Genomic DNA, 57,360 nt, shown 5'->3' with positions numbered 1-57,360 from the left:
AGACTTGCGCGCGAATAAAGCGGGGGGAGACGGTCAACCTAATAAGGTGAGATGACCTGCACGGCTGGCGATTAGAACGCCCGCGAAAACGCCGAGTGCAGAGGTTGTGAAACAGCTCGCCGCCAATATCAGCGCGCCCATTATCGACAAGCCGGTCGCACCCCAGCAGGTTTCCGGGCCGGGAACGTGATGCGTGTAGTTGTGTCGGCGTATGGATTGAAAACCTGACGCAGGATCCATTGGAACTTCGCTCTTGGCAAGCTCGCCGGGCTATGCATCCATAACTCTACCGGGAGCAGTCATCTGTGCATCGCGGGCAGGGCGCTATCGCGCCGAGCAACGGCGCAAGTGGTCTCAGCTTCGTAGACGAGCAACGTGCCCCACCAGCAGTGCACGTACGAGCTGATCGAGCGGCTTCAACCTGCTGACGCTCAACGCGTGACATCCGTCGCGTCGCCAGTCTTATTGATGGGACTGCGACGCGACGCTGCCTCTGTCGATCCCAGCCTCCTGAAGATCGGCCAGACTGCCAAACTCCCCTGAGCGCATGATCTCCGGGTGTATCCTGAAGCTCTTTTCGTTCAGGTTGCCGCTGTAGCGGTTTCGCGCAAATCGCACCGATCCGAGCTTGTGGTCAGGCACGTAAACGTATGCTGCAAGCCCATTGCCGCTCTCGACCGAGACGATGTTGTCCTCGATGCGATTGGGGCCCGCCCAAGGGGGATGCCACCCCCAGCCCGTACCGTCATCGACGCGAAAGGCAGCCCCAGACCCGCCTGTAATGACGTTTCCTGTCACTAGGTTGCTCCAGCCGCCGTTTATGCCGATCGCCGATATATTATCCGAAAGCGTATTTCCTTCGATGCGCACTCCACTGGCCTTGCCGTCGGTATAGATCGCCCAACTGATAGGAGAAGGCCATTCACTGGTATTTTCATATCCAGGAGGCCAGAATGTCCCATCGACCCTGTTCATAAGCTGACCTGTTCCGGTGACGCGATTGTAGCGAATGCTGCTGTTCAAAGGGTCGGCCTGCTCACCCATCATCTTGATGGCGCCGCCATCTGCCGTTTGCTGATTGGCGTTGCGGACCACGTTGTGTTCGATGACCGCGTCATGAACTGCGTCCTGAGGTCCCCATAGCGAGCCACCGGCAATACCGAACTGGGCTGCGTTTTCGATGAGATTATGAGCAATCCCGACGTTGTCGGCAGCCTGGAACCATATCCCGGCCGTTTCGAAATAGACCCTGCCGATATCATGGATGTGGTTCGACAGGATTGTCGCATCGTGCGATTTGAGGAAGGTGCCATAGGTCGTGCCAACATAAATCCCGTTGCCAGCCACATCCGCAACCACGTTGCCGGCAATCAGGACATCTTTGCTCTCGGAAACATGGATGCCGACACCGACATTGTCGATGGAATTGCCGAGCAGCCGGACGCCGTCCGCCCGGTCGAGCCGTATGGCACCAAAGCTCCTGGTGTCGGTACCGAATTTCCCGCTACCACGCGGATCCCCATCCCTGAACCGGAGCCCCGATACAACCATTCCGTCGGCTCCATCCAGCCTGAAGAATGTCGGCAGGATGCCGGCGACAGCCGTAGAGCTGATTGGCAATCCATCGGTCGGAATGTAGACGACTTGCTCCTTGGCGCGGTCATACCACCACTCGCCGGGAGCATCGAGCAGGGCCGCCGCCCCCGCCAGGAAATAGCGGCTGCCTTCCGCGGTGAAGAAGTAGGCAGTGCCTCTGGTGTTGATGGTCCGGTTGGCGGTGTCGAATGAAACCACCGGGAGGGTGTCACTGCCCCATTGGCTGCCGGGGCGAAAACCACCGACAATGTGGGCGACGAGCCCCGCGGTATTTTTCGAGATCGGAAGATCTCCAGCATGGAAGCAAAAGCGCATGTTGCCATGCCATATGTCGTCGTCATGCGTGCACTTGGCCGCAAAAAGCCATCCTTTGCGCGGATCTCCATCGAGCGGGGCGTTGGGAAAGCGTGCCTGCGTCTGGAGCGCCCCGTTGACGAAGAGGTCGCCTACCTCTCTGCCCGCCGGCAACTTCAGTGACGCCGTCCAGCGGCCATCGGCCTGTGCCTTCCACTTGCGAATAAGCAGGCCACCGTGCAGAATTGGCGCTTCGTTGCACCTCGCCGCAATGACGAGGCCCGCATCGCGGGCGTCGAAGACTATCGGTTCAGCGAGATAATAGTCCCCATCGCCCATTGCGATCGTGTTTTGACCGCCCTTCTCTCGCGCAGCATCTCGAGCTCTCTCGATGCTGACAAAAGGACCGTCGGTGCGCTGAGGATTGGGTTTGGGAAGACGCCCACTCCAACTATCCTTGCCATCGGGAGAAACATAAAATACCGCCCGGGGCGCAGTTGTGCCCGTCAGTACTTTGCTCAATGAAGTCCCCTTCAGCCTGTCCGAAAATGTCGCCGGCGACGCTTCCGCGCAAGTCGCTTCCCGGAGCGCCGTCTGCACCCGGTCGGGCGCATCGGTATCCGGACTGACTGCGGCCGGATTGCTCGGCTGCGGAAAGAGCGTCGCAAGCAGAATGCTCAAGATCGGTGCGAGACGCAGGCTGATCAAATCTGCAGTTCCGCCGTTGTCCTGCGTGCCGATGGCCGCAGTTGCTGGCCGGGAGTCATCAAAACAACGGGTTCGTAAAGAGAGAACATGATGATGCCTGACATGAACAGAATGAAAATTGTGTCGTTCTGGATCAGGAAGATCGTCTCAGTCAGGTTCATCACCAAAATCACGACTGTGAAGACATTCAACCACAGCCAGCCATAATGCGGGTCGCGGCATTGGAGGACTGCCCCTTGGCGTAATGCCTGTAGAAGCATCAGAGCGAACAAAATCATCCCGCATATTCCGAAGTTCAGCAGCGTATCGCGGAATCCGTTATGGGCGTGGGGAGACATCCATTGGATTTTCGACCAAATAATCCAGGCCTCGGGATTCGCTTCTGTCCAAAAGGCCTGGTAGCCGAAGCCGAGCAGCAGGTGATCGGCAATCTGACCATCGACCAGTTCCCATAATGGCACTCGGCCCGTCAAAGTGGCGTCCTTGCCAAGCGCCTCCAGGAACGGAACGAGGAATTCGTGAAGCACAAAGAGGAGCCCGATGGCCATTTGAACAAAAATCAGGATGAAGACCACGCGACTGATGCCACCGATCCGCCGCAACAGGGAATAGAACCCGATCAAGCAATAGGCCGATACCGTCGCAATTAAAGCGGTCATCGATCCGGCGCGGACGAGACAGGCCCCACCAGCGATCAAGAAAAGCAAAGCGGTTCGCCGTAAGGCCCGGCTATCGTCCAATAAAACGGCCGTCGACACCAGTATCATCATGGCGGCATACCAACCGAGACTGTTCTTGTGGATGAATATGCCACGCGCCGCGCCGTCCATCGGCATGCGAGCGAGACCCGGCGACGCCACGAAGAGCAGCAGGCTGAGGACGATGCATGTTCCGAAAGTGGCAAATGCCAGCAGCAGCAACTGCCTTGGTGTGAAGCGTATCGCCAGCACATAGGCCAGAAGTACCGTAAAGAGCAGACCGATGGCGCGCCTGAATGTGGTGGAAGGACCTACCGACCAGAAGACGGAGACAAACGGCATGGCGACCATCAGAGGGACAAACCAATTTCGCTTGAGTGCTATGAGAAAATGCGGAAAATTCCGCACCAGCATCAACAGTGTGAAGCTGTATACGGGTAGGCAAAGCAGGCGCAATATTGACCTGGCATGATCGCTAATGGCTCCGTCGGCATCCGCCAACATGAGCGGGAAAAAGGCGCCTGTCTGAAGAAAAAGGCAGAGGCCGGCGCCCCAGTATTCTATCGTTCGCCAACTGACGGTCGGCCCATTCGCTATTCTAAGCGTATACGCTCTCATCATCGGTCCCGTTGTGCTTGGACAGACGAAAGGCTGCTCATCGCGGCAATTTGGAAAGACATGGGTTCCCTTTCACAGCTGCTGCTTATCAACGAACATCCCGCCATCTCCCCAGTCAACTAACGCAAACGAAGGCAGGGCTAAGCCTAACGCGCGTACCCACCCTCCAAGGGCGTTGCTAAGGTTAAGCTCACGGTCTACCCCTCCCCCAAAAGTTGGTGCTTGGGCAAACGGCATTGCCCATAAGAGCAGATGTCGCCGGTGACCAATCGCCGGTAGCTTGGCGATGAAAACATACTGCGAAGCACGCCGCGCTAAGCCGCAGTCGGTGGTGAAGTGAGGCAATAATTCTGGCGCAGCTGGCAGTGGGCAGGTGACGCTTGGAAGGGTTGGGATTTTTATGGTTCTGCGTCATGGTCCTGGTTTCGTATGCACTATAACGGAAGCATCACGCGTTGCGGTGGTGACCCTACGAGCTCAGGGCGCAAGCCTGATCGCGCAGAATGATGCCTGTCCGCCTCCCATCTCTTTCCATCAAATCGCGTTGTCGAACGAACGAGCGTTCGCAACTCCGGCGTACCGATGTGTCGCGCAGCAACGCGCTTGAGAGGGGGTGTCATGGAGCGGCCGACGATCAGCGTCCTCATCAACAACTACAACTACGGTTGCTTCCTTCCTCGGGCGATTGACAGCGCCTTGCGCCAAAAGAGGTCTGATGCCGAGATCATCGTCGTCGATGACGGCTCGAGCGATCAGTCGCGCTCGGTTCTCGAAGGCTATGAAAAGCGGGTGAAAGTGCTCTTCCAGGAAAACCAGGGACAGGCCGCCGCCATTAATGCTGCTGTGAAGGCAAGCAGTGGCGACATCCTCTGTTTTCTCGATGCCGATGACTGGTGGGCGCCGAACAAGCTGTCGGCAACAGCCGCCGCTTTCCAGTCGAATCCTCATGCATCGCTTGTTTATCACCGGCTTCAGCCAACGCAGACCGATGGCTCAATAGCCTTCAAGCCAATCCCTCGGACCCTGTGTTCGGGAGATTTATCGCCACGGCTTGCGCGATCGGCTGGCTGGTGGCCCTTCCCACTAACATCAGCCATCGCTGTAAGACGGAGCGCCTGGGGTGCGGCAGGCGATATTCCTGAGCAGTTCCGCATTTCCGCCGATGCCTGGCTTACGGGGATCTACCCATTTTTGGGGGACGTTGTCGCCCTGTCCGATGCACTCGGATTCTACCGCATCCACAACAACAACTGGTATCGACCAGTCGATGACGCCGCCATGTTACGAAAGCGGATGACCCATTGGCGGACTGTCGTTGAAGTGACAAACCAGTTTCTTTCCGCGCACGATTTAGCCGGAAGGCTGCGTCTGGCCGATCACTTTCCGTATCGGGTCGCCTCGGCCAGGCTGGAGGGCGCAGACATACGCACCCGGTTAAGACTTGGCGTGCAAGGGCTTTTTTTCGCCGGCGAACCAGACTTGCGGAGGCGTATGCGTGATGCATTGCGCACAGCCAGCGACCTCCCTCGACGTGGTCAGTCTCTTGGCTTTTCGGAGTCAGCACAATGAAGGCGCTGATGCTGGTTTCCGAACTCGAAGACTACACTATTTCGTTCGCCAACGGTGTTGCGCAACACCTGCAGGTCGCGCTCGCAGTTCCGCATCGGCGCTACGCCAACCTTGCCTCCGCTTTCGATCCGGCTGTCGATCTGCACCTTTTGGACTGGCCACGGCACCGTTCGCTCGCCAATCCCTGGTTCCTGCACCAACTCACGCGTCTCATCCGGAACGAGCGGCCGAACGTCATTCACCTTCTGAGCAATTCCACGCTGTGGTTGAACTTTGCTGCGCCATTCTGGCGGCCGATCCCGCTTGTTACGACTGTCCATGATGTTGACGTGCATCCCGGCGATTCCGACACCCGCAAGCTGCCCGCCTGGGCTCCCCAACTGATGGTGCGGCAATCGGGTCATGTCGTCGTCCATGGCGAGGGGCTGAAACAACTGGTTCTCGAGCGATATTCGAAATCGCCTGATCGCGTCCATGTTCTGTCGCATCCGGCCATTCATCGCTACGCGGAACTCGCTCGACACCACAAAATGGCGCGAGGCCCCGCAGATGGAACCTTGCGCGTGCTGCTTTTCGGACGGATCTTTGCTTACAAGGGATTGGAGCATCTGGTCCGCGCCGAAGCAATGCTCAAGGACCAGCTCCCCAATCTGCGCATCACGGTCGCCGGCCGCGGCGACGATCCGTGGATCTTCCAGCCGCTTATGGGCGAAACCGGCCGCTATGACATTCGCAACCGCTTTATCGAGGACATGGAGGTCGCCCAGCTTTTTCTGGATGCCGATATGGTTGTTCTTCCCTACACGGAAGCCTCGCAAAGTGGTGTGCTCAACCTTGCCGCGGCATTTGGCAAACCGGTCATCGTGACTGATGTCGGCGAGTTGCGCGCTACCGTTCTGCCAAACGGACTGGGAATGGTGGTTCGGCCAGGGGACGTCGAACAGCTCGCCAGTGCCATCCGGACACTGGCTGATAACAGCGAACTGAGAAGCAGCTTCGGGACCAGCGCGCTCGCCTGGGCCACCGGTCCGAATTCGCCTGAACAGGTCGGCGCACAGGCTGCGGCCGTTTATCGTGAGGTGGTCGGAGCATGCGAATGACGGCGCTCACGCAGGGGAATCGGACAGCGGTGCGGAATGCAGCAGCAACCGTCCGCCACTATGTTCCGGGTGGTTGCGAGAACGGCGGCGGAATTGGCAGGCTGGTCGGCTATATATCGAGCACGGTGAGGGAGGCAGGCGAAACGCACCTCGTCACCGACACCAGGGGGCGGCGCTGGTCCCTCATCACGTCGCCGATGCGCCTGCTCGGCGCCATCTTGATGATGGCCAAGGATCGGATAATTGCTCCGGCACGCATTCACCATATCCATGTCGCGGGTCGCGGCAGCACCGCGAGAAAACTGATCCTCACCGAGGCTGCCCGCTTCCTCGGGTGCTCTCACATATTGCACCTGCATGATTACGACTATGCGAGTGATTTTGCCGCACGCTCGCCACGGCAACAAATGCTCATACGCCGGATGTTCCAAAATGCCGACCAGGTCGTAGCACTGGGTCAGCGCGATCGCATGACGCTAACGACGCTTCTCGGCGTGGACGAGCGCCGCGTGGCCGTCATCCGCAATTGTGTTCCCGACCCCGGGGCGCGCAGTGTTCACGTCGGCAAGATGCCGTTGATCGTCTTTCTCGGCCGACTGAGCGAACGCAAAGGCGTTGGGGAGCTTCTGCTTGCCTTAAGTCATCCGATGATGAAGGAGCTCCAGTGGCGGGCCGTGCTGGCCGGCGACGGACCTGTGGAAGACTACCGCCGCCAAGCCGCAGCCCTGGGCCTTTCAGATCTGGTGAAAATGCCGGGCTGGCTCGGCGCCGACGAGGCGCAAGCCTTGTGTGCACGGGCAGATATCCTGGTCCTGCCTTCGCATGCCGAGGGTTTGGCAATGGCTGTGGTCGAAGGGCTCGCCCACGGGCTTGCGGTCGTTACCACGCGCGTCGGCGCACATGGCGAAGTCATCTCTGACGGTGAAACGGGCGTCTTCGTGCCTGTCGGAGACAAGGATGCCCTGGCTGCGGCGCTGGCGAGACTCGTCAGCGATCCGGAAATCCGCAATCGCCTCTCGGCCAAGGCCCGGGCGCATTATCTCAACCAGTTCAGTATGAAGGCCTACATGCGATCGCTGGAAAAACTCTATGACGCCGTCTCCGCGCAACCTCAAACGTCGGTTAGTGAACGATGACCATTTCAACTATCCCGCCAGACCGCAACACCTCGCTCTCGTCGATGCGCTACGATCCCCGGTTTCAGATAGAAACCAGGTCGGACGACTTTGACCTCACATCGGGCTTGCGTCTTATCCGGCGAAGGATGGTGATGATCGTGGCTATCATCACGCTGTTTATGACGATCGCCGCAGTCATGGTTTCGGGATTGAAGCCGAGTTTTCATGCCGAGTCCCGGCTGATTATCCACACGCCTCTGGCGACGAAACTCGGCCCGGAGGATTCCGGCCGCAACGATCCGCTGGACGCCACATCGGAGACCGAGCGACTTCTTTCGAGAAGCATTGCAGAGCGGGTAATCCGTGACCTGCGGCTCGATGAATGGCCGGAATTCAATCCGGCGCTGCAGGAGACCTCGCTTATCGACAGGATCCGAGCAATGCTGCGTGGTCTGGTCGACAGAGAAAAACCATCCTCGCCGGCCCGAAACAGCATCGAGCCGATCATCCCGAAATACTACAAGGCACTCCGCGTATGGCGCGATGGCCAGGGTGACGTTATTCAGATCGGCTTCGATGCGAGCGACCCCCAACTGGCGGCCTCGGTCCCGAACCGGCTCATCAGCATCTATCTCGAAGAGCGGAAGGACGGTCTACGGGGCCGCCTGGACGCGGCAGAAGAATGGGTTCTGCAGCGCATCGCCGAACAGAAGGACCGCGCTGCGGCAGCACGCGATGCCGCCGACCAATATCAAAAGACAATGGATGTCGTCTCAAATGACAACGATCAGGTTGAACAGATCAAGTCGATAATGGAGCTGGGCGAGCGGCAAACAAAAATCGAACAAAGCCGCACTGAGGCGAGAGCAACGATATCTGCACTGGAAGCGGCCGACGACCTCTCGCTTACCCTGCAGAATATGGTTATTCCCGACAGCATCGGCGCAATGCAACGAGAGCTTCGTGCGCAGGAGCAAGATCTCGAGCGCCTTCTCGAGACATATGGCAACACGGCCGAAGCCGTGGTCGATATGCGGGCGAAGATTGTCAAATCCCGCACCGATCTCAAGCTTGCCACCGATCGATACCTTCAATCCATCCGCTCGAAGCTTGCAGCGCTCGATCATGAAGGTGACGTGGTCCGGTCGGCCTTGGCGGCTGCTCATGAGAAACGCGCTCGCTCTGCCCTGGCGCAAACGGAACTGGCGCGACTCCAGCGCATGGCTGAGAAGGAGCAGACCGCGCTTGATAAGCTCGAGGAGCAGCGCCGCGGCCTGGCTGCGCAAGCCATGCTGCCGGGAGCGGAACTGGAAGTTTTGTCACCGGCAGCAGTGCCGCTGGCACCGCAGGGACGCGGGCGGCTTTTCTACCTGGTCGGCGCCCTCCTGGCCTCGATATCGATCGCGGTAACGGCCGCTTTCGTGGTCGAGATGCTGGATAACTCGGTCCGCAGCTTCGATCAGATGGCCGGAATCCCTCGCATAGTGCCAGCCGGGTTCATCCCGCGCCTGAAACGGAGGGATCGGGGGGATCCATCTATGCTCTTTGGGTACATTCGAGACGGGATGTTTGACGAAGCAATTCGCTCCGTCATAACTTCGCTCAAACAGTCCAACGGTGGAAAGCTGCCTAACAGTATTGTCGTGACGTCGGCTCATAGCGGAGAGGGCAAGTCGCTTGTCGCCAGATCATTGGCAATCGATCTCGCCGCCAACGGAATTCCGGTGCTGCTTGTTGATGGCGACCTCAGACACGGACATCTCGACTCGTTTTTCAGGTCAGAGCTACAGCAGGGGTTGAACGAATTCCTGTGTGGACAGGCTGGAATCCGGGACATCATCGATCACCATCCAAGCGGCATCGACTTCATTCCGGCCGGCAACGCCACTCTCCATCGGCGCGCCCGCATGACTGATGCGGCTGACATTATCTCAATGGCCGCCTCGCTGGGCCAAGTCGTCATCTTCGACAGCGCACCTGTGCTCGCCTCGGCTGACACGATGCATCTGACGGCGTTAGCAGAACGAACGCTCGTGGTCGTCAAATGGGGTAAGACGAGCCGTCGCGCGGCCGAATTTTGCTTACATCAGCTGAGGACCGCACGCAACACAGAGCTCTGCGTTGCCATCAACAACGTTAATCCGAAACAACACGCCAGGTATAACTTCAGCGATTCCGAATTGTTTGTGAAATCACTGAGGAAATACCACGAATTCACCTGAACCAGGACTGCATTCACATCTGGTTCCGCCGAAACAGATTACGGAGACCGTAGTGAAGAATAAAAACAAGGTTGCGCTGATTACGGGTATAACAGGTCAGGACGGTGCCTATCTGGCCGAGTTTCTCTTGGAGAAGGGCTATATTGTTCACGGACTCAAGCGACGCTCATCGTCCTTCAACACCAGCCGCATCGAGCATCTTTACGAGGATCCGCATGTCGAGAATCCTCGGTTCATCTTGCATTTCGGCGACATGACCGATTCGACGAACCTCATCCGTGTCGTTCAGGAAACGCAGCCGGACGAGATCTATAACCTCGCAGCGCAGAGCCACGTTCAAGTCTCTTTCGAGACGCCGGAATATACGGCCAACGCCGATGGAACCGGCACCCTTCGGCTGCTTGAAGCAATCCGCCTCCTGGGGCTGACCAAGAAGACACGCTTCTATCAAGCGTCCACCTCGGAGCTCTACGGCAAAGTTCAAGAAGTCCCGCAGAGCGAAACGACGCCTTTCTACCCTCGATCACCCTACGCGGCGGCCAAGCTCTATGCCTATTGGATCGTGGTTAATTATCGCGAGGCATATGGCATGCACGCGTCGAACGGCATCTTGTTCAATCATGAAAGCCCGATCCGCGGGGAAACATTCGTGACCCGTAAAATCACCCGGGCAGCTGCTGCGATCCATCTTGGACTGCAGGAAAGGCTCTATCTTGGCAATTTGGATGCGCAGCGCGACTGGGGACATGCGCGCGAATATGTCCGCGGGATGTGGCTGATGCTGCAGCAGGACGAACCGGAGGACTATGTCCTTGCAACGGGCGAAACGCACTCGGTTCGTTCCTTCGTCGACAAGGCCTTTGCCAAGGTGGGCATGCCGATTGATTGGCGTGGCCACGGGGTTGAGGAAAAGGGGTATGACAAGACATCCGGTCGGTGCGTGGTGGAAATCGATCCGGCTTATTTCCGCCCGACTGAAGTTGACCTTCTGATCGGTGATCCGACGAAGGCGCATACGAAGCTTGGCTGGAAACATGAGACCAGTCTTGATCAGCTGGTTACGGAGATGGTCCGCGAAGATCTGAAAGTCATGGCACGAAATGTTCCGGCGGTGAGTGTAACCAAAGGTTTTGCCTATGCCTGAGGCGATCTACGGCCTTGCCGGAAAAAGGGTTTGAACGCGTCACGATCTTTCAGATTCGCTCGCCACCACGGCACGTAGGCCGCGCGATCGTGCGACGCCTCGCTTCCGAGGGCTGCGAGATTCAAACACTGACTGCACAATGCAAAAAGCCCGGCTCGAGAGCCGGGCTTTCCTGATCGACCGAAGTCAGACCAAATTAGAACGAACGCTGCAGGCGGAAGTAGCCCGAGGTGGAGTCGTCGCCGTCTTCCGGATCGAGGTACTGAACCGAAGCCTTGGCGTAGAAGTTGTCGACGATCTGGTAATCAACCGTCAGACCAACCTTCCAGGCATCGCCGTCGGCGAAGTCGTTGCCGTCAATACCGTAGTCGCTGTAGTACTGGACGCCGGGAGTGATCTTGAGCTTGTCGGTTGCCTTGATAGCGTATTCGGCAGCGATAGCCCATTCAGCGGCGGTGTAGTAGGAGCTCGGGCCGGTGGCGTAGACGGCTGCGAGGCCGAGCGTACCGGGACCGATGTCAACCGTACCCATTGCGCGGACAGCGCCTTCTTCGTTGTCGACGTCGTAGCCGGCAGTGATCTGGTAGCTGAAGATACCACCCTTGCCGCCGAGACCGACGGCAACGCCGACGTTGTTCGGGTCTTCGTCCGTCTTGTAGAAGCCGTCTTCCAGTTCGTCGACGCTGATGCCAGCGTAGAAGGCTTCGGTTTCGTACTGATAACGGATGGAGTTATGCAGCGTGACCGGAGAACCGATATCGTCGGTTTCGCCAGAGAGGCCATCGTCCCACCAGCTGTAGAACAGACCAGCGCGGAAGCCGGCGATGTCGAGGTAAGCGGAGTCGAGGATGGCATCCTGGTCGGTGGCATTGTCAGCATTGAACTGCATGACGATGACGCCGGTCAGCGGACCATACTCGGTGTCGCTCTTGGCCGTGAACTGAACCTGACCGCGGGTACGCGCATCCCAATCCGAATCGTTGCTGGCCGAGCCATTAAGCGGCTGATCACCAACGTCGACCTGGAAACGGATGTAGCCTTCGATCTTGAGGCAAGTTTCCGTGCCCGGGATGTAGAAGTAGCCGGTGCCGTAAGCGTCGCAGACGCGAACATATTCAACCGGTTCCGGCTCAGCAGCAACGATAGCGTCAGCAGCCTGAGCACCGGAAACTACTGCGAGAGCAGCAGCGGAGCCGAGAAGAAGGCTCTTGATGTTCATAAATGACCTCCAATTCAAAGTTTCGATCGGGTTTGAGATCTTTCGCTGAGCAGCGTTCCCTGCCCCATCCCCGTGTTTCAAGAAGTGGACGATCCGTCGCCCTTGCTTCCGAGGGTGAAAATACAAGACGGCGGCCGTCACGCAATCACCAACTTACTCGAATGGGTGGTTTGCGGGAGCCTTCCCGACATTCTGTTGCCGAAAGGACACAAGTCGGGCAGCCGGCCCCGATTTCCTTTATGCTTTGTTAAGAAAAGCCTGATTTTGCCGCTGCTTAGCCTCCAGTCGATAAAGAGCTGGACAGAGGCTTTCCGACGCATTCGCGACACTTTTTTGACAAGATCGGGCAGTTGCGGGAGAGATGGCAGCTCCCGAGAGCGTAACCGCACGTTCACGGATCCGCTCGCTACCGCCTGAGGGCAGAAGCGCGGGACGTGATTCCTGCCGGCGATTCTCTCTCTTCGAAGAGAAGCGATTCTACCTCGCGCGACGGCAGGGACAGCCGACCAGCGTATCAGCCCGAAAATCGGAATCGATTTTCCGTAAGCATAATGCGTAGATTCGTAGCGTAGAGCATCCTTCGTGCGTCCGGCGCTCGAAGCGGCTGTGATTCGCCAATGGAAGGTGAGACCAGAGATACGCTGCGGAAATCGAAGTGGCGGAGAAGATGGGATTCGAACCCACGATACGCTTTTGACGTATACTCCCTTAGCAGGGGAGCGCCTTCGACCACTCGGCCACCTCTCCGGTGCCGCCTAACTAGGGTGAGCGGTCTGTGAATGCAAGGGTTTTTTGAGTTTTCACCAGAAGAAATGCAGGGGCGGCGTTTCGGCTTTTGACGGACGGACGAGAACAATCGCTCGTCTGCGCCCATCCCCAGAAGCTCGGCCGATCGACCCTTCAAGCGCACACGCCTTGGAGCGCGCACACTCGCGGACTCAGCTCAATAGGCTCTTCAGATCGGCCGAGGGGTCAGCGAGGATCGCTCGATCGGGATTGGCGCCAGATTCCAGCAGCTTCTTGCCGGTCACATAGGCCTTCGCATCATTGATCGCATCGACAGCGATCAGCCGGCCTTCCCTGAAGTACCAGATCGAATGAGCCCCTTCGCGGGCACCAGGACGCAAAAGCGTGTCGTCATAGCCGAGATTGAAGCCGGCAATCTGCAGCTTGACGTCATACTGGTCGGACCAGAACCAAGGCTTCGGTTGATAAGGCTCGTCGCCGCCGGCGATGAGAGCTGCCGCAGCTTCAGCCTGGTCGACGGCGTTCTGCACCGATTCGAGCCTGATGCGCCCACCCTGCCACGGAAGTGCGGCGCAATCGCCGGCCGCAAAAATCGCTGGATCAGAGGTGCGGGCGAATTCGTCGACGATAATGCCGTTGGCGACTTCCAGGCCGGCCTCCTTGGCAAGCTGGTCGTTCGGCACGACGCCGATGCCGACGACGACGAAATCGACATCGATGACCGAGTCGTCGGAAAGGGCGGCGCCGGAAACCCGACCATCCTTGCCGATCAAATGTTTCAGACCGGTCTTCTCGCGTATCACCACGTCGTGGCTCTCGTGAATGGCGCGCATGAGGTCGGCCGTTTCCTTCGCCGCGACACGCTGCAGGATGCGATCGGCCATCTCGATGACCGTGACTTCGAGACCACGATGACGGGCGACGGCGGCAGCCTCGAGGCCGATGTAACCGCCGCCGATGATGAGGACGCGACGGCCGGGCCGCATCTCGTCGGCGAGCAGATCGGCGTCGCGCTTATCGCGGGCGACATAGACGCCTTCGAGATCACCGCCGATTGCGGGCGGCAGCCGGCGCGGCGTCGAGCCGGTGGCGAGCACCAGAGTGCCGTAGTCAAGAACGGAGCCGTCCTGCAGCAGAACCTCTTTGCTGTCCCGCTTGATCTCCTCGGCCCAGGTCGAAAGGCGAAGATCGACGTCGTTGTCGGCATACCAGTGTTCCGGGCGGAACAGCAGGCGGTCGAAGCTCATTTCACCGAGCAGATATTTCTTCGAAAGCGGCGGACGCTGATAGGGAGCCACATCCTCGGCGCCGATGAGGGTGATCGGGCGCGTATCCTTCAAAGCACGCAGTTTGGCCGCCAAGGCGAAACCCGCCTGTCCCGCGCCGATGATCACCACTCTATCCGTCACGATCTCACTCCTAAAACCAGGCTCGACACTTACGCCAAGGCCTATCCCCTGCCCCATGCGCCGTCAACGGCAAGCGGCTTCTTACATTCAGCCGATCTCGATCCAGCGACGCTCGTGGAAGGACTGTGCCATGGCATGCACCGACTTCTCTATCCTGAGACCGTCTTTAAATGTCACGATCGACGACGGTTCGCCTGTTATTGCCCGGATCAGCTCGCGGCACTCGATGATCTTCAGATCGTTGAAGCCGAGGCCATGGCCAGGAGCCGGGATGAAGCGATCATAGGGCCGATGGGCAGGCGCCGCCAGTATCTTGCGGAAGCCCTGCTCCGAACCAGGCCCTTCTGCCTGATAGAGTTCAAACTCGTTCATGCGCTCCTGGTCATAGAGGATCGAGCCTTTCGAGCCGTAAATCTGCAGGGCGATGCGCCCCTTACGACCCCAGGCGGCGCGATTCGCCATCAACACGGCGGAGATGCCGCCGTCGAGCCGCATCAGCACATTGGCGGCATCGTGATTTTCGACGGCACGGCGGCCACCCTCGCTGAGCGGACGGTCGGGATAGGGCTTCACCATATCCGTTATGACGGCCTCGACGTGGCCGAAAAGATACCAGAGCAACGACAGCGGGTGCACTGCGAAATCGTCAAGCGCACCATAGCCGGCGGAAAGCTCGCTCTTCCAATAAAAGAAGATGTCGGGATCGGCCATGAAATCCTCGTCCATTTCGACGCGTACATGATTGACCCTACCGATGACGCCGTCGCCGACAAGCTTCCTGATGTGCCGCATGACGGGGTTCTGAATGTAATTGTAGCCGAGAGCGGCAACTTTGCCTGATCGTTCCGCCGTCGCCAGCATGCGCTCGGCGTCGGCGTAGGCGGGTGCCATCGGCTTCTCACACCAGACATGCTTGCCGGCTTCCAGGGCTGCAATCGCCATCTCGGCATGGAACTGGTTGGGCGTGGTGACGGAAACGACGTCGACCTCTGGGTCGGCGATCAGCGCCCGCCAGTCGGCCGTTGCCTTTTCGAAGCCGAACTCGCCGGCACGGGCCTCAGCAAGCCCGGCATTGGCTTCAGCCAGATGCACGAGCCGGGGACGCTCGACATCGCCGAACACAGTCTTCACCGCATTCCAGGCCAGCGCATGGCACTTGCCCATATAACCCGTGCCGATCAAACCGATGCCAAGTGGCTTCATTTCCGTCTCCTCCTGAGCTGCGCGCGGATTTTTGGAATATTTGGACCATTTTGACAAGAGACCGTCGCAAGCAGATGACTTTCATTCGCCCGGTTCGATTGTTCAAAACGCTTCAATTTCAGGCGATTAAAAACAATTAGGCGCGCCGTTTGAAATCGTCTATGCTGGGCAATATGGAATATTTGTTTCATCCTGTGAGCCGCAAGCATGGATAATGACCTCCAAAGGCACGCGCGCGTGCCGCGCGATTTCGAAAGCCTGCGCAGCACCATCATCGAGCGCAAGGCGAACATGCCGAAGCGGCTGGCGCAGGTCGCCGCCTTCGCGCTCGGCAATCCCGACGAAATCGCCTTTGGCACGACGGCGAGCATCGCGGCCGCCTCCGACGTCCAGCCCTCGACGCTGGTACGTCTCGCGCATCATCTCGGCTATGAAGGCTTTTCCGATCTGCAGAGCATCTTCCGCGAAAGGCTGCGCGACCGCACGCTGAGCTACGAAGAGCGGCTCGTCACGCTGGAGCAAACGAGCGGCGATGACGAAGACGCCAATCTACTCTCCGGATTCATTGCCGCGGCGAACCAGTCGGTCAACCGGCTGGCCGCGACGGTTCAGAGCGAGACGTTTACGAAGGCGGTGGATATCCTCGCCGCCGCCGAAACGATCTATCTGATCGCCAAGCGGCGTTCCTATCCGCTGACGGCGCATATGAGCTACGCATTTTCCAAGCTGAACATCCGGCACCAGATCGTCGCCTCGCCGAACGGAGTGGATCTTGAAACGGTGCAGTTCGCATCGCCGAGGGATGCGGCGATCGCTGCTAGTTTCTCGCCCTATGCCGCCGACAGCCTTAGCCAGAGCCAGGAGCTTGCAGATCGCGGCGTTCCCGTCATTGCTATCACCGATTCGGCCTTCTCGCCGCTTGCCGCCTGCGCCACGCATTGGTTCGAGGTGGCGGAAGCGGATTTCGCCGGCTTCCGCTCGCTTTCAGCCTCGATGGCGCTCACCATGGCGCTGCCGGTCGCAATTGCCGAGCGGCGCCGCAAGCGTCAACATTTCAAAGCTGGAAAAGCGAAAATGGAATAAATATTCCGAATTGACAAAATAGCGGAACCAATGTTTCATTATCGACATTCGCAGGCACTGGAAGCCGCGCAAAATCTAGCGGGAGGACATCATGGTACAATCGAATCCGGGTTTACAGCCGGAGCCGGCGCTTGATGTAATCACCATCGGCCGCTCCTCGGTCGATCTTTACGGCCAGCAGATCGGTTCGCGACTGGAGGATATTGCCTCCTTCGCCAAATCGGTCGGCGGCTGCCCGTCCAATATCGCCATCGGCACCGCGCGGCTCGGCCTCAAGTCCGGCCTCATCACCCGCGTCGGCGACGAGCAGATGGGACGCTTCATCCGTGAGCAGGCGGCGCGCGAAGGTGTGGCGACGGACGGCATCGTCACCGACAAGGAACGGCTGACGGCGCTGGTGCTGCTTGCGGTCGAGGCCGAGGGCGTGTCGCCGATGATCTTCTATCGTTCGGACTGTGCCGACATGGCGCTCGAGGAAGGCGATATCGACGAAAACTTCATCAAATCCTCGCGCGCCGTTCTCGTTTCCGGCACGCATTTTTCGCGGCCCAACACCGAAGCCGCGCAACGCAAGGCTATCCGCATCGCCAAGGAGAACGGCCGCAAGGTGATCTTCGACATCGACTACCGGCCGAACCTCTGGGGGCTTGCGGGCCATGCGGAAGGCTTCGAGCGCTATGTGAAATCCGACCGCGTCTCCTCGAAGATGAAGGAAACGCTGCCCGATTGCGATCTCATCGTCGGCACCGAAGAGGAAATCCTCATCGCGTCGGGCGCCGACGACGTGCTCGGCGCGCTGAAGGAGATCCGGCGGCTGACGCCGGCGACGATTGTGCTCAAGCGCGGCGCGATGGGCTGCATCGTCTATGACGGGCCGATCGCCGACGACCTCGAAGCCGGCATCGTCGGCCAGGGCTTCCCGATCGAAGTCTTCAATGTGCTCGGTGCAGGTGACGCCTTCATGTCCGGTTTCCTGCGGGGCTTCCTGCGCGACGAGCCGCTTAAGACCTGCGCCACCTGGGCCAATGCCTGCGGCGCCTTCGCCGTGTCCCGCCTGCTCTGCTCGCCGGAATATCCGACCTGGGCGGAACTCGACTTCTTCCTGAAGACCGGCAGCAAACATCGGGCGCTGCGCAAGGACGAGGCGATCAATCATATTCACTGGGCATCGACGCGGCGCGGCGAAATCCCGCTGCTGATGGCGCTGGCGATCGACCACCGCTCGCAGCTTGTCAGCGTCGCTGATGAACTCGGCGTCGGCCATGACAAGATCGTCGCCTTCAAGCGGCTGGCGGTCGAGGCGGCAGCGCGCGTTTCGAACGGCCGCGACGGCTACGGCATGCTGATCGACGAGCGTTTCGGTCGCGACGCGTTCTTCGACGCGGCGACCAAGAATTTCTCCTGGGTCGGCCGGCCGGTGGAACTGCCGGGCTCGAAGCCGCTGCGCTTCGAATTCAGCCAGGATATCGGCTCGCAGCTTGTCGAATGGCCGCTCGGCCATTGCATCAAGTGCCTGTGCTTCTATCATCCCGATGATCCCGCCGACCTGAAGACGGAGCAGCAGGAGAAGCTGCGCACGCTCTTCGAAGCCGCACGCAAGGTTGGCCGCGAACTGCTGGTGGAAATCATCGCCGGCAAAAGCGGCCCGCTCACAGACGATACGATCGCCACCGCGCTGGAAGAACTCTACGCGCTCGGCATCAAGCCGGACTGGTGGAAGCTGGAGCCGCAGGCTTCCGGCGAAGCCTGGAAGAAGATCGACGCGGTGATCGCCAAAAATGATCCATGGTGCCGCGGTATCGTGCTCCTGGGGCTCGAAGCGCCCGCCGAGGAACTGATCTCCTGTTTCGAGGCGACGCTGGCGGCTCCCTCAGTGAAGGGCTTTGCCGTCGGCCGGACGATCTTTGCCGATCCGGCGCGCGCCTGGCTCTCCGGCGAAATAAGCGACGAGGCGGCAATCGCCGACATGGCCGGCCGTTTCCGGCAATTGACCGAGGCCTGGCTGAAGACGCGCGGGCTTCACTGAGAATTAGACCCTCCCCAACCCCTCCCCACGAGGGGGAGGGACTTAACCTGAGGCGCCGCCTCGAACTCGGCGGTCCTGCTGGAAAAGCGCTGCAACAGGCGTGAAACGGCACGGCAGGTTAGCCCCTCCCCCTTGTGGGGAGGGGTTGGGGCGGGGAAACCAGACAGAGAGAAAACTCCGGGAGGCCCCGATGGGCAAGACGATACGGTTGACGATGGCGCAGGCCGTCGCGCATTTCCTGAAAGTACAGATGACTGTTGTCGACGGCAAAAAGGTGCCGATCTTCGGCGGGGTCTGGGCGATCTTCGGCCACGGCAACGTCGCCGGCATCGGCGAGGCTCTCTATCAGGTGCGCGGGGAACTGACGACCTATCGCGCCCATAATGAACAGGGCATGGCGCATGCCGCGATCGCCTATGCCAAGGCGAATTTCCGCACGCGCTTCATGGCCTGCACGACCTCGATCGGCCCCGGCGCGCTGAACATGGTGACGGCCGCGGGGGTCGCGCATGTCAACCGCATTCCCGTTCTCTTCCTCCCAGGCGATGTCTTCGCCAACCGCGCGCCGGATCCGGTGCTGCAGCAGATCGAGGATTTCGGCGACGGCACGGTCTCTGCCAATGACGCCTTCCGTCCGGTTTCGCGCTACTTCGACCGAATTACCCGGCCGGAGCAGATCATCACGGCGCTGAAGCGGGCCATGCAGGTGCTGACCGATCCGCTCGATTGCGGCCCGGTGACGCTGTCGCTTTGCCAGGACGTTCAGGCTGAGGCCTTTGATTATCCGGAAAGCCTATTCGAAGAAAAAGTCTGGGCAACCCGCCGGCCGCAACCGGATGCGGACGAGCTGGCAAATGCCATCGCCCTTATCAAGGCATCAGAGAAGCCGGTGATCGTTGCCGGCGGCGGCGTGCTCTATTCGCAGGCGACGAAGGAACTCGCGGCCTTTGCCGAAGCTCACGCCATCCCCGTGGTCGTCACCCAGGCCGGCAAGTCGTCAATCAACGAGACCCATCCGCTGGCGCTCGGCTCGGTCGGCGTTACCGGCACCTCGGCGGCGAACGCGATCGCCGAGGAGACGGATCTCGTCATCGCCGTCGGCACGCGCTGCCAGGATTTCACGACTGGCTCCTGGGCGCTCTTCAAGAACGACAGCCTGAAGATGGTCGGCCTCAACATCGCCGCCTATGACGCGGTGAAGCACGACAGCCACCCTGTGGTGGCCGATGCCCGCGAAGGGCTGAAGGCGCTTTCGGCAGGCCTTTCCGGCTGGAAGGCGCCGGCGGCGCTTACCGAGAAGGCCGCAGCCGAGAAGAAGGTTTGGATGGAAGCTGCGGCGAAGGCGATGGCGACGACCAATGCCGCCCTGCCCTCCGACGCCCAGGTGATCGGCGCCGTCGTGCGCACGATCGGCGGCGAGAACACGACACTGCTTTGCGCCGCCGGCGGCCTGCCGGGCGAATTGCACAAGCTCTGGCCGGCGACAGCGCCGGGCAGTTATCACATGGAATACGGTTTTTCCTGCATGGGTTACGAGATCGCCGGCGGGCTCGGCGCCAAGATGGCGCGTCCCGAACGGGATGTCGTCGTCATGGTCGGCGACGGCTCCTACATGATGATGAATTCGGAGATCGCGACCTCGGTGATGCTCGGCCTCAAGCTCAATATCGTCCTGCTCGACAATCGCGGCTATGGCTGCATCAACCGGCTGCAGATGGGAACCGGCGGCGCCAATTTCAACAATCTGCTCAAGGACTCCTATCATGAAGTGATGCCGGAGATCGATTTCCGCGCGCATGCCGAAAGCATGGGCGCCATCGCCGTCAAGGTCAGTTCCATTGCCGAACTCGAGCAGGCGATCGTCGACTCGAAGAAGAACGATCGTACATCCGTCTTCGTCATCGACACCGATCCCTTGATCACCACTGAGGCCGGCGGCCATTGGTGGGATGTCGCGGTGCCGGAAGTCAGCCCGCGCGAAGAAGTCAACAAAGCGCGCAAGGGTTACGTCGAAGCCCGCGGCTCCCAGCGCATCGGCTGAACAGGTTAGCCCTATTTTTCGGGAGGAGCCGACCCGCTCCTCCGCAATGTCTTTAAGGAGAATATTGATGAAGGCCAAACTCGGCATGTCGCCCATCGCATGGTGGAACGACGACCTTCCTGAGCTTAGCGACGACGTGTCCCTTGAGGAATGCCTGCGGCAATCGCGCAGTGCCGGTTTCACCGGCATGGAACAAGGCCGCCGTTTCCCCAGCAACCCTGAAGAAATGCTGCCGATCCTGCGCGCCGCCGACGTGACGCTGTGCGGCGGCTGGTTCTCCGGCACGCTTGTCAATGAGGAGCTCTCGGCCAACAAGGACCGCATTGCCCCGATGATCGAGCTTTTCAAAGCGGTCAATGCGCCCTGCATCGTCTATGGCGAAGTCGGCCGCTCTATCCAGGGCGACCGCTCCAAGCCGCTCGCCACCAAGCCGCGCCTCGGCGACGACGAAATGAAGGTCTATGCGCGCCGCGTCACCGAATTCGGCGAATGGTGCGCCGAGCAGGGCATGCCGCTCTCTTATCACCACCACATGGCCGCCGTCGTCGAAACCGAGCCGGAACTCGACGCTTTCATGCGCAATTCGGGCGAAGGCATTCCGCTGCTGCTCGACGCCGGGCATCTGGCCTTTGCCGGAGGCGATGTGCTGCGCGCCATCGACAATCACCACGCCCGCATCAACCACGTCCACGTCAAGGACATTCGCCAATCCGTGGTGGATGGGCTCGACCGCAGCCGGCAATCCTTCCTCGACGCCGTGGCGCTTGGCGCCTTCACCGTGCCGGGCGACGGCTCGCTCGATTTCGGCGCTATCGTCCAGCGCTTCGCCGACCATGGCTATGAAGGCTGGTTCGTCGTCGAGGCCGAACAGGATCCGCGCAAGGCGCCGCCGCAGAAGATGGCCGAGATCGGCCATGCCGAACTGATGCGGGTGATGACGGCAGCTGGTTATACGGTGGAAACAGAAGGTTTTCCCAAGGGATAGCGGAATGAAAACCCCTCCCAACCCCTCCCCACAAGGGGGAGGGACTTGACTTGAGGCACCCCGCTCCAGGCAGCGCCACTTGCAAAAGGAACGCCGCAACATAGGCGAGACAGCGCCGCAGATTGAGCCCTCCCGCCCGTGGGGAGGGGTTTGGGGCGGGACTTTTTAAGGTACGAGGAGAAACACCAATGCCAAACCTCAAGGTGAAACCATCCGGCACGCATGGCCGCGTCACGCATGTCACGCCTGAAAATGCCGGCTGGACCTATGTCGGCTTTGATCTGCATCGCGTGAAGCCGGGCGAAACGGTTTCGGGAGAGACCGGCGATCGGGAAGTCTGCCTCGTCTGGGTCACCGGCAAGGGCAAAGCGTCAGCCGGCACCACGGATTTCGGTACGCTCGGCGAGCGGATGAGCCCCTTCGACGGCGCTCCGCATGCGCTCTACATCCCGATGGAATCAACGTGGTCGGTGACGGCGGAGACCGATCTGGAGCTGGCCGTCTGCTCGGCGCCCGGCGGCGGCACCTATGAGGCAAAGGCGATCCCGCCTGGCACCCATCCCCAGGTAACGCGCGGCAAGGGCACGAATGTGCGCTACGTCAACAACATCATGCCTGAAGACGATAATTCGGCGCATTCGCTGCTCGTCGTCGAGGTGATCACGCCAGGTGGCCATACCTCCTCCTATCCGCCGCACAAGCACGATCAGGACGACCTGCCAAACGAAAGCTTTCTGGAAGAGACTTACTACCATCGCCTCAACCCCCCGCAGGGTTTCGGTTTCCAGCGCGTCTACACCGACGACCGCTCGCTCGACGAGACCATGGCAATCGAGGACGGCGACGTGACGCTGGTGCCGAAGGGCTATCATCCCTGCGCGGCAACGCATGGCTATGATCTCTATTATCTCAACGTCATGGCCGGGCCGAAGCGGATCTGGAAATTCCACAATGCCGCCGAGCACGAATGGCTGCTGAAGGCATAAAGGCTGCGCTCGATCGCTAAATAATCTGACAGCGCCAAACTGTCGGTGATGGTTCACTGCCTCCATCCAATGAGGATGGAGGATCATCATGCACAGCTCGAATTTCACGATACCGGCCCGCAATATCCGCTCTTCGCGGCGCACCCGGCCGCCCGGCCTTCTTTCTACAGCCGTCACGGCGGTCCGCTGGCTGGAGCGCAAGATCAGCGAACGGCGCAACTACAATGCGCTGATGGAACTTTCCGACGCTCAGTTGAAGGATGTCGGCCTCTCCCGGGGGCAGACAGATAGCGACGTGCACGTTTACAGCCGCTACTGAAACATCAGACTCACTGTGGTACTGTGCCCCTGCGCAGCCTTGTCGGGCTGCCTGTCTGAACCCGGACGATACGATGTCGCAGTTTTCAACAGCACTGCTCCTGAAAACGAAGACCGTCACCATTCGTGACGTCGTTTGCAATGGCGAGTGCCGCCACAAGAGCGACGAGGAATGTGCTCACAAGACAAGCCTCGTCTATCCCTATCGCGGCGTCTTCATGCGCCATGTCGGCCGCACGGATACGGTGGCTGAAGCCAATCAGGTGTTGTTCTTCAATGCCGCTCAGAGCTATCGTATCAGTCATCCGATCACGGGCGGCGACGCCTGCATCGACCTGTCGATCGACGAATCGATGCTGGAAGAGCTGGCGCCAAAGGAACAGGTCCAGCCCGGCCCGGCCTTTTCCTTCCGCCGCCAGCGCCGGCGGATCGACCCGCGCGCGCAGGCGCTGGTCGCCCTGCTGCGTCACGGCCTCAGACGCAACGTCGCCGAAACGCTCGAGGCGGAAACGCTGGCCCTGACGCTGGTTCGCCGCTCGCTCGGCGAGCGCACCTCGCACGCAGCCGGCGCCAGCGCAGGCCGGCAGAAACTCGTCGACCGGGCAAAGCTGGTGCTTTCCTCCGATCTCGCGAGACGCTGGACGCTCGCGGAAATCGCCTCGGAAGTCGGCGTTTCCCCTGTTTATCTCACCCAGGTCTTTCAGCAGGTCGAGGCCACGCCGCTCTATCGCTATCAGCTAAGGCTGCGGCTTGCCCGGGCGCTCGATCTGCTCGGCCAGTATGACGATCTGACCTCACTCGGCCTCGATCTCGGTTTTTCCAGCCACAGTCATTTCAGTGCTTCCTTCAAACAGGCGTTCGGTCAGACTCCGGCCGAATTTCAGCGCTCGGCGCAACTGCGGCGCCGAGCCTGATCCCGATTGATCGCTAAAGTTTTCGACAGCGGTGATGCGGTCTTCGATGCTCTTATGACGCTGTCCCGATCCGGGGACGGTCAATGGAGGATTACCCGATGAAGAAGACCACATGCGCTGCCTGCGACTGCGAACTCGGCGCCGAGATCATCACCGTCAAGCTCGGCGGCGAGACCGTCGAAGTCTGCTGTCAGGAATGCGCCGAGGCGCTGAACGAGGCGGAATCGTCGACGTCGGCCGCTCAAAGCAGCAAGGAATAGAGGGCAATCGACGAGGCCGCGCAAGGAGGCGCGGCTTCCTCCTCTCAGGCGGGCAGAAGCCCGTATCGCCAGCCGCGGCGCCTGGCATTCTCAGACAGCACCAGCAAGGCAAGCACCACCATGCCTGCCTCCGCAAAGACAGGCACCATCCAGATTCCCTGCTCGCCGAAGACGAAGGGCAGAAGGAAGGTGAGAGGCAGGGTGAGAAGATAGGGTCGCGACAGACCGAAGATCGCCGCGCGCGGCGCATCGCCGATCGACTGGAAATAAGACGACAGGATGAGCATCTGTCCGAACAGAAAATAGGCGCCGATCGTCCAGGGCAGAATTCGCCTAACCTCGGCGATAATGGCTGGATCGCCGACGGAGGCACCGCCGATGCGACCAGCCAGCAATTCCACCGTGATCTCCACCAGGCCGCAATAGACGAGCGCCGAGAGCATGGCGATCTGCAGGCTGCGGCCGACGCGCAACCCAAGGCCGGCGCCGTGATTGTTGCCGGCGATCGTCTGCAGCGCGATGCTGAGACCAAGCAGCGGCAGATAGGCGAAGGTCAGGATACGGGTGATGATGCCGTAAGCGGCAACGGTGGCGGTATAATCACGCGTGCTCCAGAGCGAGACGTTGACCAGAATCGCGGCCGAGGCAAGCGATATGCCGATGAAACCGAGGCTCATAGGCGCGCCCAAGGCGACGATGCCGCGCCATTCGGCAAGGGCGAATGCGGGAGAAGGCCTGAGTGCCCCGGCCGGCGCCAGCGATAGACGAGCACGGCGGCGAGACAGACGAATTGCGAGGCGATGGAGCCTGCGGCCGAACCGGCCACGCCCCAATGCATCACTGCCATGAACAGCCAGTTGGCGAGGATGTTGAGCAGTGAGGCCGAGAGCGTGACCACCGTCATGAAACCCATCCTGCCTTCACAGCGCAGCCCGTCGAGATGCAACGAAAGGAAGAAACTCACCGGCGTCGCGGTGATCATCGCGCCCATGAAGAGCATGGCTCCGTCGGCCACGGCGCTGTTTCCGGCCGCGCCGGCGACGATAATCCGCCCGCCGAGGGCCCAGTAGAACATGTCGAGGATCACGATTACGGCGAGCGCCAGCGTATGGGCGCCGGAAAATACGCGACGCGCGCCTTGGCAATCGCCGGCACCGAGTCGGCGGGCGAGAATGCTTCCCATGCCGTTCGAGATGAGCGATTGCAGGGCGACCAGCAGCATCAGCCCCGGAAAGATCAGGCTAACGGCCGAGAGCGCGTCGGGGCCGACATAGGCACCCAGGAAATAGGCGTCGACGATAGCAAACAGGCCGTTGACGGTGGTGATCGCGACGATCGGCGCCGCAGTTCTGATGAATACGCCCGGCAGGGAGCCGGTGAGGAAGGCATTGCCTTTGGAAGGATCGGTCATGGAGAAATCCGTGCGATATGGGGGACATCCGCTGCGGCTTGAACAAGCGCATGCGGACGGTCTCGAAGGGATGAGGAGCAATCAGAGATCGAGAACCAGGTGGGGCACGCCGTTCGAGGTCTTCCTGGGGGAGACGCCGTCGGCATCGATCTGTGCACTCACGCGTCGACGAAAGGCTGAAAAGCTCTCGAAGGTGACCACGTCAACCGCTTTGTCGAAATGGACGGTGATCCGGCGGAGGCCGCCCGTCAGAGCCGAAAGCGAGAGGATTTCGCCCGTGAACGGCTGATTGAGATATCGGCCGCCAATAGCCGCGCCGACGAAGAGCGGCGTCTTCGCAGGCGCATTGGGTTTTGCCGCCAGAGCCGCCAGTGTGTTCCAGTCGCGCACGCCGTGCTGGCGGGCGATCATTTCCAAGGCCGCACTGTGGGTCAGCGCCGCGCCGCGATCGTTCATCGCCTGGCGCAGGCGCTTGGCCTGGGCTTTCAATTCTTCAATACCGGGATAGGTCGTCATGGAGTGAGCCTTCGCAAGGCATGCGCTTCGACTGCAAATGGGAGCTCGCATTGCCGTCAGTCAGCATGCACAGAGGGCCGTGACCATGATCACGAGGACTTCACCTTGGATTTCCATCCGCGAGCGGCCGGTGCCTCGAACCGGGGCTTGTATGCGCGATCCCCGTCGGCATGTCAAGAATGGTGCAGATCTTGGAGGATGCACGAAATTGGAGCAAATCTGGCCGGAATCGGTGCGATTTCCAGCCGATCACAGCGACAGCCTTCAATCTTAACAATGATCTTCAGCAATCGTCAGCACTCTTGCATTATTCTCTGCTTACGATGAGCGGAGGCTAAAAGGGCCTTTCAAATGCACCTCGACTCAGAACACCCCAAGCCGGAACGTGCTTACCGGGAATTCAATCTCGACAGGCCGGGCAATATCATCTTCGTCGGCCACCACCTCAGCACCGGTACGCAGGTACGTTGCCTGATCCGCACGATCACACTTGCCGGCGCCGTGCTCGAAGTCAGTCCGAGCCTGGAGATGCCGAGTCATTTCTTTCTCGAGATACTTGGCATCCATGACGAAATCGGCGCCACCTTGGTCAAGCGCGAAGACGAACTGGTGACGATCGGCTTCAACATGCTGCTCAATCCGGAATTCCTGCACCACGTGCTGCGACTGAGCTTCGAAACCTGAGGCGTCTTCCGATCACCGCCCGATCGCGGCGCGGCCTCCTCGTCTCGCCTCTTCTTGCGGAGAGATGAGCTGTGATCGATATGATCCAGTGAAGCCCGCGCCATTCCGGGCCATCGAGCGGATCGGCCATGGGATCGCGGCGCATCCGGCAATTGCGGGACGCGACTTCGTTGAAGAGAACTACCCAGTTGAGAAGCATAACCTATCCTCCATCTATTGCTGGAGTAGTTGAGCTAGGCCTTCACGCCCCCACTATGTAGAGGCATGGGGGAAAGGGGGTTTTCATCCATGAAAGAGGCGAGCTGGGACGATCTGCAGCTTTTCTTCCATGTCGCGACCGGCGGCGGGCTTTCGGCGGCGGCGGCGCGGACGGGGCTCAGTGCGCCGACGATCGGCCGGCGCATGCTGGCGCTCGAACGGGTGACCGGCCGGTCGCTATTCAACCGCGGCCCCAGAGGCTACCTGCTTGCCAAGGACGGGCAGGAGCTGCTCGATCGCGTCCGGCTGATGCAGGATGCGGCGCGGGCGATCTCCGACTGGCGCGGTGAGGTGCTGACGCTGCCGATCGTCTCGACGGCCGCCGACGGCTGGACCCTGCGCTTCCTCGCCGACCACCTGGCCAGCGTCTGGCGGCCGAAGGATAGTTTCCGCATGTGCTACAAGACCTGTGATGCGAGCGTCGACTTCACCTATCGCGAGGCGCATATCGCCATCCGCCACAGCCGGCCGGACAGCGGCAACGTCGCGATCCGCCGTTCGGTCAAAGTGGCCCATGCCGCTTACCAGGCGGTCGACTTTGCGCAGACCAATTGCAATTGGATTTCGCTTGGCACCGACACCGCGATCACGCCGGCGGATAAATGGACGTTCGAACAGCCGGATTATTGGATCACCAGCTGGACGAACACGCCGCATATGCTTTTTTACCTGATCCGTGGCGGGGCCGGCCGCGGCGTGCTGCCCTGTTTCATCGGCGATGAGGAGCGCAAGCTCGTGCGCGCCGGGCCTGTCATCGACGATCTGACCTACGAGATGTGGATCGTCGCGCATGATGATGAGCGGCAACGGCCGGAAGTCAGAACCGTCATCGACCGCCTGGCAGCACTGTTTGCCGATCATGAAGACCTATTTGCCGGGCGGAGGCCATCTGGGTGAGTCAAACAGAACGCGGACCATTCAGGCCCGCGCTCTGTTATGCCCGGGTGTGATCACGCGGCGAGATGCCGCTCGATCTCGTCGACCGGCAGGTTGGTATAGTCTTTCGCCAATTCTGTCGATATCGCCGCCTGCGTCTCGGCACTGAGCGCCGGACGCAGGGTTCCTAGCGCCTTCGGCGGCGCGATGAGCACGATGCGGTGGGCATCCTTTGCCTGCATCAACTCGTCCATCCGTTCCGCCACATGTTTCAGAAATTGCGCTTCAGCTTGCTCCTGCCAGCTGGTCTCTTCGACAGCGCTGCGGCTGACCCCATCGGCGGCATGGCTACGGCCGGGCTTGTCGGCGCCGACCTCGCGATCGGGCTCGTTCGGCTGCGTCAGGGTTTCCAGCACCTTGAGGTTCATCAGTTGGGCATCGCCGGCATTCTGCATGATCAGGGCCTTGGCTCCATTGCAGACTACGACCCATGATTTCCGGGGGATTCTGACGTCGGTCATCTTCAACTCCTCGCTGTCGTCATCGAAGCGCGCCATGCTTCATCGATCAAGACAGAACGTCCGGCCGTTGAAAGAGTTCGAGAAATTGCGCCGGAAATCGATTGGAGTGGCAATCCAGTTTCCAGGCCTCGCTGTTTCGCGTCCTTCGCCGCCGCGGCGATCTGTGCAAGCGCTGTCGTCGACATTGGCGACGGATTCGATCGCCACGACCTTTTCCAGTGGTGCCATTCTGGACCGACAGCATCCGGCAGCTGCAGCGGCGCCGACCGCTTCCCACGCTCGGCCTACCGCCAGAAATCTTGGCTGAAACTGGTGTTGGAACGACTGCCGACGTCCCGATTGGGAACAAAATTTGAACTCGTTAAAATTGTCATTTTATCTTTGACGAATGCGCAAAACATTCATGTGACCTTGGCCGGAGCAAGATCAGCTTGCACCAGAGCAAGAACCCCACTGTGCCCTGTCTGACGGAGAATGTAAGATGACTATGCTCCGCGCCACACACCTTGCCACGGTCAAATCCGCCATTTACGACCTGCGCTGGGAAGAGTTCCACGTCAAGCGCCCCGCCCGCATCGTGGCCGTCCGGCCGTGCCTCACGGGCGTTTCGATGCGAAGCGCCGAGATCATCGATATCTCGCAAGGCGGTGCGACCTTCATCGTGTCGACCACTGCCGGTCTGCCGAAGCATTATTATCTCAACATTCTCGGCCTCGCCTATCGGATCGGGTGTGCCGAGGTCTACCGTCACAAGGAACGCATCGGCGTGCGGTTCATCAACCTGATGGATCCCGAGGTCCTGCGCCGCGTAGTGCGCACAGATTTCCTTGTCGGCAACATGGAAGCGATCGATGCACGGCGCTGATGAATCCCCTAATGATTTTTATCAAAATCATTAAGTTAAGGTAGATACACATCTTGTCATATGATCAAATGGTTTCGCCAAAAATCAATAATCAGACAACAAAATGTGCGAACTCGATATTTTACACGACTCTCTTTACCAATTCTGCCCCGAATTACACTTAAAACGACTCAACAGCTTAACGTTGGCTTGCCACGCCTTACTTGACTGTAAAACTCTCACTCTTACCGAACTTGGCCGTAACCTGCCAACCAAAGCGAGAACAAAACATAACATCAAACGAATCGACCGATTGTTAGGTAATCGTCACCTCCACAAAGAGCGACTCGCTGTATACCGTTGGCATGCTAGCTTTATCTGTTCGGGCAATACGATGCCCATTGTACTTGTTGACTGGTCTGATATCCGTGAGCAAAAACGGCTTATGGTATTGCGAGCTTCAGTCGCACTACACGGTCGTTCTGTTACTCTTTATGAGAAAGCGTTCCCGCTTTCAGAGCAATGTTCAAAGAAAGCTCATGACCAATTTCTAGCCGACCTTGCGAGCATTCTACCGAGTAACACCACACCGCTCATTGTCAGTGATGCTGGCTTTAAAGTGCCATGGTATAAATCCGTTGAGAAGCTGGGTTGGTACTGGTTAAGTCGAGTAAGAGGAAAAGTACAATATGCAGACCTAGGAGCGGAAAACTGGAAACCTATCAGCAACTTACATGATATGTCATCTAGTCACTCAAAGACTTTAGGCTATAAGAGGCTGACTAAAAGCAATCCAATCTCATGCCAAATTCTATTGTATAAATCTCGCTCTAAAGGCCGAAAAAATCAGCGCTCGACACGGACTCATTGTCACCACCCGTCACCTAAAATCTACTCAGCGTCGGCAAAGGAGCCATGGATTCTAGCAACTAACTTACCTGTTGAAATTCGAACACCCAAACAACTTGTTAATATCTATTCGAAGCGAATGCAGATTGAAGAAACCTTCCGAGACTTGAAAAGTCCTGCCTACGGACTAGGCCTACGCCATAGCCGAACGAGCAGCTCAGAGCGTTTTGATATCATGCTGCTAATCGCCCTGATGCTTCAACTAACATGTTGGCTTGCGGGCGTTCATGCTCAGAAACAAGGTTGGGACAAGCACTTCCAGGCTAACACAGTCAGAAATCGAAACGTACTCTCAACAGTTCGCTTAGGCATGGAAGTTTTGCGGCATTCTGGCTACACAATAACAAGGGAAGACTTACTCGTGGCTGCAACCCTACTAGCTCAAAATTTATTCACACATGGTTACGCTTTGGGGAAATTATGAGGGGATCTCTCAGTGCACGGCGTGCACCGATATTCCGCCCGCAAGCGTCGCCTATGGGCTTGTCGAAATAATCTTGCTTGCCTTGGCCGTACCCCGGCCTATTGTTGCGCCAACCGTCAACATGTCCGGGAAATTGCCTTCGCATGTCCGCCTTTTCGCGCTTCACGCCTCTCATCGGCGCCCTGCCCTCCACAGTTCCCTTCGTCGGCCCTGAGGCGATCGAGCGTCAACGCGGACTTGCTGTCTTGGCACGCATCGGCGCGAATGAGAACGGCTTCGGCCCGGCGCCTTCCGTGCTTGCGGCCATGCGCGACGAGGCCGGCAATATCTGGAAATACAACGATCCGGAAAATTTTTCGCTGAGGGAAGCGCTCGGCATCCATCTCGGCATCTCCCCCACCAATATCGCCATCGGCGGCGGCATCGACGAGTTGCTCGGCCAAATCGTCCGGCTGGTGATCGAAGCCGGCGCACCTGTGGTCACCTCGCTCGGCGCCTATCCCACCTTCAATTTCCATGTCGCCGGCTTCGGCGGCCGACTGGTCACCGTGCCCTATGTGAACGATCGCGAGAATCTCGACGGGCTGCTCGAGGCCGTCAGACGCGAGAATGCGCCGCTCGTTTATTTCGCCAATCCCGACAATCCGATGGGAAGCTGGTGGGACGCCGACAGCATCGTCGCTTTCGCCCGGGCGCTGCCCGAGACCACGATGATGGTGCTGGACGAAGCCTATAGCGAAACGGGGCCGGCAAATTCGCTGCCGTCGATCGCTTCGCTCATCGATCTGCCGAACATCGTGCGCACCCGCACCTTTTCCAAGGCCTACGGGCTTGCCGGCTCACGCACCGGCTATGTGATCTCGACCTCAGGCACGGCACAGGCCTTCGACAAGATCCGCAATCATTTCGGCATGAACCGGCTGGCGACGGCCGCAGCGCTGGCCGCGCTCAAGGATCAAGCCTATCTCGCCGATGTGGTCGGGAAAATCCATGCAGCACGGGATCGGATCGGCCGCATCGCCCGGGCAAACGGTCTTGAGCCGCTGCCCTCGGCGACCAATTTCGTGGCGATCGATACCGGCCGCGACGGCGCCCATGCGCGGGCGATCGTCGATGGCCTGATGGAACACGGCGTCTTCATCCGCATGCCGGGTGTTGCGCCGCTCAATCGCTGCATCCGCGTCAGCGTCGGGCCTGAGGCTGAGATGGCGCTGTTCGAGCAAGCGCTGCCGCAGGTCCTGAAGACGCTCGCCTGAGGTTGTCATTCCTGTTCAATCGCCGAGACCGGTGAGGCTTCGCCATTCCCCTGCGTACTGCGTTCAGCTGAGTTCCTCGGCGAGGCCGATCAGAATCCCTTCAGGCCCGCGGATGTAGCAGAGCCGATATGCATCCTTATACTGAACGACCTCCCCTACGAGCTGCGCGCCGCGCCTGCGGAGCCTGTCAAGCGTCTCGTCGATGTCATCCACTGCGAACATGACGCGCAGGTAGCCGAGAGCGTTGACCGGCGCGTTCCGGTGATCTGCGACGACAGATGGCGCCAGGAAGCGGGAGAGCTCGAGCCGGCTGTGGCCATCCGGTGTGCGCATCATGGCAATCTCGACACACTGATCGCCCAGTCCAGTGATACGTCCGGCCCATTCGCCTTCGACCGTGGCGCGCCCTTCGAATTCGAGGCCGAGTTCGCGAAAGAAATCAATCGCCTCTCCGAGGTCTTCGACGACGATTCCCACATTGTCCATTCGCTTGAGCGCCATGTTTTGATCTCCAAGGTCTCATTGCAATCGACGAGGTCTTGCCTCATCTGACGAAGGACGTCTGAGGCGTCCCAACACCGACGACCTCAGAAATTTGAACCATGGACCCGCTCCAATCGCCATTCCGATTTCAAACGTCTGTTGGAGCGCCATGCGTCCTTTGGACAGGCGGCGCTCCAACACGTCGAGTTGAGGGATGGTTCGGTCGATGCGTTAGTGAACCGTCATCCATTCGCGGGCAGCGCGCAGTGCTTCCACGAGCTGCATCTTGTTCATGGCGGCGGCCACGTCGGCGCGAAGCTCGGCGGCGCGGTCGTTGCCCTTGATGGCGGCGATGTTCAGCCACTTGTGGGCGGCAACGAGATCGACGGCGCAGCCCCGGCCGGTCGCATACATCAGACCCATTTCGCAGAAGACATCGGCGCTGTTGTTATCGCCACCCATGGTGGCCGTTTCAGCATTGTGCATTTCAAAGCGTGCCATCGGTTTTATCCCTGTTAGCCTGTTTACGACTTACCCTGTTTTACCTTCGGACCTGCCGTCTAACGCGGCTTTGCGGCCCCTCCGGTCCGGCGGGTTTGCCCGCTCGTCTGATGGCTTGACTATGCCAAACGGCTTTCAAAAAACGCCTAAAATGCATGATTAATTTGAGACAAACAAACTGCAAACGCTTGGTAAAATTGGGTTTTTGTTAAACATCGGATCCCCTGGGATTTAGGCATTTTTGCTCAAATTTTACGAAAGATTCAGATTCGGAAATAAACGGATCGTTCATCATGAAATCAGCAGGCGACCGGTTTTTAAAGGTCTGCGGTCGGCTTTTCGGCTGCTTTTAGCGAGCGCCGCACGAACAGCCGGCTCTATTTATCTTTACGTTCGCGTCAGCTACTTTCGCGGCCGGTCAGAGAACATCAGGGAGGAAAAGATGATCCGCAGTCTCATTCTCGCCGGCGCTATCGCCGTGATCGCGGGCATAGCCAATGCCGAGGAACCTATCGTCGGCAATTGGAAGACGGCCTCCGGCGAAACGGCGGTGATTGCCGCCTGCGGCGGGAGTTATTGCGTGACGCTGAAAACCGGCAAATATACTGGCCGCAAGATCGGCACACTTGCCGGCACCGGTGGCAGCTATGCCGGCGAAATCACCGACCCCGCCGCCGACAAGACCTATAGCGGCTCGGGAAAGATTTCCGGCAATTCACTGAAGATGCAGGGCTGCGTAATGAAGATCCTCTGCAAGACGCAGACCTGGACGCGGCTCTGACGCGATAAGGCCGACGCAACAATCATCCCAAACGTATAATCATGCCGGCGAAATGCCGGCATGCCTCGAAGCCTCGGCTTGCCGATCCCTCACTGCGATCGCCCGAGGCTGCCCCGTAAGCTGAACGGCGGATGAACCGGCATCTCAGCACTCGTTCAGCCGAGGCGTGGCAAAACTCATGTCACGGTTAGGTTGCGTATCGGGGCTTGAGATGAACTTCTATATTCTGGCAAGACGTTTCAGCATCATCACGCTGTTTGCGGCGATCTTCGCCGTCACATTTTCGGCGGTCGTTGTGCACAATGGCGGCGGCGGCACGCAGTCGCATTTCGGTGCGAGCTATACCTGCCTGGAAAGAAACGGGACGTTCTGCGCGCCCGCGGTGCGGTGACCGGCATCAGGCTCGCAAGAGGATAAAAAATCGGATTCCGTCGACGCGCGTCGTTTGCTTGTCAAAAACAACTCTCTATAATGCGTCATGAACAAACGAATCTCCCCTCTGTCGCCCCTCGACATTTCCTCTCCGCCCCCTTTTCAGCCCGAGAGTTTCGATGATCCGGCCAAGGCCGTCGAGACGCTGACAGCACTTTACGAACGCAATACGGCGTTCCTGATCCAAACCTTCACAGACCTTGCCCAAGGCGCTCCGATCGCCTCGCGCTACCGCGCCTTCTATCCGCAGGTCAGCATCGAGACGACGAGCTTCGGCCATGTCGATTCGCGCCTCTCCTACGGCCATGTCACGGCGCCCGGCATCTACACGACGACGGTCACCCGGCCGAAGCTCTTCAAGCATTACCTCAAGGAGCAGCTGTCGCTTTTGATAAGGAGCCACAATGTTCCGATCGTCGTCTCGGAATCGTCGACGCCGATCCCGCTGCACTTCGCCTTCGGCGAGGGCGCGCATGTGGAAGCATCGGCCTCAGCCTTCGTCGACGTTCCAATGCGCGATATCTTCGATACACCCGACCTCAACACCACCGACGACGAGATCGCCAACGGCGAATATATCCCGCCGCCAGGAGAACCCTCGCCGCTTGCCCCATTCACCGCGCAGCGGATCGATTACTCGCTCGCCCGACTGTCGCATTATACGGCGACGCATGCCGAGCATTTCCAGAACTTCGTGCTGTTTACGAACTACCAGTTCTATATCGATGAATTCTGCAGCTGGGCGCGCAAGCTGATGGCGGAGGGCGGCGACGGCTACACCGCCTTCGTCGAGCCCGGCAATATCGTCACCCTGCCCGGCTCGAGCGTGCCGGAAACGGATGCGACCCTTGCCCGCCTGCCGCAGATGCCGGCCTATCACCTGAAGAAGAAGGGCCATGCCGGGATCACCATGATCAATATCGGCGTCGGCCCTTCCAACGCCAAGACGATCACCGACCACGTCGCCGTCCTGCGCCCGCATGCCTGGCTGATGCTCGGCCACTGCGCCGGCCTGCGCAACAGCCAGCGGCTCGGCGATTATGTGCTTGCCCATGCCTATATGCGCGAGGACCATGTTCTCGATGACGACCTTCCGGTCTGGGTGCCGATCCCGGCGCTCGCCGAAGTGCAGGTGGCGCTGGAGGCAGCCGTCGCCGAAATCACCGGCTACGAGGGCTTCGAACTGAAGCGCATCATGCGCACCGGCACCGTCGGGACGATCGACAACCGCAACTGGGAACTGCGCGACCAGCTCGGGCCGGTGAAGCGGCTGTCGCAGGCGCGCGCCATCGCGCTCGACATGGAATCGGCCACGATCGCCGCCAACGGCTTCCGCTTCCGCGTGCCTTACGGCACGCTGCTCTGCGTCTCCGACAAGCCGCTGCACGGCGAGTTGAAGCTGCCTGGCATGGCGACGGCCTTCTACCGCACACAGGTCAACCAGCATTTGCAGATCGGCATCCGCGCCGTGCAGAAGCTGGCCGCCATGCCGAAGGAAGCCCTGCATTCGCGCAAGCTGCGCAGCTTCTTCGAGACGGCTTTCCAATAGGCCGTTTCTTCATCGGCCGGCAACGACAGGCGCCGAGCTCTGCGCAAGCATCTGCGGCCTGCCGGCAGCAATGTTCAGCCCTGCTATCAGCAGGGTGAAGGCCGCAAAGACGATCGCGATGCGCACAAGAATCTTCAGCCCGTCGTTTTCGTCGAAATCCGGCTGACGCTTCTCACGGCGGCGTGCCCAGATCTGGCTTGCCAGCGCAATTTCAAGAATACTCATTGCCGTTCTCCTCGACAGGGTTTGACGAGGCCTAGTCGATTGCTGCCTGGCATTTCGACAGCGCTCCGTAACAAAGATTTTTTCCAATGCTGTCGAAATGCGTGAAGCTCGATCGTCCAGGCTTATTGAACACCCAAGGAGGCTGTCCGCGATGAAATATCTCTGTCAGGTCTGGTTCGATGGCGGCGCGCTCGCCGCCATGACGGAAGAGGAGAAGGCCGAACTCGACAGCAATTCGCTGGACTACGACAAACACCTCGCCGAAAGCGGGCATCTAATTGTCGCCCAGGCGCTGCAGCCGCCGAAATCGGCTGTCACCGTCCGGGTGCGGGGCGGCGAGATATCGGTAACGGATGGTCCTTTTGCCGAGACGAAAGAGGCTCTCGGCGGCTTCATCCTGGTTGAGGCAAAAGACCTTAACGATGCAATCCGCATCGCCGCCGGCATTCCGCTCGCCAAACTCGGCGCGATCGAGGTGCGGCCGATCCATGAATTCCGAGCTCAATGAAGAGAGGAGGCGCCAATGAAGTTTTTATGCCAGATCTGGTTCGACACTGAAAAGAGCAAGTTGGTAAGCCAGGCCGAATGGGAAGCCGTGACGCGGGAGTGCATCGCCAGCGACAATCGCTGGCGCGACAGCGGCCACCTGCTGGTGGCGCTTGCCTTGCGTGAACCGTCGACGGCGATCACGGTGCGCCTGCGCAATGGCGAAGCCTCGGCGACCGATGGCCCGTTTGCCGAAATCAAGGAGCATCTCGGCGGCTTCGTGCTGATCGAAGCCGAAACTATCGAGGAGGCGCAGACGATCGTATCCAGTTTTCCGATCCTCAGATACTGCTCGATCGAAGTGCGCCCCGCTTATTCGATCCAGGACGGGAGATAGCGATGCGCTACATCTGCCTCATCTACAATTGTGCCGATACCGACGGCACGCTGACGCCTGATGAAACCGATGAACTCATCAAAGCCCATTTCGCCTTCGATGAGGAACTGCGCCGCGACGGCATCATGATCCACGCCGATGCACTCGAGATGCCTGACAAGGCAACCGTGCTGCGCGTTCGAAACAACACGCTCGCCGCCACCGATGGGCCCTATGTCGAGACAAAGGAGCATTTGGCCGGCTTCTACGTCATCGAGGCGCCGGATGTGGCGACAGCAACCGAAATTGCCGCGCGCATCCCCTCGGCGCGTTACGGCGCGGTCGAACTGAGGCCCGTGCGGACGCTCACACTGCCGGATTGAGGTGCTCTTTGGAACGTGTCATCGAGGAGATCTACCGAACGCAGTCGCGCCGGGTGCTGGCGACCTTGATCCGTTTGCTCGGCGATTTCGACCGGGCGGAGGAAGCGCTTCACGATGCTTTCGCTGCGGCAGCACGGACGTGGCCGGTGGAAGGCCTGCCGGGCAATCCCTCCGCCTGGCTTGTCTCGACGGGACGCTTCAAGGCGATCGACACGATCCGGCGGCGAGCGCGCTTCGATGCCTCGCAGCATCACATCGAGGACAGCCTCTACACTGTCGACACAACGGAGATCGGCGATATGGAACCGATCGAGGACGATATGCTGCGGCTGATCTTCACCTGCTGTCATCCCGCTATTCCCTCAGATGCCCAGACGGCGATGGCGCTTCGAGAAATCTGCGGATTGACCACCGAAGAGATCGCCCATGCGTTTCTCGTTCCGGCGCCAACGGTCGCCCAGCGGATCGTGCGCGCCAAGAACAGGATACGAGCCGCGAATATCCCCTACGAAGTACCGGGCCGCGACGCACTGCCTCAGCGGCTCGATCAGGTACTGCACGTCATCTATCTCGTCTTCAACGAGGGGTATTCCGCCTCATCAGGCGAGGATGTGGTCCGCGCCGATCTGACCGCCGAGGCGATACGGCTGGCGCGGCTGCTTCTGGCGCTGCTGCCGCATCCTGACGCCCGTGGTCTGCTGGCGCTGATGCTGCTGCAGGATTCCCGCCGCCTGGCGCGCAGCAACGAGCAGGGATCGCTGGTGCTGCTAGCTGACCAGGACCGCTCGCTCTGGGACCGTGCAAAAATCGCGGAAGGCCTGGCGCTGCTCGCCGAGGCGATGAGGGCGGCAGAGATCGGCGCCTATACAGTCCAGGCGGCGATCGCTGCCGAGCATGCCAGGGCGCCGACCGCCGAAGAGACCGACTGGCAGCGGATCGCCTTCTACTACGATCTGCTGCTGGCTGCGCAGCCGTCGCCGATCGTGGAGCTCAACCGCGCCGTGGCGATCGCTATGGCGGACGGCCCGGCGAAGGGACTGGATCTGATCGATGCCATTCTTGGGCGCCAGGAGCTCACGGCCTATCACCTCGCCCATTCGGCGCGCGCCGATTTCCTGCGCAGGCTCGGCCGCACCGAAGAGGCGATCGCAGCCTATCAGACGGCGCTGTCGCTCTGTCGGCAGGAGCCGGAGCAGGCCTTTCTGCGGAAATGGATTTCAGAGCTTGCCGCGGCGCCCGAGCGGCAGTGAGATTGCGGTGCCCGTCAGCGCCGAAACGATGATCAGCAGATGAGCATTGACGCTTGCCTGCGCCAGCGCGGCCAGAGCCATCCGCTCACTCGAGGCTCCGAGCGCAATGGCGCCGGCGGTGATGCCGGCCGGATAGGTGCCGACGCCGCCCGGCGCGTGCACCGGCAGAACGGAGGAGAGTTCACCGCCGAGCGCGCCGCCGAAGCTTGCCGCCATCGGCAACACACCCATCAGGCCGAGCGCCCATGCGAGCACGATCACCTTCACCAGCCAGTTGACGATGGTCATCGCCCAGGCGCGCGCAAAGGCCGCGGCATCGAGCGGCAGCCCATTTTCGATCTCAACGACGAATTTCTGCGCCTTATCAGGCAACAGCGTGGCGGCAACGCGCAACAGCGGTTTGCGCGCGACGAAGGCCGCTACCGGCAGCAGCAGGAAGACCGCCCAAAGCGACCATGCGACGAGCGCATCGGCTGCTGCGAGCGCAAAGCCGATGCCGGCCGCCGCCAGCAGCGCGTGCAGGTCGAGCAGCCGCATGACCAGGAGTGCCGAGGTTCCGCGGGTCAGCGGGATGCCGAACTCGGTGCGCATCAACAACGGAAAGCTGGTCTCGCCGGTGCGGAAGGGCAGCATGATGTTTAGGAGATTGTGGATCTGCGTGACGCGAAAGAGGATCGCAAACCGGCCCGCCGTTTCCTTCGGAAAATAGTCGTAGATGCGCCAGGTGCGCAGGAAATAGGTGCTCGTCAATGCCACGAGCGCGCCGATCACCGGGCCTGCCCCGACATCGGCCCATTGGCTGATGATCACGGGCCACCCCCAGAACCATTGCACGAAGAGCGCATAGGCTGCGACAATTACGACCGTCAGCGCCGTCATGCGGTTGCGCATAAACCAGGACTGCTGGCTTTCAACGATCGAACTCTTCATGTAGTAAGCATTCCTCGCTTGGCGTCGGCACAGGTCTCGCTCCGTCGTCAGGCGTTTTAGGAGAAATGGCGGTTGCGCACAACGGCGGAGTTGAGGCGGTGGCGGCGCGGTCGCTTTAAGGCCGACGATCCGACGGCAGACCGATGTATGAGGGCGCCTCGCCGGCTTGACTTGGAGATCGATGTTGGAGCGCATTACAAGAAACATCACGGGTGCCAGCATTTTTCTGGCAGCCTATTTCCTGCTGAACATCGCGCTCCGCATTGCCTTGCCTCATACGCTCGATCTCGACGAGGCGGAACAGTCGTTCTACTCGCAATATCTTCTGGCCGGCTACGGCTCGCAGCCGCCTTTCTACAACTGGATCCAATACGCCATCGTCTCGGTCACCGGCATCACGATGTGGGCGCTCTCGGTTCCGAAGAACATCATTCTGTTCGGTTGCTATCTTTTCTACGGCCTGGCGGCCCGCGAGGTGCTGAAGAGCCGTCTTCTCCCGCCCATCGCCATGCTGAGCCTGATTACCCTGCCACAGGTCGGCCTGATGGCGCAGCGCGAACTGACCCACACGGTTGCCCTGCTGTTTGCCACCTCGCTCTTCCTCTTCGGTTTTTTCCGCACACTTCGGCAGCCGACGATCGGCAGCTACCTCGTCATCGGTATCGCCACCGGCATCGGCCTGATCTCCAAATACAATTTCGCCATCCTGCCATTTGCCGCCTTCGTCGCGGTCCTGGTAGACCGAAAGTGGCGCAGCCGTCTGTTGGACTGGCGTCTGCTGCCGGCGTTCGTAATCGCCACTCTGATCGTTCTGCCGCATGCGCTCTGGCTGCCCGATAATCTCGTCAGCGCTTCGGCCCCGACCCTTGAGCGAATGACCGCCGAGCATGAGGCTGCCGCTGGCCTTCCCCGTATCGGACAGGGACTGTTGTCCCTCGTCATCGCCGTCCTCGGCTTCGTCGCTTTGCCGATCGTTCTCTTCGCAGCAGCCTTCCGACGGGATTTCTTCCGCGCGCTCTCGGCGTCCAGTCCGATGATCCGGGTGATCGAGCGGATGATGATCGTCAGCCTGCTTGCATTCGCCGGTGTTGTCATCGTAGCCGGCGCGAGCGATATCCACGAGCGCTGGCTCGACCCCTGCCTGCTCGTCCTGCTGATCTATCTGTTCCTGAAGCTGGAAACCGCAGGCTTCGATCTTTCCGCCGGCCTTGCACGCTTCCGGCCTGTGGTGCCGGTCTTCATGGTCGTCATCCTGGCGATCCTTCTGCTCAGGATCGTCGCCATTCAATATATCGGCACTTATACCAGAACGAACGTGCCCTTCTCCGGCTACGTGGCCGAACTGACCGCGACCCGCAAGCCGGTTCTCATCGTGGCGGGGACCAAATTCGTGGCCGGCAATATGAAGCTGGAATTCCCCGAGGTTCCCGTCGTGATCCCGTTCTTTCCAGGCCCCGGGGTGCCCGAATATGCTACTGCGAAGGGTCCGGTGCTTGTCGTCTGGCGCGGGGAAACCGCAAATGACCCAACCATTTCTCCCGCCTTTGCCGATGATCTCGTGAAATCGGGTATTCATCTGCAGGAGGTGAAGACTCTGACGCTGCCTTATCTTTTCGGTGACGGCAAACATACGTTCTCGATTGGTTATTCCTGGGTGGAAGGCGGCGCGAAGTAGGGTTTCGGCAAGTCGGCCGATTGCGGGGAAAGCGGCATTGCCCGCTGGCAACGCGCGGACACTTCATATAGTAGCTTCCGCAAGCGCGGTGGCGGCAGTAAGATTGCAAGGCCGCCCGGCCTTTTGGAGATGCAAAGTTGCAGACAACGGTAGAGCCCATTCGCGGCACGAATGATCCGGTACAATCGCTCGAGCTGTCGCTGGTCGTGCCCGTTTTCAACGAAGAGGAAAGCGTCGGCCCGCTGGTCGAGCGTATCGTTGCGGCGATGGCCGAGTATCCTCATCGCTGGGAACTGATCCTCGTCGATGACGGCAGCACGGATGCGACGCTCGTCAACGCCCGCAAATTCGTCGGACGCGAGGGTCTGGCGCTCCGGATCGTCGAGCTGCAGCGCAACTTCGGCCAGACCGCCGCCATGCAGGCCGGCATCGATACCGCCCGCGGCCGGCTGATCGCGACGATGGACGGCGATCTGCAGAACGACCCGAAGGATATTCCTCAGATGGTCTCCGAGCTGGAGCGGCGCGAACTCGACCTTTTGGTCGGCTGGCGCAAGAACCGCAAGGACGGTCTGTTCCTGCGCAAGATACCCTCCTGGTGCGCCAACTACCTGATCGGCCGCATCACCGGCGTCAAGCTGCACGATTACGGCTGCAGCCTGAAGATCTACCGTGCCTCGATCATCAAGCAGGTGAAGCTGATGGGCGAAATGCACCGCTTCATCCCGGCCTGGGTGGCCGGCGTCGTGCCGAGCTCGCGTATCGGCGAGATGGCTGTCACCCACCATGCCCGCGAGCACGGGGTTTCCAAATACGGAATTTCGCGCACCTTCCGCGTCATCCTTGATCTGCTGTCTGTCATGTTCTTCATGCGCTACAAGGCGCGGCCCGGCCACTTCTTCGGCTCGCTCGGTCTCGGTCTCGGCGCGGTTGCCATATTGATCCTGCTCTACCTCGGCTTCGACAAGTTCATCCTGGGCAACGATATCGGCACACGCCCGATGCTGATGGTCGGCGTCGTGCTGCTGCTTTCCTCGGTGCAGATGATTACCACCGGCATTCTGGCGGAAATGATCGCGCGCACCTATTATCGTGACGATGCCTCCCCGAACTACATCGTCCGGCAGATCTTCGACGACCAAAGCCAAGCGTAACCGGCAGCATGATGCTGGACCGCGCGACGAGGACGATCAGAACCGCGGCGCTGCTGCTTGCAGCCTATTTCGTGCTGAACATCGCGCTCAGGCTTGCGCTTCCGCACGCGCTGGAGCTCGACGAGGCCGAGCAGTCCTTCTTCTCGCAATATCTGCTGGCGGGCTACGGCCCGCAGCCGCCCTTCTACAACTGGATGCAATATGCCGTCGTTTCCCTAAGCGGCTTGTCGATGGGCGCGCTTATCATCCCGAAGAACATCCTGCTCTTCCTGTGTTACGTCTTTTACGGCCTTGCCGGGCGCGAGGCACTGAAGCACCAGAAGCTTGCAGCCGTCGGGATGCTGGCGCTGATCACCCTGCCGCAGGTCTCCTACATGGCGCAGCAGGATCTGACCCACACGACGGCGCTGCTCTTTGCGAGCTCGCTCTTTCTCTACGGCTTCTTCCGCACGCTCGAGCGGTCCGGCATCGGCAGCTACCTCCTGCTCGGGCTTGCCACAGGCATCGGGTTGATCTCGAAATATAATTTTGCGCTGATGCCCGTCGTCGCGCTGATCGCCATCCTGCCCGATGCCGAATGGCGGCGCAGAGTGCTCGACTGGCGCATCCTGGCGGCCGTCGCCGTCGCGCTCATCATCGTTCTGCCGCACGCGATCTGGCTGGGGAGCAATCTCGAATTCGCCTCCTCCGACACTCTGGTCAAGATGGCCGCCGGCAACGAACCGGCCGGCGCGGTGCGGATCGGCAAGGGCATTCTTGCCTTTCTCATCGCCATCATCGCCTTTGCGGCGCTGCCCGTCGCCATCTTCGCAGCCGCCTTCCGCCGGGATTTTGTCCGGGCACTTTCAGCCGGAAACCGCTGGACGGGGATGATCGAGCGAATGATGCTCGCGAGCCTCGCCGGCATCCTTCTGATCGTGCTGTTCACCGGCTCCACGACGGTGCGTGAACGCTGGCTCGACCCATTCCTTCTGGTGCTGCCGATCTATTTCCTGGCAAAGATGCAGGCGGCCGGGCTCGACCTTTCCGCCGGACTGCGCCGCCTCCGGTCCGTCGTGCCGGTGCTGATGGCATGCGTGCTCATCGCGCTGGGCTTCCGCGTCGTCGGCGCTGGGCTGATCGGCACCTACAGCAGGCCGAATGTGCCGATGGCCGATCTCGCCCGCGAAATGACCCGGCAGGCTGAACCCGCGCTGGTGATTGCCTCGGATCCCTATGTCGCCGGGAATATGCGTCTGCAGCTTCCCCATGTGCCCGTCGTCATCCCCGATTTTCCCGTTGCCGGCATTCCGGCCTACACAACAGCAGGCGGACCGGTGCTGATCGTCTGGCGCGGCAAGAAGACGGCGACGGCTGCGGATGCCGTCATGCCGGAGCGGTTTTCATCGGCGCTGACGGCGGCTGATATCACGCCGCAGGAGATCGGCGCCCTGTCGCGCCCCTATTATTTCGGCCGCCAGGGCGATAATTTCGCACTCGGCTATGCCTGGGTTCGGCCGGGGGCCAGATAGAATGATCAAGACCGGTCTTCGCGACGTCAGCTGGATTTTCGTGCTGCTCGCCGTTTATTTCACGCTTCAGGTCGGAGTGCGGCTCGCAACCTCGCATTCGCTCGATCTCGACGAGGCCGAACAGGTCTTCCGCTCGCAATGGCTCGCCGCCGGTTACGGCCCGCAGCCGCCGTTCTACAACTGGCTGCAATATACCGTCTTCCAGTTTGCCGGTGTTTCGCTTGTCGCGCTTTCGGTGGTGAAGAACCTCCTGCTGTTCAGCGCCTATCTGCTGTACGGCCTGACCGCGCGTCTCATTTTGCGCGACAAGGCGCTGGTGGTGATCGCGACGCTCGGATTGCTGACGATCCCGCAAATGGCCTTCGAGATGCAGCGAGACCTGACGCACACAGTCGCGGTCTTCTTCTCGGCCAGCATCTTCTTCTACGGCTTCATCCGCAGTCTGAAACAGCCGAACCTTGCCTCCTATCTGATAACAGGTATCGGCATTGGTTTCGGCCTACTGGCCAAATATAATTTCGCCATCCTGCCGGCAGCAGGGCTGATTGCCGCGTTAGCGGATGCGCGCCTGCGGCCGCGGATCTTCGATCCACGACTGGCGGTGACCATTATCGTTGTCCTCGTCATCACCCTGCCGCATCTCTTCTGGCTGAAGGATAATCTCGACTTCGCCACCGCCCGCACCCTGGAAAAGATGACGGCCAGCGGCGACGCCGGTTATCTCATGCAGGTGGCCATGGGCGTCGGCTCGCTTACTCTCGCCATCATCAGCTTTGCCGGATTGACGATGGCGGTGTTTGCGGTCGTCTTCGGCAAGGGGCTTCGTCCGGCATTGACCGCTCAGTCGGAATGGACGCGGCTTATCGAGCGGATGATGCTCGTCTTCGTCGTCGGCATCCTGCTTTTGATCGTCTTCGGCGGTGCTGCCGGCATCAAGGATCGCTGGCTGGTGCCGATGCTCTTCATCCTGCCGCTCTATTTCTGCCTGAAGATCGACGCCGCGGGCGTCGTGACAGACACGGCGTTCCGGCGTTTCATGGCCGTCGTCGCCGTCATCATGATCGGCGTGCCGGCCGCCCTTTACGGCAGCGTCGCGGCGGCACGCTTCACCGGCCACTACGAGCGATTGAACAGGCCCTATGCCACAATGCTGGAAAGCTTGCGCAAACAGGCCGAACCGGCAGCCATCCTTGCCGGCGACAGCCTGCTTGCCGGCAATGTCAGGCAGGATATTCCCGGGATACCGGTCCTCTCCGTCGATTATCCCGGCTTCCATCGGGATCTGACCGGCCGCCGACCGCTTCTCCTCGTCTGGCTGATACCGCCGAAGGGAGGCAGCGAAGCGCTCCCGCCTGATATGGCGCAATGGCTCCAGGCCAATCTCGGCGCCTCCGCGCCTAAGACGTCGGTGATCGATGTGCCCTATTTCTATGGCCGCGGCAAGGACAGCTATCGTTTCGGCTATGCCTGGATTAATCCGCCGGGCTGAACGAATCAGGATTTAAGCTCCTTCCAGGCCGCATCCAGCGCCCGCCTGGCAATCCTTGCCATCTCGTCTACCTCAGCATGGCTGATGACGAGCGGTGGCGAAGCGAGCATTCGGTCGCCGGTGGCGCGCAGCACGAGGCCGTTCGCCAGTGCGTGGTTGCGCACCAGCGCACCGACCTGATCGGGCTTTTCATAACGGCTGCGCGTGCTCTTGTCGGCAGTAAGCTGCAGGCCGCCCATCAGGCCGATACTGACCGCCTCGCCGACGAGATCGTGTTCGGCGAGTGCTGCCCAGGCCTTGCCGAAATAGGGGCCGATATTGTCGCGCACGCGCTCGACCAGCTTTTCCTCCTCGATGATGCGCAGGTTTTCGAGCGCGGCGGCGGCGCAGACCGGGTGGCCGGAATAGGTGAAGCCGTGGTTGAACTCGCCGACCTCGGTGATCAGCACGTCGGCAATCTTGTCACTGACGAGCACGCCGCCGATAGGCAGGTAACCGGAGGAGAGACCCTTGGCGATCGGCGCCAGATCCGGCTCGACGCCGAAATGCTGATGACCGAACCAGGCGCCCAACCGGCCGAAACCGCAGATCACCTCGTCGGTTACCAGCAGGATGTTACGTGCCTTGCAGATCCGGTAGATCTCCGGCCAATAGGTCTCGGGCGGGATGATGACGCCGGCCGCCCCCTGCACCGGCTCGGCGACGAAGGCCGCGACGTTCTCCTCGCCGAGTTCATCGATCTTCGCCTCCAGCTCTCGGGCAACCTTGAGACCGAATTCGGCGGGTGAGAGATCGCCGCCCTCGCCATACCAATAGGGCTGGCCGATATGGACGATTCCTGGGATCGGCAGGTCGCCCTGCTCGTGCATAAATTTCATGCCGCCGAGGCTGGCGCCGGCAACTGTCGAGCCGTGATAGCCGTTCTTCCTCGCGATCACGATCTTCTTCGACGGCTTGCCGACGGCGCTCCAATAGACGCGGGCCATGCGGAACCAGGTGTCGTTCGCTTCCGAACCGGAGCTGGTTAAGAAGATATGGTTGAACCGTTCGCCGGCATGGGAAGTAACCTTCTGCGCCAGCAGCGTCGCCGGCGTCGAGGTCGTGCCGAAGAAGGTGTTGTAATAGGGCAGCTCATTCATCTGCCTTGCGACGGCCTCAGCGATCTCCCTGCGACCATAACCGATATTGACGCACCAGAGACCGGCGAAGCCGTCGAGATATTTCCTGCCGTGATCATCGAAGACGTAAACGCCCTCGCCGCGCTGGATGATGCGGACGCCATCGGCATTCAGCTTCTTCATGTCGGCGAAGGGGTGGAGATGATGGGCTGCGTCGATCGCGGCAAGGTTCGAGGGCGGGTAAGTGTCGGGCATGACTTGTAAAAGACCCTCGCGGATTGAAAGGCTGCTATCGATGGGATAGGAGCTTGGCCTTGTCCCGGAGGTTTTTCAAGGTCATGGGGAGCGACAGGATGGACGGCAAGGCCGATGGAGACCCGCGTTTCGAGATCCTGATCGTCGGCATGAATGGCGAGCTGCGCGGCAAGCAACTTCCTTCCGGCAGCGAAAGCAAGGTCTGGGCCGGTGAGATTCGCCTGCCGACCTCAACGCAATCGCTCGACATCTGGGGCGACGACAATGACGACATCACCGGTCTGTCGCTGACCATCGGTGATCCCGACGGCATGGTGGTTCCCGACCGACGCAGCCTCGCGCCGATCCCCTGGGCGCCGCAGGGCTCCATGCAGGTGCTGGCCACCATGTGCGAATTCGACGGCAGCCCGAGCTTCATGGATCCGCGCGCGATCCTTGCCTCGGTGGTCGAGCGCTACAGACTGCGCGGACTGACGCCTGTCGTCGCGACCGAGCTGGAATTCTACGTGATGTCGGGAGACTGGCGCGAGACCGGACGCCCTTCTCCGCCCGAAAGCCTCACTTATCGCGGCAAACCGAACGGTTTCCAGCTCTACGACATGAGCGCCGTTGGTGCGCTCGACGCCTATCTGCAGACGCTGAGGGCCTATGCGAAGGCGCAGGGCCTGCCGGCGGATGCGACAACAGCTGAATTCGGGCCCGGTCAGTTTGAGGTCAACCTCATGCATCGCGCCAATGCGCTGGCGGCGGCCGACGACTGCCTCTACTTGAAGCGCATCGCCGAACAGGCGGCGCGCCGCCACGGGCTGAAATCGTCCTGCATGGCAAAGCCTTATTCCGACCATGCCGGTTCCGGCCTGCATGTGCATGTAAGCGTCGTCGACGAACAAGGCCGCAACATCCTCGACGCCAAAGGCGGCGAGCCGAAGCTGCTGAAATCGGTTACGGCAGGCCTGCTCGACAGCATGCGCGCGGCGCAGTTGGTCTTCGCCCCCTTCGCCAATTCCTACCGGCGCTTCCAGCCGGGTTCCTTCGCGCCCGTCGATCTGACCTGGGGCAGCGGCCATCGCGGCACGGCGATCCGGATCCCCGACAAGGATGGACCGGCCGCACGCATCGAGCACCGCGTCGCCGGCGCCGACGCCAATCCCTATTTGCTGCTGGCGGCGATCCTCGGCGGCATGCTCACCGGCCTCGACCGCGACCTCGATCCCGGCGAGGAGACGACGCCCGCGTATACGCCCGCCAATACGACGCGGCTGACGCATGATTTCCTGAGCGCGGTCGAGGTCTTCCGCACCTCGCCCTTTGTCGCCGATATCTTCGGCGGCCGCTATCAGGCTCTCTACGGCGACACCAAGCGCAAGGAAGCGCTGGCGCATCTGCGCACGGTCTCCGATTTCGACTATCGTACCTATCTGCCACGGCTCTGAAACCTTCGGCTTTTACGCCGCGGGTTCGCGGCGTTCGTCCGCATTGACCTGGGCGGCAAGGCCCTGCTTGACGAGAACCTTCAGTTCACCCGGGTGCAGCCGGATCAAGACATTGCGTTCGAGCGGCAGCAGCTCGCCGTCCATGACGCAATTGGCCTTGGAGCGCAGCTTCGGGAAATGCAGGCGCACTTCGGCCGGATGCATCACCATGACATCGGCATTCTCGCGCACCTTGCCGCGTAGCATATCGATGGCGAGGCGGGCGACACCGAGTGGTTTCAGCGGATTTGCAGTATAGAAGCCGAGTTCGCCGCTTCTCAGATTATCGGCATAAAGCAGCGCATTTTCGCCGAAGGGATTGTTGGAAACCGAGACCGCCGAGACCCTGCGGCGCTCGCGCCTGCCGGCCGCTTCGAACTCGACCTCGAACTCGGGCGGGTTGAAGATCACACCAAGCGCCGCCTTTGTGCTCGCTCTGATCTTGCCCAGCCGTGAGCGATAGCTGTAGGCGTTGCGGTAGCGCACCATGCGGGCATGCAGGCCGGCGGAAAACTGGTGAATGAAGGGGCGGCCGTTGGCGCTGGCGATATCGACATTGTCGATCTCGCCTGATGCAAGCACGTCGAGCGCCTGCCAGATGTCGAGCGGCACGCGTAGCGAGCGGGCAAAGAGGTTCATGGTGCCGGCCGGGACGACGCCGAGCGCGATGCCGTTTTTCCAGGCGATGGAGGCCGCTGCCGAAATCGTGCCGTCGCCGCCGCCAGCGACGATGCCGTCGATATCGTCGCGTTTGGCCGCCCGTTCCATAGCGGGAATGATTTCCTTGCCGGAGAAAACGATTGCCTCGAAATCGTGTCCGGCGTCGCGGAAAGCTGCTTCCGCCCTCTTCTCGTAGGCCAGCATATCGGTGGTCTTGAAGGTACCGCCGTCGCGATTGAAAAAACCTACAAGCTTCATGAGGGCTCCCGTTCCTGGCGCGGAAATGGTCCTGCCTTGCTCCTCAGATGGTTGCGCCACCGGCGATTTCAAGCACCGCCCCTTCACAGCAGGAAATGACAGAAATGCAAATATTGCAACGGACATATGCACATAGCAGGACGCTGCACTGCGAAAATTGCACTCGACGCCGGCCGCTGCAATGCGGATAGATCGGATGTCGGAGAGATCGTCTCCACTTCCCGCCATTGATCCCGATCGCCTCGCGGCCGACGCCAGGGACATTGCCAAGCAGAAAACCTTTCCACGGAGCTCTCATGAGTGAGATCGCCATCAGTGATTCCATTGCAACCCGGCCGGATGACGAGCTGCCATCGGCAACGACCGTGGCTTTGGTTCAACTGGCGCTCGCTTGCGGCGGCTTCGGCATCGGCACCGGCGAATTCGCAATCATGGGGCTGCTGCCCAATGTCGCCGATACCTTCTCGGTGACGACGCCGCAGGCGGGATACGTCATCAGCGCCTATGCGCTCGGCGTCGTCGTCGGGGCGCCCGTCATCGCCGTGCTAGCCGCGAAGATGGCCCGCCGCACGCTGCTTCTGACGCTGATGCTGGTCTTTGCCATCGGCAACATACTCAGCGCGGTGGCGCCGACCTTCGAGAGCTTCACCGTGCTGCGTTTCATCACCGGCCTGCCGCATGGCGCCTATTTCGGTGTCGCCGCGCTTGTGGCCGCCTCGATGGTGCCGGTTCATCGGCGGGCACGCGCTGTCGGACGCGTCATGCTCGGACTGACTGTCGCAACTCTCCTCGGCACGCCGCTGACGACATTTTTCGGCCAATCGCTCGACTGGCAGGTGGCGTTCCTGTCGGTCGGCGTCGTCGGCTTGCTGACAGTGGTCTTGATCTGGGTCTACTTGCCAAAGGACAGGGTTTCCGAGGAGGCGAGTTTCTCACGCGAACTCGGCGCGTTCCGCCGACCGCAGGTCTGGCTGACGCTCGGCATCGCCGCCGTCGGCTATGGCGGCATGTTCGCCATGTTCAGCTATATCGCCTCGACGACAACCGAGGTGGCGATGTTGTCGGAAACGGCCGTTCCGATCATGCTGGTGCTCTTCGGCGTCGGCATGAATGCCGGCAATTTCATCGGCTCGTGGCTCGCCGACAAGTCGCTGCTCGGCACGGTCGGCGGCTCGCTCGTCTATAATATCGTCGTGCTGACCACCTTCTCGCTGACCGCCGCCAACCCCTATATGCTCGGCCTATCGGTCTTCCTCGTCGGCTGCGGTTTTGCCGCCGGGCCGGCGCTGCAGACGCGGCTGATGGATGTCGCTGCCGATGCGCAGACGCTGGCCGCCGCTTCCAACCATTCCGCCTTCAACATCGCCAATGCGATCGGCGCCTGGCTCGGCGGCCTTGTCATCGCCTGGGGTTACGGTTTTGCGGCAACCGGCTATGTCGGCGCAGCATTGTCCTTCCTCGGCCTGTTCGTATTCGCCGCCTCCGCCCGCCTGGAGCGTCGCAGCACGCAGGTGGCGTAGCGCATCTCTGCCCGCAACGCGCGCAGGTGCGGCATTCTGGCGTTAAGCATTTATCCGGCTTGACTTTTTCCGCGTTCGGGGCCACCTAGCATGCACGTGGGCGACTTCGTCGGCCGCGGATTTCAACGGAGTCATCTTAGCGATGCCAAGCGACAGTAGCAGTCGATTGCCTTTGCCGTACGCGGCCCTCGTGCGCTGACCGACTCCTGTCGGCTCGCCCGATCGGACGCTACGGCGGATCGATGGAAAGGCGAGCCTCATGAATATCAATCGCTTCCCTCTTCGGGCAGGCCATGCCGCCCGTGCCTTCATCAACAACAGCCGTGGCGCCACGATCGCCGAACGCGTCGACGCGTTGAACGCACTCAGCATCCAGGACGCCGGACGGGTGCTGTGCGGCATGCCGCTCGACTATGCCGTCAACATTCTCGACCGGCCGGAGCTTCGCAACGCCGCACAGATCCTCGCGCTGATCAGCGCCGAGGACGCCGCACGGCTGCTGCACGGAATGTCCAACGACCGTGTCGCCGACGTGCTGCTGGAACTCGACGGCGAGACCCGCGCCCGGCTGTTCTCCAGCCTCGACGAGCCGGTGCGCGTCGCTATCCAGCACCTGATGGGCTATCCGCCGCGCACGGCCGGCGGCATCATGACGACGGAATTCGTCAGCGTGCCGGATAGCTGGACCGTTGCCCAGACGCTCGACCATGTGCGCCAGGTCGAACGTTCGCGCGAGACCGTCTACGCCATCTACGTGCTCGATGAGATCAGCCATGCGCTGATGCACGTGGTGACGCTGCGTCGCCTCATCACCGGCGAGCCGGATGCCTCCATCCTCACGGTCGCTCAGAAAGGCGCTCCGGTTTCGGCCGATCCGCTGATGAAACAGGAGGACGTGGCCCGGCTGATCCGTAAGCATGATCTGCTCGCCTTGCCCGTCATCGACGAACATGGGCAGGTGCTCGGCATCGTCACGGTCGACGACGTGATCGACACGATGATATCGGACACCACGGAAGCGGCCCAGAGGTTCGGCGGCATGGAGGCGCTCGGCCAGCCCTATATGAAGATCGGCTTCGCCGGCATGATCCGCAAGCGCGCCGGCTGGCTCGCCGCCCTGTTCCTCGGCGAGATGCTGACGGCAAGCGCCATGCAGCATTTCGAAGGCGAGCTGGAAAAGGCCGTGGTGCTGACGCTGTTCATCCCGTTGATCATGAGCTCCGGCGGCAATTCCGGTTCGCAGGCAACCTCGCTGATCATCCGGGCCTTGGCGCTCGGCGAACTGAAGCTTTCGGACTGGTGGAAGGTGCTCTTCCGCGAACTGCCGACCGGCATCGTGCTCGGCGCGATCCTCGGCCTTGTCGGCTTCATCCGCATCATCTTCTGGCAGTCGGCCGGGCTCTACGATTACGGCCCGCACTGGCTGATGGTCGCCGTCACGGTGTTTGCCGCGCTGATCGGAATCGTCACCTTCGGCTCGATCTGCGGCTCGATGCTGCCGTTCGTGCTGCAGAAGCTCCGGCTCGACCCGGCCAGCGCCTCGGCCCCCTTCGTCGCCACGCTGGTCGACGTCACCGGCCTCGTCATCTACTTCTCGGTGGCGCTGCTGATCCTCAGCGGGACCCTGCTGTAGCACGCAAGACCCCTCCCCAAGCCCTCCCCACAAGGGGGAGGAGCGACCCGCATCCCAACTATTGACCTTTGATGGGGAGCGAGACGGTGCCCCAGATTAGTCCCTCCCCCTTGTGGGGAGGGCTTGGGGAGGGGCTTTTATTAGCGAGAAAAACTATTGGGGAAATTATCTTCCCTCGGGCAGTTTCAACGGCCCATGCGTCTTGATGCTGCGGATGGCGAAGTTCGAGCGGATGTCGCTGACGTTCGGCAAGGTCAGCAGCGTGTCCGTCAGAAGCCGTTCATAGGCGGCGAGATCTTCCACGACCACTTCAGCCAGGAAATCGGCTGTTCCCGAAATCAGGAAACAGGAGACGATTTCGGGGATGGCGAGCAATGCCTTCTGCTGCGCCTCGGAATTTTCGCGGCTGTGATGCACCACCTTGAATTCGACGAAGACCGTCAGGCCGAGACCGACCTCCTTGCGATCGATATCCGCGGTGTAGCCGCGGATGATGCCGGAGCGTTCGAGATTACGGATGCGACGCAGGCAGGGCGACGGCGAAAGGTTCACCTTCTCGGCGATCTCGACGTTGGTGGCCCGCGCATCTTCCTGCAGGCATTTCAGGATAGCAATATCGAATTTATCGAGATTTGGCACTTTCGTGAAACCCTTGGGCATGATTTGGCAGAAGATTGCGTATAGCACGCTTTTCAAGCCACAGATAGCAAGGACATGCCTCGGCCTCCGGCGCTAATCTCCTCCTCAACCGGAACAAGATCCGGATTGAGGAAAGGATTAGGACGATGAGCACGATCGCATTTTCAAACGACAAATCACCTTCGCAGGCGCTCGGTTATGCCGCCGGCAGCATCACCGTCTTGATCTGGGCGACCTGGTTTCTGGCGACCCGCCACAGCGCGGCGACGTCGCTCGGCTCTATCGATATCGGCCTCATCCGCTTCGGTATTCCGGCGCTCGCGCTTTCGCCCGTCTGGCTTCGCATCGGTCTGCTGCCGAAGGGCGTGCCGCTCTATCTGCTGGCGATCATGGTCGCGGGCTGCGGCGCGATCTTCTTTCTGGTGACGACGCTGGCCATCCACTCCACACCGGCGGCCTCCTCCGGCATCCTGCTCGGCGGCTCCATGCCGCTTGCCACCGCACTGATCGGCATTCTCTTGTTTCGCGAGCGGCCGGATGCGACGCGCATTGCCGGGCTGGCGGCGATCGTCGGCGGCGTCCTGATCCTGCTTGCCCGCAGCCTTGCCGACGCCTCCCTGCCCTGGACAAGCTTTGTCATGCTGCCGGCCGGCGCCATGCTCTGGGCAAGCTACACCCATGCCTTTCGCCGGTCGGGTCTGACGGCCATTCAGGCCAGCGCGCTGATTGCCGCCTGGTCTTTCGTGATCATGGCGGTGCTCGCACTCGTCTTCGGCATCTCGCTACCGCAGGCCCCGCTTGCCGAAATCGGCCTGCAGGTTTTGAGCCAGGGCATTCTGTCAGGCCTCGTCGCCATGGTCGCATATGGCACGGCGGTCCGCATCCTCGGCGGAACACAGGCCGCCGCCTTTACGGCTTTGACGCCTGTTCTTGCGACCCTCGGCGGCGGTCTCCTGCTCGGTGAAACGATCGGACTTGCCGAAATCAGTGCCGCGGTGGTCACCGGCATCGGTGTCGCACTTTCAACCGGTATCGCCGCGCGACGCTGACCGTCCACCGCGACCGATAATACGAAGCCGCCGGCAGCCATCGCTGCGGCGGCTTTTCAGTGTGTTCTCGCCTGCTCAGGCCTGGACGACGACGACCCGGGCACCGACCTCGACGCGCTCATAGAGATCGATCACATCGTGGTTCATCATGCGGATACAGCCGCTCGACATGGCAAGGCCGATCGATTCCGGCTGATTGGTACCGTGGATGCGGAAATGCGTGTCGCTGCCGCCGCGATAGAGATACATGGCGCGCGCGCCGAGCGGGTTGTTCGGGCCGCCCGGCATGCCGCCGGCAAGCCTGCGATAGCGTTCCTCGCGGCGCTGCATGTTTTCCGTCGGCGTCCAGCTCGGCCACTCGGCCTTGCGTCCGATATAGGCATTGCCGGCAAATGCCAGCCCCTCGCGGCCGACACCGACGCCGTATCGCATCGCCCTGTTGCCACCGAGGACGTAGTAGGCGCGACGCGCCGGCGTGTCGATGACGATCGTGCCCGGCGCATGCGCGCTTTCATAGGCCACTTCCTGGCGGCGCAGCTCCGGCTTGATCTTGTCGATCGGCACCTGCTTCAGCGGAAACTTTTCGTCCGGAAGTGCTGCATAATTCGTCTGGCTGTTGAGGCCGGTCGAGGAGCAGCCGGCGACAAAGAGAGGCAGAGCGATCAGAAAACCCCGGCGGGAGATCGTCATGAATGTGTCCTTAGTGCGTCAACAAGATGTCGCAAGCTAAGGAATTTATGGTTAACGAACGGCTAACGGCAGCCGCCGAAAGCGCTTGCGGAGCGGTCAGCGGTCGAAATCACCGCCGATGTCCGCGATGCGCCTCACATATTCGGATAGACCGGCCCCTCGCCGCCCTGCGGCGGTACCCAGTTGATATTCTGGTTGGGATCCTTGATATCGCAGGTCTTGCAGTGCACGCAGTTCTGGGCGTTGATGACGAAGGTCTTGTCACCATCCTTCTCCACCCATTCGTAGACGCCGGCCGGACAGTAGCGGGTCGACGGACCGGCGTAGATGCCGAGCTCGGAGCTCTTCTGCAGCGCCATGTCCTTGACCTGCAGATGCACCGGCTGGTCTTCCTCGTGATTGGTGTTCGACAGGAACACCGAGGACAGACGGTCGAAGGTCAGGACGCCGTCGGGTTTCGGATAGGCGATCGGCTTATGCTGGGACGCCGGCTCCAGGGACTGCGCATCCGTCTTGCCGTGCTTCAGCGTGCCGAAGAAGGAGAAGCCGAGCAGCGTGTTGGTCCACATGTCGAGACCGCCGAGCGCGACGCCGATCGCCGTGCCGAACTTCGACCACAGCGGCTTGACGTTCCTGACCCGCTTCAGGTCGCGGCCGATGTCGGAGGCGCGCCAGTCGTTCTCGATCTCGGCGACTTCGTCGTGGCTGCGGCCGGCTGCGATCGCCGCCGCGATCCTTTCGGCCGCCAGCATGCCGGAGAGAACCGCGTTGTGGCTGCCCTTGATGCGCGGCACGTTGACGAGACCGGCCGAACAGCCGATCAGCGCCCCGCCCGGGAAGGAGAGCTTCGGCACCGACTGATAGCCGCCCTCGGTGATGGCGCGGGCGCCATAGGAGAGCCGTTTGCCCCCCTCGAAGGTGCTGCGGATCGCCGGATGAGTCTTGAAGCGCTGGAACTCCTCGAAGGGGTAGAGATAGGGGTTCTTGTAATTGAGGTGGACGACGAAGCCGACCGCCACCAGATTGTCTTCGAGGTGATAAAGGAAGGAGCCGCCGCCGGTCTTCATGCCGAGCGGCCAGCCGAAGGAATGCTGCACCAGACCTGGTCTGTGGTTCTCCGGCTTGACCTGCCAGAGCTCCTTGATGCCGATGCCGAATTTCTGCGGCTCACGATCCTTTTGCAGGTCGAACTTGGCGATCAGCTGCTTGGCGAGCGAACCGCGCACGCCCTCGCCGATCAGCGTGTATTTGCCGCGCAGCTCCATGCCACGGGTATAGTTCGGGCCGGGTTCGCCATTCTTCTCGATACCCATGTCGCCGGTGGCAACGCCGATTACCGCACCGTCGTCATCGTAAAGCACTTCGGCGGCGGCAAAACCCGGATAGATCTCGACACCGAGTTCCTCGGCCTTCGTCGCCAGCCAGCGACAGACATTGCCGAGAGAGACGATGTAGTTGCCGTGATTGTTCATCAGCGGCGGCATCATCATGTTCGGCAGGCGGATCGAGCCGGCCGGGCCGAGCACCAGGAAGTGATCTGCCGTCACCTCGGTCTTGAACGGATGATCGGCATCCTCGCGCCAGCCGGGCAGCAGCCTGTCGACTCCAATGGGATCGACGACGGCGCCGGATAGGATATGGGCGCCGACCTCGGCCCCCTTCTCCAGCACCACGACGGACAGTTCCGGATTGACCTGCTTCAGCCGGATCGCCGCCGCCAGGCCGGCGGGACCGGCGCCGACGATCACAACGTCGAATTCCATGCTCTCGCGTTCGGGCAGCTCAGTCGTCTCGGTCATTCATTCGTCTCCGCTTGGCCAGTGGCCATCATCCATGGCCATTGTCTTGTCAAAACCGCAAAGCATTGTCGAGCCGGGATGCGACAGCCAATCCTCAATTCGCACAAACACATTTCAGCCGATGCGAGACTTACAATAACGCTTACGTTAACGTCAATTGTTAAACCCGCTGTGCCAAGGCCCTCTCTTTCCTTTTCCGTCGCCTGCGGCTTATACATCGCTCGAAGACATCGGAGGATATCATGGATCTCGGTATCAAAGGAAAAAGGGCGCTCGTTCTCGCCTCCTCGCGCGGGCTTGGCCTCGGCATCGGCGTAGCGCTGGCGCGGGAAGGCGCAGACGTGCTGCTGTGTGGCCGCAGCGGTGAACAGCTGGAGGCCAATTGCAAGGCGATCAACAGTGAAGGTCATGGGCGGGCCGACTGGATCTGGGCCGATCTCTCAGACGAGCGCTTCGTCGAGACGGCGACGACAGCGGTAAAGAACAAGTTCGGCGGGCTCGATATCCTCGTCAACAATACCGGCGGACCGACGCCGGGCACGACGGAGGACATGACGGCCGAAAAGCTCGAAACCTATTTCCTCTCCATGGTCGCCCGTGTGATCACGCTGACCAATGCGCTGCTGCCTGATATGAAGGCGCAGGGCTGGGGCCGCATCCTGACGGTCGCCTCATCGGGTGTGATCGAACCGATCGCCAACCTGGCGCTGTCGAACACGCTGCGTCCTGCCCTTGCCGGATGGAGCAAAACGCTTGCTTCGGAAGTGGCAAGCTTCGGCATCACCACCAACCTACTCCTGCCGGGCAGCATCCTGACCGCGCGGCTCGACGATCTGGACGGCGCTGCGGCCAAACGGACCGGCAAGAGCCTGGAAGAGATCCGGGCCGACAAGGAGGCGCGCATTCCGGTCGGCCGCTACGGCAGGGTGGAGGAATTTGCCGCAACGGCCGCCTTCCTCTGCAGCCAGCCGGCAAGCTACATCACCGGCTCGCTCATCCGATGCGACGGCGGCGCGGCACGGTCCGTCTGAGGCACCTCTTTCAGGCAAGGCGGGCCGCTGCGGCGGCCCATTTCGCCACGCTGC

The 57,360-nt window shown here is 60.7% G+C and carries 52 protein-coding genes, 1 tRNA gene and 1 pseudogene (1 of these 54 cut by a window edge); 34 read left to right on the top strand and 20 right to left on the bottom strand.

Annotated features, from left to right (window positions below; genetic code table 11):
- Window positions 1-462 precede the first annotated feature (462 nt).
- Window positions 463-2,595 carry a right-handed parallel beta-helix repeat-containing protein gene (locus RHE_RS06930; protein WP_042119216.1) on the bottom strand — a complete coding sequence of 711 codons (2,133 nt, stop codon included), beginning with the start codon at window positions 2,593-2,595 and terminating at the stop codon, window positions 463-465.
- A complete protein-coding gene (locus RHE_RS06925) occupies window positions 2,595-3,914 on the bottom strand; it encodes an O-antigen ligase family protein (RefSeq protein ID WP_011424691.1) in 1,320 nt (439 codons plus the stop codon). Before RHE_RS06925 ends, RHE_RS06930 begins: the two co-directional genes overlap by 1 nt.
- A 618-nt stretch (window positions 3,915-4,532) precedes the next feature.
- On the opposite strand from RHE_RS06925, the gene RHE_RS06920 reads away from it, so the two are divergent.
- The 5 genes from RHE_RS06920 to gmd are packed head-to-tail and all read left to right on the top strand — an operon-like array spanning window position 4,533 to window position 11,067.
- On the top strand, window positions 4,533-5,483 hold the full coding sequence (locus RHE_RS06920) for a glycosyltransferase (protein ID WP_011424690.1): 951 nt from the start codon (window positions 4,533-4,535) through the stop codon (window positions 5,481-5,483).
- The gene (locus RHE_RS06915; RefSeq protein ID WP_011424689.1) at window positions 5,480-6,583 is read left to right on the top strand and encodes a glycosyltransferase family 4 protein; all 1,104 of its coding nucleotides are present in this window, start codon (window positions 5,480-5,482) and stop codon (window positions 6,581-6,583) included. Before RHE_RS06920 ends, RHE_RS06915 begins: the two co-directional genes overlap by 4 nt.
- Window positions 6,574-7,719 (top strand): glycosyltransferase family 4 protein, encoded by a 1,146-nt coding sequence (locus tag RHE_RS06910; RefSeq protein WP_041678597.1) that lies wholly within the window; start codon window positions 6,574-6,576, stop codon window positions 7,717-7,719. The genes RHE_RS06915 and RHE_RS06910 overlap by 10 nt, the downstream gene beginning before the upstream one ends.
- Window positions 7,716-9,923, top strand: a complete 2,208-nt coding sequence (locus tag RHE_RS06905; protein WP_011424687.1) for a GumC family protein — start codon at window positions 7,716-7,718, stop codon at window positions 9,921-9,923. The genes RHE_RS06910 and RHE_RS06905 overlap by 4 nt, the downstream gene beginning before the upstream one ends.
- Window positions 9,924-9,975: 52 nt before the next feature.
- On the top strand, window positions 9,976-11,067 hold the full coding sequence (gmd, locus tag RHE_RS06900; RefSeq protein ID WP_011424686.1) for a GDP-mannose 4,6-dehydratase: 1,092 nt from the start codon (window positions 9,976-9,978) through the stop codon (window positions 11,065-11,067).
- 196 nt (window positions 11,068-11,263) lie between these two features.
- Here gmd and RHE_RS06895 read toward each other — a convergent pair whose 3' ends face one another.
- From RHE_RS06895 to RHE_RS06880, 4 genes are all read right to left on the bottom strand, one after another.
- On the bottom strand, window positions 11,264-12,286 hold the full coding sequence (locus tag RHE_RS06895; protein ID WP_011424685.1) for a porin: 1,023 nt from the start codon (window positions 12,284-12,286) through the stop codon (window positions 11,264-11,266).
- Between the two features lie 656 nt (window positions 12,287-12,942).
- Window positions 12,943-13,033, bottom strand: a tRNA-Ser gene (locus RHE_RS06890).
- A gap of 191 nt (window positions 13,034-13,224) precedes the next feature.
- Window positions 13,225-14,442 (bottom strand): NAD(P)/FAD-dependent oxidoreductase, encoded by a 1,218-nt coding sequence (locus RHE_RS06885; RefSeq protein ID WP_011424684.1) that lies wholly within the window; start codon window positions 14,440-14,442, stop codon window positions 13,225-13,227.
- Window positions 14,443-14,529: 87 nt separating this feature from the next.
- Entirely contained in the window at window positions 14,530-15,645 is a 1,116-nt protein-coding gene (locus RHE_RS06880; protein WP_011424683.1) for a Gfo/Idh/MocA family protein, read from the bottom strand.
- A gap of 207 nt (window positions 15,646-15,852) precedes the next feature.
- Between RHE_RS06880 and RHE_RS06875 the strand changes: the two genes are divergently transcribed.
- The 8 genes from RHE_RS06875 (at window position 15,853) to RHE_RS33460 (ending at window position 24,258) form a co-directional block, all read left to right on the top strand.
- Complete coding sequence (locus RHE_RS06875) at window positions 15,853-16,728, top strand: MurR/RpiR family transcriptional regulator (RefSeq protein ID WP_020920841.1); 876 nt, start codon at window positions 15,853-15,855, stop codon at window positions 16,726-16,728.
- A 91-nt stretch (window positions 16,729-16,819) separates the two neighbouring features.
- Window positions 16,820-18,754, top strand: a complete 1,935-nt coding sequence (locus RHE_RS06870; RefSeq protein ID WP_011424681.1) for a bifunctional 5-dehydro-2-deoxygluconokinase/5-dehydro-2-deoxyphosphogluconate aldolase — start codon at window positions 16,820-16,822, stop codon at window positions 18,752-18,754.
- Window positions 18,755-18,944: 190 nt separating this feature from the next.
- On the top strand, window positions 18,945-20,795 hold the full coding sequence (gene iolD / locus RHE_RS06865) for a 3D-(3,5/4)-trihydroxycyclohexane-1,2-dione acylhydrolase (decyclizing) (protein ID WP_011424680.1): 1,851 nt from the start codon (window positions 18,945-18,947) through the stop codon (window positions 20,793-20,795).
- 67 nt (window positions 20,796-20,862) lie between these two features.
- On the top strand, window positions 20,863-21,780 hold the full coding sequence (gene iolE / locus RHE_RS06860) for a myo-inosose-2 dehydratase (protein WP_011424679.1): 918 nt from the start codon (window positions 20,863-20,865) through the stop codon (window positions 21,778-21,780).
- 188 nt (window positions 21,781-21,968) lie between these two features.
- On the top strand, window positions 21,969-22,766 hold the full coding sequence (gene iolB, locus RHE_RS06855; protein ID WP_011424678.1) for a 5-deoxy-glucuronate isomerase: 798 nt from the start codon (window positions 21,969-21,971) through the stop codon (window positions 22,764-22,766).
- An 88-nt stretch (window positions 22,767-22,854) separates the two neighbouring features.
- Window positions 22,855-23,085 (top strand): DUF1127 domain-containing protein, encoded by a 231-nt coding sequence (locus RHE_RS06850; RefSeq protein ID WP_020920837.1) that lies wholly within the window; start codon window positions 22,855-22,857, stop codon window positions 23,083-23,085.
- A 73-nt stretch (window positions 23,086-23,158) separates the two neighbouring features.
- Window positions 23,159-23,998: a helix-turn-helix transcriptional regulator gene (locus RHE_RS06845; RefSeq protein ID WP_020920836.1), complete on the top strand. Its 840-nt coding sequence runs from the start codon at window positions 23,159-23,161 to the stop codon at window positions 23,996-23,998.
- Between the two features lie 98 nt (window positions 23,999-24,096).
- Entirely contained in the window at window positions 24,097-24,258 is a 162-nt protein-coding gene (locus RHE_RS33460; protein WP_020920835.1) for a hypothetical protein, read from the top strand.
- Between the two features lie 44 nt (window positions 24,259-24,302).
- Here the strand turns inward: RHE_RS33460 and RHE_RS06840 are convergent.
- A pseudogene (locus tag RHE_RS06840) lies at window positions 24,303-25,669 on the bottom strand (MATE family efflux transporter).
- An 81-nt stretch (window positions 25,670-25,750) separates the two neighbouring features.
- Window positions 25,751-26,185, bottom strand: a complete 435-nt coding sequence (locus tag RHE_RS06835; protein ID WP_187331721.1) for a glyoxalase superfamily protein — start codon at window positions 26,183-26,185, stop codon at window positions 25,751-25,753.
- A gap of 351 nt (window positions 26,186-26,536) precedes the next feature.
- On the opposite strand from RHE_RS06835, the gene RHE_RS06830 reads away from it, so the two are divergent.
- A complete protein-coding gene (locus tag RHE_RS06830; RefSeq protein ID WP_011424675.1) occupies window positions 26,537-26,869 on the top strand; it encodes a hypothetical protein in 333 nt (110 codons plus the stop codon).
- Here RHE_RS06830 and RHE_RS34255 read toward each other — a convergent pair.
- Window positions 26,820-27,068, bottom strand: coding sequence for a hypothetical protein (locus RHE_RS34255; protein WP_073990370.1), 249 nt, complete (start codon window positions 27,066-27,068; stop codon window positions 26,820-26,822). The genes RHE_RS06830 and RHE_RS34255 overlap by 50 nt on opposite strands.
- 89 nt (window positions 27,069-27,157) lie before the next feature.
- On the opposite strand from RHE_RS34255, the gene RHE_RS06825 reads away from it, so the two are divergent.
- A complete protein-coding gene (locus RHE_RS06825) occupies window positions 27,158-28,024 on the top strand; it encodes a LysR family transcriptional regulator (protein ID WP_011424674.1) in 867 nt (288 codons plus the stop codon).
- 53 nt (window positions 28,025-28,077) lie between these two features.
- Here RHE_RS06825 and RHE_RS06820 read toward each other — a convergent pair whose 3' ends face one another.
- The gene (locus tag RHE_RS06820; protein ID WP_011424673.1) at window positions 28,078-28,524 is read right to left on the bottom strand and encodes a baeRF12 domain-containing protein; all 447 of its coding nucleotides are present in this window, start codon (window positions 28,522-28,524) and stop codon (window positions 28,078-28,080) included.
- Window positions 28,525-29,005: 481 nt separating this feature from the next.
- Between RHE_RS06820 and RHE_RS06815 the strand changes: the two genes are divergently transcribed.
- From RHE_RS06815 to RHE_RS06810, 3 genes are all read left to right on the top strand, one after another.
- Window positions 29,006-29,389: a pilus protein PilZ gene (locus tag RHE_RS06815; RefSeq protein ID WP_011424671.1), complete on the top strand. Its 384-nt coding sequence runs from the start codon at window positions 29,006-29,008 to the stop codon at window positions 29,387-29,389.
- 103 nt (window positions 29,390-29,492) lie between these two features.
- On the top strand, window positions 29,493-30,701 hold the full coding sequence (locus RHE_RS31510; protein WP_006250222.1) for an IS4-like element ISVsa5 family transposase: 1,209 nt from the start codon (window positions 29,493-29,495) through the stop codon (window positions 30,699-30,701).
- 143 nt (window positions 30,702-30,844) lie between these two features.
- Window positions 30,845-31,957, top strand: a complete 1,113-nt coding sequence (locus RHE_RS06810) for a pyridoxal phosphate-dependent aminotransferase (RefSeq protein WP_011424670.1) — start codon at window positions 30,845-30,847, stop codon at window positions 31,955-31,957.
- Window positions 31,958-32,020: 63 nt separating this feature from the next.
- Here RHE_RS06810 and RHE_RS06805 read toward each other — a convergent pair whose 3' ends face one another.
- Window positions 32,021-32,458 carry a VOC family protein gene (locus RHE_RS06805; protein ID WP_011424669.1) on the bottom strand — a complete coding sequence of 146 codons (438 nt, stop codon included), beginning with the start codon at window positions 32,456-32,458 and terminating at the stop codon, window positions 32,021-32,023.
- 213 nt (window positions 32,459-32,671) lie between these two features.
- Window positions 32,672-32,941: a sel1 repeat family protein gene (locus RHE_RS06800; protein ID WP_011424668.1), complete on the bottom strand. Its 270-nt coding sequence runs from the start codon at window positions 32,939-32,941 to the stop codon at window positions 32,672-32,674.
- Window positions 32,942-33,383: 442 nt separating this feature from the next.
- Here RHE_RS06800 and RHE_RS06795 point away from each other — a divergent pair, with 442 nt between their 5' ends.
- From RHE_RS06795 to amn, 3 genes are all read left to right on the top strand, one after another.
- Window positions 33,384-33,722, top strand: coding sequence for a DUF2147 domain-containing protein (locus tag RHE_RS06795; protein WP_042118158.1), 339 nt, complete (start codon window positions 33,384-33,386; stop codon window positions 33,720-33,722).
- Window positions 33,723-33,933: 211 nt separating this feature from the next.
- On the top strand, window positions 33,934-34,113 hold the full coding sequence (locus RHE_RS06790; protein ID WP_020920827.1) for a hypothetical protein: 180 nt from the start codon (window positions 33,934-33,936) through the stop codon (window positions 34,111-34,113).
- A gap of 87 nt (window positions 34,114-34,200) precedes the next feature.
- Window positions 34,201-35,703: an AMP nucleosidase gene (amn, locus tag RHE_RS06785; protein ID WP_011424666.1), complete on the top strand. Its 1,503-nt coding sequence runs from the start codon at window positions 34,201-34,203 to the stop codon at window positions 35,701-35,703.
- A 9-nt stretch (window positions 35,704-35,712) separates the two neighbouring features.
- On the opposite strand, the gene RHE_RS06780 is transcribed toward amn, so the two are convergent.
- A complete protein-coding gene (locus RHE_RS06780) occupies window positions 35,713-35,928 on the bottom strand; it encodes a hypothetical protein (protein ID WP_011424665.1) in 216 nt (71 codons plus the stop codon).
- Window positions 35,929-36,079: 151 nt separating this feature from the next.
- On the opposite strand from RHE_RS06780, the gene RHE_RS06775 reads away from it, so the two are divergent.
- From RHE_RS06775 to RHE_RS06760, 4 genes are read left to right on the top strand one after another with little or no spacing between them, the layout of a single operon-like run.
- A complete protein-coding gene (locus RHE_RS06775; protein ID WP_011424664.1) occupies window positions 36,080-36,436 on the top strand; it encodes a YciI family protein in 357 nt (118 codons plus the stop codon).
- A gap of 15 nt (window positions 36,437-36,451) precedes the next feature.
- Window positions 36,452-36,811 carry a YciI family protein gene (locus tag RHE_RS06770; RefSeq protein WP_011424663.1) on the top strand — a complete coding sequence of 120 codons (360 nt, stop codon included), beginning with the start codon at window positions 36,452-36,454 and terminating at the stop codon, window positions 36,809-36,811.
- A gap of 2 nt (window positions 36,812-36,813) precedes the next feature.
- The gene (locus RHE_RS06765; RefSeq protein WP_011424662.1) at window positions 36,814-37,173 is read left to right on the top strand and encodes a YciI family protein; all 360 of its coding nucleotides are present in this window, start codon (window positions 36,814-36,816) and stop codon (window positions 37,171-37,173) included.
- Between the two features lie 8 nt (window positions 37,174-37,181).
- Window positions 37,182-38,423, top strand: a complete 1,242-nt coding sequence (locus tag RHE_RS06760) for an RNA polymerase sigma factor (protein ID WP_011424661.1) — start codon at window positions 37,182-37,184, stop codon at window positions 38,421-38,423.
- Here RHE_RS06760 and RHE_RS06755 read toward each other — a convergent pair.
- On the bottom strand, window positions 38,391-39,353 hold the full coding sequence (locus RHE_RS06755; protein ID WP_020920823.1) for a lysylphosphatidylglycerol synthase domain-containing protein: 963 nt from the start codon (window positions 39,351-39,353) through the stop codon (window positions 38,391-38,393). The genes RHE_RS06760 and RHE_RS06755 overlap by 33 nt on opposite strands.
- 181 nt (window positions 39,354-39,534) lie before the next feature.
- Here RHE_RS06755 and RHE_RS06750 point away from each other — a divergent pair, with 181 nt between their 5' ends.
- The 4 genes from RHE_RS06750 (at window position 39,535) to RHE_RS06735 (ending at window position 45,182) form a co-directional block, all read left to right on the top strand.
- The gene (locus tag RHE_RS06750) at window positions 39,535-41,028 is read left to right on the top strand and encodes an ArnT family glycosyltransferase (protein WP_011424659.1); all 1,494 of its coding nucleotides are present in this window, start codon (window positions 39,535-39,537) and stop codon (window positions 41,026-41,028) included.
- A 137-nt stretch (window positions 41,029-41,165) separates the two neighbouring features.
- Window positions 41,166-42,182: a glycosyltransferase family 2 protein gene (locus RHE_RS06745; protein WP_011424658.1), complete on the top strand. Its 1,017-nt coding sequence runs from the start codon at window positions 41,166-41,168 to the stop codon at window positions 42,180-42,182.
- A gap of 11 nt (window positions 42,183-42,193) precedes the next feature.
- Complete coding sequence (locus RHE_RS06740) at window positions 42,194-43,693, top strand: glycosyltransferase family 39 protein (RefSeq protein WP_011424657.1); 1,500 nt, start codon at window positions 42,194-42,196, stop codon at window positions 43,691-43,693.
- A gap of 1 nt (window position 43,694) precedes the next feature.
- Complete coding sequence (locus tag RHE_RS06735; protein WP_011424656.1) at window positions 43,695-45,182, top strand: glycosyltransferase family 39 protein; 1,488 nt, start codon at window positions 43,695-43,697, stop codon at window positions 45,180-45,182.
- A gap of 5 nt (window positions 45,183-45,187) precedes the next feature.
- On the opposite strand, the gene RHE_RS06730 is transcribed toward RHE_RS06735, so the two are convergent.
- Window positions 45,188-46,555, bottom strand: a complete 1,368-nt coding sequence (locus RHE_RS06730; protein ID WP_011424655.1) for an aspartate aminotransferase family protein — start codon at window positions 46,553-46,555, stop codon at window positions 45,188-45,190.
- 83 nt (window positions 46,556-46,638) lie between these two features.
- On the opposite strand from RHE_RS06730, the gene RHE_RS06725 reads away from it, so the two are divergent.
- On the top strand, window positions 46,639-47,988 hold the full coding sequence (locus RHE_RS06725; protein ID WP_041678595.1) for a glutamine synthetase family protein: 1,350 nt from the start codon (window positions 46,639-46,641) through the stop codon (window positions 47,986-47,988).
- A 12-nt stretch (window positions 47,989-48,000) separates the two neighbouring features.
- Here the strand turns inward: RHE_RS06725 and RHE_RS06720 are convergent, their stop codons facing one another.
- Window positions 48,001-48,945, bottom strand: coding sequence for a diacylglycerol/lipid kinase family protein (locus tag RHE_RS06720; RefSeq protein WP_011424653.1), 945 nt, complete (start codon window positions 48,943-48,945; stop codon window positions 48,001-48,003).
- Window positions 48,946-49,241: 296 nt separating this feature from the next.
- Between RHE_RS06720 and RHE_RS06715 the strand changes: the two genes are divergently transcribed.
- A complete protein-coding gene (locus RHE_RS06715; protein ID WP_011424652.1) occupies window positions 49,242-50,465 on the top strand; it encodes an MFS transporter in 1,224 nt (407 codons plus the stop codon).
- 259 nt (window positions 50,466-50,724) lie between these two features.
- Window positions 50,725-52,098: a magnesium transporter gene (mgtE, locus tag RHE_RS06710; protein WP_011424651.1), complete on the top strand. Its 1,374-nt coding sequence runs from the start codon at window positions 50,725-50,727 to the stop codon at window positions 52,096-52,098.
- 165 nt (window positions 52,099-52,263) lie between these two features.
- On the opposite strand, the gene RHE_RS06705 is transcribed toward mgtE, so the two are convergent.
- Window positions 52,264-52,785, bottom strand: a complete 522-nt coding sequence (locus tag RHE_RS06705; RefSeq protein WP_011424650.1) for an Lrp/AsnC family transcriptional regulator — start codon at window positions 52,783-52,785, stop codon at window positions 52,264-52,266.
- Between the two features lie 98 nt (window positions 52,786-52,883).
- Between RHE_RS06705 and RHE_RS06700 the strand changes: the two genes are divergently transcribed.
- On the top strand, window positions 52,884-53,786 hold the full coding sequence (locus RHE_RS06700; protein WP_011424649.1) for a DMT family transporter: 903 nt from the start codon (window positions 52,884-52,886) through the stop codon (window positions 53,784-53,786).
- Between the two features lie 75 nt (window positions 53,787-53,861).
- Here RHE_RS06700 and RHE_RS06695 read toward each other — a convergent pair whose 3' ends face one another.
- Together RHE_RS06695 and RHE_RS06690 are read right to left on the bottom strand one after the other, a co-directional pair.
- The gene (locus RHE_RS06695; protein WP_011424648.1) at window positions 53,862-54,476 is read right to left on the bottom strand and encodes a L,D-transpeptidase; all 615 of its coding nucleotides are present in this window, start codon (window positions 54,474-54,476) and stop codon (window positions 53,862-53,864) included.
- A 134-nt stretch (window positions 54,477-54,610) separates the two neighbouring features.
- Window positions 54,611-56,275, bottom strand: coding sequence for an electron transfer flavoprotein-ubiquinone oxidoreductase (locus tag RHE_RS06690; protein WP_011424647.1), 1,665 nt, complete (start codon window positions 56,273-56,275; stop codon window positions 54,611-54,613).
- Between the two features lie 242 nt (window positions 56,276-56,517).
- Here RHE_RS06690 and RHE_RS06685 point away from each other — a divergent pair, with 242 nt between their 5' ends.
- Complete coding sequence (locus RHE_RS06685) at window positions 56,518-57,306, top strand: SDR family oxidoreductase (RefSeq protein WP_011424646.1); 789 nt, start codon at window positions 56,518-56,520, stop codon at window positions 57,304-57,306.
- Window positions 57,307-57,316: 10 nt separating this feature from the next.
- Here the strand turns inward: RHE_RS06685 and RHE_RS06680 are convergent, their stop codons facing one another.
- On the bottom strand, window positions 57,317-57,360 hold the 3' end of the coding sequence (locus tag RHE_RS06680) for a phosphotransferase family protein (RefSeq protein ID WP_011424645.1). It continues 838 nt past the right edge of the window; the window shows 44 of its 882 coding nt (coding positions 839-882); its start codon lies off the right edge, out of view — the gene reads right to left on this strand; the stop codon is at window positions 57,317-57,319.

The organism is Rhizobium etli CFN 42 (genome assembly GCF_000092045.1).
In the GTDB taxonomy this organism is placed as follows: domain Bacteria; phylum Pseudomonadota; class Alphaproteobacteria; order Rhizobiales; family Rhizobiaceae; genus Rhizobium; species Rhizobium etli.
This window is presented reverse-complemented; position numbering and strand designations above follow the sequence as displayed.

Bases quoted from the DNA above. Each gene is read 5' to 3' on its own strand.
- RHE_RS06925 (WP_011424691.1), bottom strand. From the start codon at position 3,914: ATGAGAGCGTATACGCTTAGAATAGCGAATGGGCCGACCGTCAGTTGG.
- RHE_RS06920 (WP_011424690.1), top strand. From the start codon at position 4,533: ATGGAGCGGCCGACGATCAGCGTCCTCATCAACAACTACAACTACGGT.
- RHE_RS06915 (WP_011424689.1), top strand. From the start codon at position 5,480: ATGAAGGCGCTGATGCTGGTTTCCGAACTCGAAGACTACACTATTTCG.
- RHE_RS06910 (WP_041678597.1), top strand. From the start codon at position 6,574: ATGCGAATGACGGCGCTCACGCAGGGGAATCGGACAGCGGTGCGGAAT.
- RHE_RS06905 (WP_011424687.1), top strand. From the start codon at position 7,716: ATGACCATTTCAACTATCCCGCCAGACCGCAACACCTCGCTCTCGTCG.
- RHE_RS06895 (WP_011424685.1), bottom strand. From the start codon at position 12,286: ATGAACATCAAGAGCCTTCTTCTCGGCTCCGCTGCTGCTCTCGCAGTA.
- RHE_RS06880 (WP_011424683.1), bottom strand. From the start codon at position 15,645: ATGAAGCCACTTGGCATCGGTTTGATCGGCACGGGTTATATGGGCAAG.
- RHE_RS06875 (WP_020920841.1), top strand. From the start codon at position 15,853: ATGGATAATGACCTCCAAAGGCACGCGCGCGTGCCGCGCGATTTCGAA.
- RHE_RS06870 (WP_011424681.1), top strand. From the start codon at position 16,820: ATGGTACAATCGAATCCGGGTTTACAGCCGGAGCCGGCGCTTGATGTA.
- iolD (WP_011424680.1), top strand. From the start codon at position 18,945: ATGGGCAAGACGATACGGTTGACGATGGCGCAGGCCGTCGCGCATTTC.
- iolE (WP_011424679.1), top strand. From the start codon at position 20,863: ATGAAGGCCAAACTCGGCATGTCGCCCATCGCATGGTGGAACGACGAC.
- iolB (WP_011424678.1), top strand. From the start codon at position 21,969: ATGCCAAACCTCAAGGTGAAACCATCCGGCACGCATGGCCGCGTCACG.
- RHE_RS06850 (WP_020920837.1), top strand. From the start codon at position 22,855: ATGCACAGCTCGAATTTCACGATACCGGCCCGCAATATCCGCTCTTCG.
- RHE_RS06845 (WP_020920836.1), top strand. From the start codon at position 23,159: ATGTCGCAGTTTTCAACAGCACTGCTCCTGAAAACGAAGACCGTCACC.
- RHE_RS33460 (WP_020920835.1), top strand. From the start codon at position 24,097: ATGAAGAAGACCACATGCGCTGCCTGCGACTGCGAACTCGGCGCCGAG.
- RHE_RS06835 (WP_187331721.1), bottom strand. From the start codon at position 26,185: ATGACGACCTATCCCGGTATTGAAGAATTGAAAGCCCAGGCCAAGCGC.
- RHE_RS06830 (WP_011424675.1), top strand. From the start codon at position 26,537: ATGCACCTCGACTCAGAACACCCCAAGCCGGAACGTGCTTACCGGGAA.
- RHE_RS34255 (WP_073990370.1), bottom strand. From the start codon at position 27,068: ATGCTTCTCAACTGGGTAGTTCTCTTCAACGAAGTCGCGTCCCGCAAT.
- RHE_RS06825 (WP_011424674.1), top strand. From the start codon at position 27,158: ATGAAAGAGGCGAGCTGGGACGATCTGCAGCTTTTCTTCCATGTCGCG.
- RHE_RS06820 (WP_011424673.1), bottom strand. From the start codon at position 28,524: ATGACCGACGTCAGAATCCCCCGGAAATCATGGGTCGTAGTCTGCAAT.
- RHE_RS06815 (WP_011424671.1), top strand. From the start codon at position 29,006: ATGACTATGCTCCGCGCCACACACCTTGCCACGGTCAAATCCGCCATT.
- RHE_RS31510 (WP_006250222.1), top strand. From the start codon at position 29,493: ATGTGCGAACTCGATATTTTACACGACTCTCTTTACCAATTCTGCCCC.
- RHE_RS06810 (WP_011424670.1), top strand. From the start codon at position 30,845: ATGTCCGCCTTTTCGCGCTTCACGCCTCTCATCGGCGCCCTGCCCTCC.
- RHE_RS06805 (WP_011424669.1), bottom strand. From the start codon at position 32,458: ATGGCGCTCAAGCGAATGGACAATGTGGGAATCGTCGTCGAAGACCTC.
- RHE_RS06800 (WP_011424668.1), bottom strand. From the start codon at position 32,941: ATGGCACGCTTTGAAATGCACAATGCTGAAACGGCCACCATGGGTGGC.
- RHE_RS06795 (WP_042118158.1), top strand. From the start codon at position 33,384: ATGATCCGCAGTCTCATTCTCGCCGGCGCTATCGCCGTGATCGCGGGC.
- RHE_RS06790 (WP_020920827.1), top strand. From the start codon at position 33,934: ATGAACTTCTATATTCTGGCAAGACGTTTCAGCATCATCACGCTGTTT.
- amn (WP_011424666.1), top strand. From the start codon at position 34,201: ATGAACAAACGAATCTCCCCTCTGTCGCCCCTCGACATTTCCTCTCCG.
- RHE_RS06780 (WP_011424665.1), bottom strand. From the start codon at position 35,928: ATGAGTATTCTTGAAATTGCGCTGGCAAGCCAGATCTGGGCACGCCGC.
- RHE_RS06775 (WP_011424664.1), top strand. From the start codon at position 36,080: ATGAAATATCTCTGTCAGGTCTGGTTCGATGGCGGCGCGCTCGCCGCC.
- RHE_RS06770 (WP_011424663.1), top strand. From the start codon at position 36,452: ATGAAGTTTTTATGCCAGATCTGGTTCGACACTGAAAAGAGCAAGTTG.
- RHE_RS06765 (WP_011424662.1), top strand. From the start codon at position 36,814: ATGCGCTACATCTGCCTCATCTACAATTGTGCCGATACCGACGGCACG.
- RHE_RS06755 (WP_020920823.1), bottom strand. From the start codon at position 39,353: ATGAAGAGTTCGATCGTTGAAAGCCAGCAGTCCTGGTTTATGCGCAAC.
- RHE_RS06750 (WP_011424659.1), top strand. From the start codon at position 39,535: ATGTTGGAGCGCATTACAAGAAACATCACGGGTGCCAGCATTTTTCTG.
- RHE_RS06740 (WP_011424657.1), top strand. From the start codon at position 42,194: ATGCTGGACCGCGCGACGAGGACGATCAGAACCGCGGCGCTGCTGCTT.
- RHE_RS06735 (WP_011424656.1), top strand. From the start codon at position 43,695: ATGATCAAGACCGGTCTTCGCGACGTCAGCTGGATTTTCGTGCTGCTC.
- RHE_RS06730 (WP_011424655.1), bottom strand. From the start codon at position 46,555: ATGCCCGACACTTACCCGCCCTCGAACCTTGCCGCGATCGACGCAGCC.
- RHE_RS06725 (WP_041678595.1), top strand. From the start codon at position 46,639: ATGGGGAGCGACAGGATGGACGGCAAGGCCGATGGAGACCCGCGTTTC.
- RHE_RS06720 (WP_011424653.1), bottom strand. From the start codon at position 48,945: ATGAAGCTTGTAGGTTTTTTCAATCGCGACGGCGGTACCTTCAAGACC.
- RHE_RS06715 (WP_011424652.1), top strand. From the start codon at position 49,242: ATGAGTGAGATCGCCATCAGTGATTCCATTGCAACCCGGCCGGATGAC.
- mgtE (WP_011424651.1), top strand. From the start codon at position 50,725: ATGAATATCAATCGCTTCCCTCTTCGGGCAGGCCATGCCGCCCGTGCC.
- RHE_RS06700 (WP_011424649.1), top strand. From the start codon at position 52,884: ATGAGCACGATCGCATTTTCAAACGACAAATCACCTTCGCAGGCGCTC.
- RHE_RS06695 (WP_011424648.1), bottom strand. From the start codon at position 54,476: ATGACGATCTCCCGCCGGGGTTTTCTGATCGCTCTGCCTCTCTTTGTC.
- RHE_RS06690 (WP_011424647.1), bottom strand. From the start codon at position 56,275: ATGACCGAGACGACTGAGCTGCCCGAACGCGAGAGCATGGAATTCGAC.
- RHE_RS06685 (WP_011424646.1), top strand. From the start codon at position 56,518: ATGGATCTCGGTATCAAAGGAAAAAGGGCGCTCGTTCTCGCCTCCTCG.